Source organism: Nocardia sp. NPDC003963 (assembly GCF_053605105.1).
This window is the reverse complement of record NZ_JBSGIP010000009.1, coordinates 115,344-172,418: the sequence shown is the minus strand read 5'-3', so window position 1 is coordinate 172,418 and position 57,075 is coordinate 115,344. Positions and strand designations below refer to the sequence as shown.

54 protein-coding genes and 2 tRNA genes (2 of these 56 running past the window's edge) are annotated in these 57,075 nt (G+C 67.3%); 31 read left to right on the top strand and 25 right to left on the bottom strand.

Annotated features, from left to right (window positions below; all coding sequences use genetic code 11):
* Positions 1-142: the end of an enoyl-CoA hydratase/isomerase family protein gene (locus tag ACWEWT_RS18520; protein ID WP_452560407.1), read on the top strand. 644 nt of this gene lie to the left of the window's left edge; only the last 142 of its 786 coding nucleotides appear in the window; its start codon lies off the left edge, out of view; its stop codon occupies positions 140-142.
* Positions 143-262: 120 nt separating this feature from the next.
* Here ACWEWT_RS18520 and ACWEWT_RS18515 read toward each other — a convergent pair whose 3' ends face one another.
* The 4 genes from ACWEWT_RS18515 to ACWEWT_RS18500 are packed head-to-tail and all read right to left on the bottom strand — an operon-like array spanning position 263 to position 3,148.
* Complete coding sequence (locus tag ACWEWT_RS18515; RefSeq protein ID WP_452560405.1) at positions 263-1,138, bottom strand: alpha/beta fold hydrolase; 876 nt, start codon at positions 1,136-1,138, stop codon at positions 263-265.
* Between the two features lie 38 nt (positions 1,139-1,176).
* Positions 1,177-1,416, bottom strand: a complete 240-nt coding sequence (locus ACWEWT_RS18510) for a hypothetical protein (protein WP_452560404.1) — start codon at positions 1,414-1,416, stop codon at positions 1,177-1,179.
* 35 nt (positions 1,417-1,451) lie between these two features.
* Positions 1,452-2,135: a uracil-DNA glycosylase gene (locus ACWEWT_RS18505; protein ID WP_452560402.1), complete on the bottom strand. Its 684-nt coding sequence runs from the start codon at positions 2,133-2,135 to the stop codon at positions 1,452-1,454.
* A gap of 11 nt (positions 2,136-2,146) precedes the next feature.
* Positions 2,147-3,148 carry a thiamine-phosphate kinase gene (locus ACWEWT_RS18500; RefSeq protein WP_452560460.1) on the bottom strand — a complete coding sequence of 334 codons (1,002 nt, stop codon included), beginning with the start codon at positions 3,146-3,148 and terminating at the stop codon, positions 2,147-2,149.
* A 244-nt stretch (positions 3,149-3,392) separates the two neighbouring features.
* On the opposite strand from ACWEWT_RS18500, the gene ACWEWT_RS18495 reads away from it, so the two are divergent.
* Positions 3,393-3,986, top strand: coding sequence for a DUF3515 domain-containing protein (locus ACWEWT_RS18495; RefSeq protein WP_452560400.1), 594 nt, complete (start codon positions 3,393-3,395; stop codon positions 3,984-3,986).
* A 4-nt stretch (positions 3,987-3,990) separates the two neighbouring features.
* On the opposite strand, the gene ACWEWT_RS18490 is transcribed toward ACWEWT_RS18495, so the two are convergent.
* A complete protein-coding gene (locus ACWEWT_RS18490; RefSeq protein WP_452560399.1) occupies positions 3,991-5,106 on the bottom strand; it encodes a D-alanine--D-alanine ligase family protein in 1,116 nt (371 codons plus the stop codon).
* Between the two features lie 55 nt (positions 5,107-5,161).
* Entirely contained in the window at positions 5,162-6,157 is a 996-nt protein-coding gene (locus tag ACWEWT_RS18485; RefSeq protein ID WP_452560397.1) for an NAD(P)H-dependent glycerol-3-phosphate dehydrogenase, read from the bottom strand.
* A gap of 30 nt (positions 6,158-6,187) precedes the next feature.
* On the opposite strand from ACWEWT_RS18485, the gene cofC reads away from it, so the two are divergent.
* The 3 genes from cofC (at position 6,188) to ACWEWT_RS18470 (ending at position 10,145) form a co-directional block, all read left to right on the top strand.
* Complete coding sequence (cofC, locus tag ACWEWT_RS18480; RefSeq protein ID WP_452560395.1) at positions 6,188-6,874, top strand: 2-phospho-L-lactate guanylyltransferase; 687 nt, start codon at positions 6,188-6,190, stop codon at positions 6,872-6,874.
* 116 nt (positions 6,875-6,990) lie between these two features.
* Positions 6,991-9,183 carry an RNA degradosome polyphosphate kinase gene (locus ACWEWT_RS18475; RefSeq protein ID WP_452560393.1) on the top strand — a complete coding sequence of 731 codons (2,193 nt, stop codon included), beginning with the start codon at positions 6,991-6,993 and terminating at the stop codon, positions 9,181-9,183.
* Positions 9,180-10,145: an NUDIX hydrolase gene (locus ACWEWT_RS18470; protein ID WP_452560391.1), complete on the top strand. Its 966-nt coding sequence runs from the start codon at positions 9,180-9,182 to the stop codon at positions 10,143-10,145. Before ACWEWT_RS18475 ends, ACWEWT_RS18470 begins: the two co-directional genes overlap by 4 nt.
* Before the next feature lie 297 nt (positions 10,146-10,442).
* Here the strand turns inward: ACWEWT_RS18470 and ACWEWT_RS18465 are convergent, their stop codons facing one another.
* From ACWEWT_RS18465 to leuC, 3 genes are all read right to left on the bottom strand, one after another.
* Entirely contained in the window at positions 10,443-11,087 is a 645-nt protein-coding gene (locus ACWEWT_RS18465) for an HU family DNA-binding protein (protein ID WP_452560390.1), read from the bottom strand.
* 156 nt (positions 11,088-11,243) lie between these two features.
* Positions 11,244-11,852: a 3-isopropylmalate dehydratase small subunit gene (gene leuD / locus ACWEWT_RS18460; protein ID WP_452560388.1), complete on the bottom strand. Its 609-nt coding sequence runs from the start codon at positions 11,850-11,852 to the stop codon at positions 11,244-11,246.
* A gap of 48 nt (positions 11,853-11,900) precedes the next feature.
* Entirely contained in the window at positions 11,901-13,316 is a 1,416-nt protein-coding gene (gene leuC, locus ACWEWT_RS18455; protein ID WP_452560386.1) for a 3-isopropylmalate dehydratase large subunit, read from the bottom strand.
* Between the two features lie 147 nt (positions 13,317-13,463).
* Here leuC and ACWEWT_RS18450 point away from each other — a divergent pair, with 147 nt between their 5' ends.
* The gene (locus ACWEWT_RS18450) at positions 13,464-14,165 is read left to right on the top strand and encodes an IclR family transcriptional regulator (RefSeq protein ID WP_452560385.1); all 702 of its coding nucleotides are present in this window, start codon (positions 13,464-13,466) and stop codon (positions 14,163-14,165) included.
* Between the two features lie 34 nt (positions 14,166-14,199).
* Entirely contained in the window at positions 14,200-14,727 is a 528-nt protein-coding gene (locus tag ACWEWT_RS18445) for a pyridoxamine 5'-phosphate oxidase family protein (protein WP_452560383.1), read from the top strand.
* A 692-nt stretch (positions 14,728-15,419) separates the two neighbouring features.
* On the opposite strand, the gene ACWEWT_RS18440 is transcribed toward ACWEWT_RS18445, so the two are convergent.
* The 4 genes from ACWEWT_RS18440 to ACWEWT_RS18425 form a co-directional block, all read right to left on the bottom strand.
* Positions 15,420-15,492: transfer RNA gene (locus tag ACWEWT_RS18440), tRNA-Glu, on the bottom strand.
* 149 nt (positions 15,493-15,641) lie between these two features.
* A tRNA-Gln gene (locus ACWEWT_RS18435) sits at positions 15,642-15,713 on the bottom strand.
* A gap of 220 nt (positions 15,714-15,933) precedes the next feature.
* Complete coding sequence (gene gltX, locus ACWEWT_RS18430; protein ID WP_452560382.1) at positions 15,934-17,409, bottom strand: glutamate--tRNA ligase; 1,476 nt, start codon at positions 17,407-17,409, stop codon at positions 15,934-15,936.
* Positions 17,410-17,422: 13 nt separating this feature from the next.
* On the bottom strand, positions 17,423-18,184 hold the full coding sequence (locus ACWEWT_RS18425; RefSeq protein WP_452560380.1) for a fumarylacetoacetate hydrolase family protein: 762 nt from the start codon (positions 18,182-18,184) through the stop codon (positions 17,423-17,425).
* A gap of 264 nt (positions 18,185-18,448) precedes the next feature.
* Here ACWEWT_RS18425 and ACWEWT_RS18420 point away from each other — a divergent pair, with 264 nt between their 5' ends.
* The gene (locus tag ACWEWT_RS18420; protein ID WP_452560378.1) at positions 18,449-19,591 is read left to right on the top strand and encodes an MFS transporter; all 1,143 of its coding nucleotides are present in this window, start codon (positions 18,449-18,451) and stop codon (positions 19,589-19,591) included.
* Between the two features lie 54 nt (positions 19,592-19,645).
* Here ACWEWT_RS18420 and ACWEWT_RS18415 read toward each other — a convergent pair whose 3' ends face one another.
* The 4 genes from ACWEWT_RS18415 to ACWEWT_RS18400 all read right to left on the bottom strand — a co-directional run bounded on the left by ACWEWT_RS18415 (position 19,646) and on the right by ACWEWT_RS18400 (position 23,739).
* Positions 19,646-20,248, bottom strand: a complete 603-nt coding sequence (locus ACWEWT_RS18415; protein ID WP_452560376.1) for a Uma2 family endonuclease — start codon at positions 20,246-20,248, stop codon at positions 19,646-19,648.
* Between the two features lie 103 nt (positions 20,249-20,351).
* A complete protein-coding gene (locus ACWEWT_RS18410; RefSeq protein ID WP_452560374.1) occupies positions 20,352-21,359 on the bottom strand; it encodes a 3-isopropylmalate dehydrogenase in 1,008 nt (335 codons plus the stop codon).
* 204 nt (positions 21,360-21,563) lie between these two features.
* On the bottom strand, positions 21,564-23,162 hold the full coding sequence (gene serA / locus ACWEWT_RS18405) for a phosphoglycerate dehydrogenase (protein ID WP_452560373.1): 1,599 nt from the start codon (positions 23,160-23,162) through the stop codon (positions 21,564-21,566).
* A gap of 373 nt (positions 23,163-23,535) precedes the next feature.
* On the bottom strand, positions 23,536-23,739 hold the full coding sequence (locus ACWEWT_RS18400; RefSeq protein WP_357235719.1) for a cold-shock protein: 204 nt from the start codon (positions 23,737-23,739) through the stop codon (positions 23,536-23,538).
* A 362-nt stretch (positions 23,740-24,101) separates the two neighbouring features.
* Between ACWEWT_RS18400 and ACWEWT_RS18395 the strand changes: the two genes are divergently transcribed.
* Together ACWEWT_RS18395 and ACWEWT_RS18390 are read left to right on the top strand one after the other, a co-directional pair.
* A complete protein-coding gene (locus tag ACWEWT_RS18395) occupies positions 24,102-24,431 on the top strand; it encodes a hypothetical protein (RefSeq protein ID WP_452560370.1) in 330 nt (109 codons plus the stop codon).
* A gap of 313 nt (positions 24,432-24,744) precedes the next feature.
* A complete protein-coding gene (locus tag ACWEWT_RS18390) occupies positions 24,745-25,116 on the top strand; it encodes a helix-turn-helix domain-containing protein (protein ID WP_452560369.1) in 372 nt (123 codons plus the stop codon).
* Between the two features lie 32 nt (positions 25,117-25,148).
* Here the strand turns inward: ACWEWT_RS18390 and ACWEWT_RS18385 are convergent, their stop codons facing one another.
* Both ACWEWT_RS18385 and ACWEWT_RS18380 read right to left on the bottom strand, forming a co-directional pair.
* Positions 25,149-25,757 (bottom strand): ClpP family protease, encoded by a 609-nt coding sequence (locus ACWEWT_RS18385; protein WP_452560367.1) that lies wholly within the window; start codon positions 25,755-25,757, stop codon positions 25,149-25,151.
* 52 nt (positions 25,758-25,809) lie between these two features.
* On the bottom strand, positions 25,810-26,415 hold the full coding sequence (locus ACWEWT_RS18380) for a ClpP family protease (RefSeq protein ID WP_452560365.1): 606 nt from the start codon (positions 26,413-26,415) through the stop codon (positions 25,810-25,812).
* Between the two features lie 269 nt (positions 26,416-26,684).
* On the opposite strand from ACWEWT_RS18380, the gene urtA reads away from it, so the two are divergent.
* From urtA to ACWEWT_RS18310, 14 genes are all read left to right on the top strand, one after another.
* A complete protein-coding gene (urtA, locus tag ACWEWT_RS18375) occupies positions 26,685-27,974 on the top strand; it encodes an urea ABC transporter substrate-binding protein (RefSeq protein ID WP_452560363.1) in 1,290 nt (429 codons plus the stop codon).
* Between the two features lie 6 nt (positions 27,975-27,980).
* On the top strand, positions 27,981-28,868 hold the full coding sequence (gene urtB / locus ACWEWT_RS18370; RefSeq protein WP_452560362.1) for an urea ABC transporter permease subunit UrtB: 888 nt from the start codon (positions 27,981-27,983) through the stop codon (positions 28,866-28,868).
* A complete protein-coding gene (gene urtC, locus ACWEWT_RS18365) occupies positions 28,865-29,983 on the top strand; it encodes an urea ABC transporter permease subunit UrtC (RefSeq protein WP_452560360.1) in 1,119 nt (372 codons plus the stop codon). Before urtB ends, urtC begins: the two co-directional genes overlap by 4 nt.
* A 62-nt stretch (positions 29,984-30,045) precedes the next feature.
* Positions 30,046-30,840: an urea ABC transporter ATP-binding protein UrtD gene (gene urtD, locus ACWEWT_RS18360; RefSeq protein WP_452560458.1), complete on the top strand. Its 795-nt coding sequence runs from the start codon at positions 30,046-30,048 to the stop codon at positions 30,838-30,840.
* 5 nt (positions 30,841-30,845) lie between these two features.
* Positions 30,846-31,538, top strand: coding sequence for an urea ABC transporter ATP-binding subunit UrtE (gene urtE, locus ACWEWT_RS18355; RefSeq protein WP_452560456.1), 693 nt, complete (start codon positions 30,846-30,848; stop codon positions 31,536-31,538).
* 10 nt (positions 31,539-31,548) lie between these two features.
* Complete coding sequence (locus tag ACWEWT_RS18350) at positions 31,549-32,250, top strand: GntR family transcriptional regulator (protein WP_452560358.1); 702 nt, start codon at positions 31,549-31,551, stop codon at positions 32,248-32,250.
* Between the two features lie 71 nt (positions 32,251-32,321).
* Positions 32,322-35,960, top strand: coding sequence for an urea carboxylase (gene uca / locus ACWEWT_RS18345; protein ID WP_452560454.1), 3,639 nt, complete (start codon positions 32,322-32,324; stop codon positions 35,958-35,960).
* 2 nt (positions 35,961-35,962) lie between these two features.
* Complete coding sequence (gene atzF, locus ACWEWT_RS18340) at positions 35,963-37,699, top strand: allophanate hydrolase (RefSeq protein WP_452560452.1); 1,737 nt, start codon at positions 35,963-35,965, stop codon at positions 37,697-37,699.
* Between the two features lie 814 nt (positions 37,700-38,513).
* A complete protein-coding gene (locus ACWEWT_RS18335) occupies positions 38,514-39,767 on the top strand; it encodes a cytochrome P450 (RefSeq protein ID WP_452560356.1) in 1,254 nt (417 codons plus the stop codon).
* A gap of 22 nt (positions 39,768-39,789) precedes the next feature.
* A complete protein-coding gene (locus tag ACWEWT_RS18330) occupies positions 39,790-41,025 on the top strand; it encodes a cytochrome P450 family protein (RefSeq protein ID WP_452560355.1) in 1,236 nt (411 codons plus the stop codon).
* Positions 41,026-41,195: 170 nt separating this feature from the next.
* A complete protein-coding gene (locus tag ACWEWT_RS18325) occupies positions 41,196-41,678 on the top strand; it encodes a hypothetical protein (protein ID WP_452560353.1) in 483 nt (160 codons plus the stop codon).
* 139 nt (positions 41,679-41,817) lie between these two features.
* On the top strand, positions 41,818-42,555 hold the full coding sequence (locus ACWEWT_RS18320; protein WP_452560351.1) for an ABC transporter ATP-binding protein: 738 nt from the start codon (positions 41,818-41,820) through the stop codon (positions 42,553-42,555).
* Positions 42,552-43,343 (top strand): ABC transporter permease, encoded by a 792-nt coding sequence (locus ACWEWT_RS18315; RefSeq protein ID WP_452560350.1) that lies wholly within the window; start codon positions 42,552-42,554, stop codon positions 43,341-43,343. The genes ACWEWT_RS18320 and ACWEWT_RS18315 overlap by 4 nt, the downstream gene beginning before the upstream one ends.
* 182 nt (positions 43,344-43,525) lie before the next feature.
* Positions 43,526-45,058: an AMP-binding protein gene (locus tag ACWEWT_RS18310; RefSeq protein ID WP_452560349.1), complete on the top strand. Its 1,533-nt coding sequence runs from the start codon at positions 43,526-43,528 to the stop codon at positions 45,056-45,058.
* Between the two features lie 182 nt (positions 45,059-45,240).
* Here ACWEWT_RS18310 and ACWEWT_RS18305 read toward each other — a convergent pair whose 3' ends face one another.
* Positions 45,241-46,089 (bottom strand): hypothetical protein, encoded by an 849-nt coding sequence (locus ACWEWT_RS18305; protein WP_452560347.1) that lies wholly within the window; start codon positions 46,087-46,089, stop codon positions 45,241-45,243.
* 104 nt (positions 46,090-46,193) lie between these two features.
* Here ACWEWT_RS18305 and ACWEWT_RS18300 point away from each other — a divergent pair, with 104 nt between their 5' ends.
* The 6 genes from ACWEWT_RS18300 to ACWEWT_RS18275 all read left to right on the top strand — a co-directional run bounded on the left by ACWEWT_RS18300 (position 46,194) and on the right by ACWEWT_RS18275 (position 53,698).
* Entirely contained in the window at positions 46,194-48,629 is a 2,436-nt protein-coding gene (locus tag ACWEWT_RS18300; protein WP_452560345.1) for an ATP-binding protein, read from the top strand.
* Entirely contained in the window at positions 48,626-49,756 is a 1,131-nt protein-coding gene (locus tag ACWEWT_RS18295) for an aminotransferase class V-fold PLP-dependent enzyme (protein WP_452560343.1), read from the top strand. Before ACWEWT_RS18300 ends, ACWEWT_RS18295 begins: the two co-directional genes overlap by 4 nt.
* On the top strand, positions 49,753-50,679 hold the full coding sequence (locus ACWEWT_RS18290) for an aminoglycoside phosphotransferase family protein (protein ID WP_452560341.1): 927 nt from the start codon (positions 49,753-49,755) through the stop codon (positions 50,677-50,679). The genes ACWEWT_RS18295 and ACWEWT_RS18290 overlap by 4 nt, the downstream gene beginning before the upstream one ends.
* 249 nt (positions 50,680-50,928) lie before the next feature.
* On the top strand, positions 50,929-51,819 hold the full coding sequence (locus ACWEWT_RS18285) for a CPBP family intramembrane glutamic endopeptidase (protein WP_452560339.1): 891 nt from the start codon (positions 50,929-50,931) through the stop codon (positions 51,817-51,819).
* Positions 51,816-53,021, top strand: coding sequence for a sensor histidine kinase (locus ACWEWT_RS18280; RefSeq protein ID WP_452560338.1), 1,206 nt, complete (start codon positions 51,816-51,818; stop codon positions 53,019-53,021). Before ACWEWT_RS18285 ends, ACWEWT_RS18280 begins: the two co-directional genes overlap by 4 nt.
* Entirely contained in the window at positions 53,018-53,698 is a 681-nt protein-coding gene (locus tag ACWEWT_RS18275) for a response regulator transcription factor (protein WP_452560337.1), read from the top strand. The genes ACWEWT_RS18280 and ACWEWT_RS18275 overlap by 4 nt, the downstream gene beginning before the upstream one ends.
* Positions 53,699-53,713: 15 nt before the next feature.
* Here the strand turns inward: ACWEWT_RS18275 and ACWEWT_RS18270 are convergent, their stop codons facing one another.
* From ACWEWT_RS18270 to ACWEWT_RS18260, 3 genes are all read right to left on the bottom strand, one after another.
* Positions 53,714-54,127, bottom strand: a complete 414-nt coding sequence (locus ACWEWT_RS18270; RefSeq protein WP_452560335.1) for a hypothetical protein — start codon at positions 54,125-54,127, stop codon at positions 53,714-53,716.
* Positions 54,128-54,165: 38 nt separating this feature from the next.
* Complete coding sequence (locus ACWEWT_RS18265) at positions 54,166-54,381, bottom strand: hypothetical protein (protein ID WP_452560334.1); 216 nt, start codon at positions 54,379-54,381, stop codon at positions 54,166-54,168.
* Between the two features lie 302 nt (positions 54,382-54,683).
* The gene (locus tag ACWEWT_RS18260; protein WP_452560332.1) at positions 54,684-54,893 is read right to left on the bottom strand and encodes a hypothetical protein; all 210 of its coding nucleotides are present in this window, start codon (positions 54,891-54,893) and stop codon (positions 54,684-54,686) included.
* Positions 54,894-55,158: 265 nt separating this feature from the next.
* On the opposite strand from ACWEWT_RS18260, the gene ACWEWT_RS18255 reads away from it, so the two are divergent.
* Entirely contained in the window at positions 55,159-56,043 is an 885-nt protein-coding gene (locus tag ACWEWT_RS18255) for an HNH endonuclease (RefSeq protein ID WP_452560331.1), read from the top strand.
* 194 nt (positions 56,044-56,237) lie between these two features.
* Here the strand turns inward: ACWEWT_RS18255 and ACWEWT_RS18250 are convergent, their stop codons facing one another.
* Together ACWEWT_RS18250 and ACWEWT_RS18245 are read right to left on the bottom strand one after the other, a co-directional pair.
* Entirely contained in the window at positions 56,238-56,453 is a 216-nt protein-coding gene (locus ACWEWT_RS18250; RefSeq protein WP_452560330.1) for a hypothetical protein, read from the bottom strand.
* On the bottom strand, positions 56,450-57,075 hold the 3' portion of the coding sequence (locus ACWEWT_RS18245; protein ID WP_452560328.1) for a hypothetical protein. It continues 31 nt past the right edge of the window; 626 of the gene's 657 nt are visible here — the last part of the coding sequence; its start codon lies beyond the right edge, outside the window; the stop codon is at positions 56,450-56,452. The genes ACWEWT_RS18250 and ACWEWT_RS18245 overlap by 4 nt, the downstream gene beginning before the upstream one ends.

The window sequence follows — 57,075 nt, the reverse complement described above, 5'->3', positions numbered from 1 at the left end:
TCGTTCGGCCACCGCGACCCTGGGCGAGCAGTTGGACGCCGAACGCGACGCGATCGGCGCGGCTGCCGGAAGTCCGACCGGCCGCGAGGGTGTGGACGCGTTCCTCGCCAAACGAACTCCGGACTATTCCGGGCTGAACTGACGGACCGCACGGCCGGCGCCGGGCAGCTACCGCGCCGGCCGGATGCGGTGTGGGTGGCGGTCCGGCACGACCGGACGCGCCACCTCGAACGCCGAGGTAGGCGATCACAGCCCGGGCCGCTCAGCGGGAGCGGGTGACGAATTTCGCGACCGCCTCGGTGAACGAATCGTTGTCGTCGCCGGCGGCGGTATGGGCCGCGTTGCCGATCTCCACCAGCTCGGCGTGCGGCACCAGTTCCATGAATTCGGCGGCACCCTCGGCGCTCACCACATCCGATTGCAGCCCCCGCACCAGCAGGACCGGAATATCGAGTGCGCGTGCCGCACCGTCGAGAGTGCGGGCCATATCGTCGGGGTCGGCGGATTTGTCGCCGAGAATGCCCGGATCCCAGTGCCAGTACCAGCGACCGTCGCGTTTACGCAGGTTACGCAGTAGTCCGGCATTGGATTTGGGTCGTGGGCGGTGCGGTAGGTAGTCGGCGACGGCATCCGCGGCGTCGTCGAGAGTGGCGAATCCGTCCGGGTTCTTGCTCAGGAAGGTGAGCACCCGGTTGACACCTTCGGGTTCGGGCCGGGTGACGATATCCACCAGGACCAGCGCGGAGATGGCGTCCCCGCCGGGCGCGGCCGTGGCCAGCAGCCCGGTGATACCGCCCATACTGGCGCCGACCACGACCACGGGTCCGCCGCCCAGTTGCTCCACCACCGCGAGTACATCACCGACCATGGCCTCGTAGCGGTAATCGCGATCGAACGCCCATTGACTGTCACCGTGTCCGCGCGCGTCCAGGGTGACCGCCCGGATTCCGGTCGCACCCAGCTGGGCACCGGTCTGCTTCCAGGAGTGCCGGGTCTGGCCACCGCCGTGCAGGAACAGCACGGCCGGGCCGTCCGGCGGGCCGTACTGGTCCGCAACGAGCTCGATCCCGCCCGCGCCGCGTAACCGCAGCTGGACGGGATCGAGCAGATTGTTCGCATTACTCACGATTTTCAGCATCGCAAATATACGAGCGTTACGCCGTACGAACGGACAAATCAGCAGTCCAGGTCCATGGCGCTCAGGGTCCGCTGGAAGAGGCAGGCGCCCTTGGCGTTCACCGAGGCGGAGATGGTCGACGAACCGGTCGAGGTGAAGTCCTCGGCGATGGGACCCGCGGGCTCGGTCACCGGACTGACCGGCTCCAGCGTGAGCGGGGCCGCTCCGGCCGTCGCCCCGGCAGCGCCCGACAGGGCGGCGCCCAGCGCGAGCGTGGCAGTGATGCCGCGCAGTTTCATGGTGTGCTCCTCTACTTTTCTCGTTCGACGCCTGCTCACGGCAGGCGCCAGTCCACCGGCTCGGCGCCGAGTTCGTCCAGGAGTTCATTGACCCGGGAGAACGGGCGCGAGCCGAAGAATCCTCGCGAGGCCGACAGCGGTGACGGATGCGCGGATTCGATACTGGGCACTTCGGCCGCGGCCAGTACCGGTTTCAGCGAGGCGGCGTCCCGGCCCCACAGCACCGCGACCAGTGGCTCGTCCCGGGCCACCAGGGCACTGATCGCCTGCTCGGTGACCTTCTCCCAGCCCTTACCGCGATGGGAGGCCGGGGTACCCGGAGCGACCGTCAGGACCCGGTTCAGCATCAGTACGCCCTGGCGCGACCAGGGGCTCAGGTCCCCGCAGGTCGGGGTGGGGTGGCCGAGATCCTTGGTGTACTCGGCGAAGATATTGGCGAGACTGCGGGGTACCGGCGAAACATCGGGCGCCACCGAGAAGCTCAGCCCCATGGCGTGCCCGGGAGTCGGGTAGGGATCCTGACCGACGATCAGCACCCGGACGGCCTCGAACGGCTCCTGGAAAGCACGCAGCACATTCTCTCCGGCGGGGAGATACCCGCGGCCCGCGGCGTTCTCCGCGCGCAGGAATTCGCCCATCTCCGCAATACGGTCGGCGACCGGATCCAATGCCTTCGCCCAGCCCGGATCGATGATTTCCACGAGTGGTTTCGTGCCCATGACCGCACAACCTATCGTGAGTGGTCCGGTTTCGCCGAGTCCGTCCCGGAGAACGCTTCCCAGCCCTGCGGACCGCCGTACCGCGCCCCGTCCACGGTCACCCCGCGACCAGCCTCGATACCACCGACAACGGTCCATCCCGGCGGCGGCACCGAACCCGCCGGCCAGACCCCGGCGAATACATGATCCTCGCCGCCGGTCAGAATCCATTGCCGCGCATCGGCTTCCAGAGCGCCGGCCAATTCCTCCAGGGCGGTATCCCGCAAGGCCGCCGAACGCACATCGACGGCCACGCCGGACGACTCGGCCAGATGCCCGAGATCGGCGAGCAACCCGTCGGAGATATCGGTGAGCGCCACCGGCGGCTGTTCACCGGCCATGGCAGTACGGACGAGGTCGTAGCGGGGTCGCGGCGCGCGATGGGCGGCGACCGCAGGATCCGCACCGGGGTGGGACTCGACCGGAAACCCAGCGGCGAGCACGGCGTACCCGGCCGCCGACCGACCCGGCCGCCCGGCGATCGCGACGATCCCGCCCGCCCGCGCACCCGACCGGAGCACCGGCTGCTCGCCCATCGGATCGCCGAAGGCCGTCACCGAGATCACCCAGTGCGGACTGCGCACGATATCCCCGCCCGCGATGGACCCCCCGGCTCGCGCCGCCTCCGACCAGAGCCCGTCGGCGAACGCGGTCACGACATCCACCGGAGTATCGTCGGGCAGCCCGAGTCCCACCACGTAACCGACGGGTTCGGCACCCATCGCGTAGATATCGGCGGCGTTCTGCGCGACAGCCTTGCGGCCGATATCCACCGGACCCGACCAGTCCAGCCGGAAATGCCGGTCCTCGATCAACATATCCGTGCTCACCAGATAGCGGCCGCGCGCTGCCGTCAGCACCGCCGCGTCGTCGCCGGGGCCCAGTTGCACGGCGGGCCCCTGTTCCCGGCCCGCGTTGATCCGTGCGATGAGCCCGAATTCACCGAGGTCGCGCACTGTCGGTCCTGTACTGATCGTGGGACCTTTCTCGCTCGCTGCTTCTGTCGGCGGGTCGACTGCCGCCGCGGGTCCGGACCACGGGCACGCGCCCACCGGGGCACGATCGCCCGCGTCGCCGGCACTGCGGATCCCCGATCCCGCGCGCCCGGCCGGTACTCCGGCGTTCCCCGCACGACGGTACCCTGTGCCCGGTGACCAGGCGCGGCAGCCGGGACCCCCGCGTCGCGGTACCGCCGCACTGACGAAAGGACCGACGCGGATGCCGGAGCCATCGCCGGATCAGGACACCGACGCCCCGGACGGCACCGGCGCCGAACGCAGCGGGTATCCGCCCGCGCTGATCGCGACCGCGGTGGCGCTACCGGTCGCGCTGCTGATCGGTGTGGTCGTCGCGGCGGTGATCGCCCTGCGCACTCCCTTCGAGCGCGAAGCGCTGGCACTGGGTCCGGTCCCGGCACCCACCGCGGACGGCCCCGCCTGCGCAACCCTGCTTCCCGCGCTGCCCGCCGATCTCGGCGACTACACCCGCGCCACCCTGGTCGAACCCGCACCGCCCGCGACGGCGGCGTGGCAGCTACCCGACGGCGGCGATCCGATCGTGCTGCGCTGTGGACTCGACCGGCCGCTGGAATTCAACCGGGCATCCCCGTTACAGGTGGTCAACGGTGTGCAGTGGTTCGAGGTCCGCGACGACGCGGCCGCCACGGCCACCTGGTTCGCGGTGGACCGCGCCACCTACATCGCCCTCACCGTTCCCGACGGCTCCGGGCCGACACCGCTGCAGGCGGTATCGGACACCCTCACCGCCCAACTGCCCGCACGGCCGCTCGATCCGGGCGAACTGCCGAACTGAGCGGTCAGCGAAGGCCGGTACCGCGCGCCAGCGCCGTTTCCACGAGGGTGGTCAGCAGTTCCCCGTAGCCGATACCGGTCTCGTCCCACATCCGGGGATACATCGAGATCGGAGTGAAGCCGGGCATGGTGTTGATCTCGTTGATCACCGGACCGTCCTCGGTCACGAAGAAATCGACCCGGGCCAGGCCCTGGCAGTCCAGTGCCCGGAAGGCCCGCACCGCGATCGCCCGGACCTCGTCGGAGATATCGTCGTCGAGTTTGGCCGGGACATCGAATTCGCAGACATCGTCGAGGTATTTGGTGTCGAAATCGTAGAAGGCGGGACCGGGCTGCTCACCGGCGTCGGCATCGGCCAGGTCCTCGGGCATCTTGATCTCGGCGAGCACACTGGCTTCCACCCGGCCGTCCGGGAATTCCAGCACACCGCATTCGACCTCGCGGCCCACGATCCCGGCCTCCACGATCACCTTCGGGTCGTGGGCACGCGCCGCGGCGATCGCCGCCTCGAGATCGGCCCAGTCGGTGACCTTGGTGATCCCGATCGACGAACCACCGCGGGCGGGTTTCACGAAAACCGGCAGGCCCAGTCGTTCGCGCTCCGCCGCGGTCACCGAGGCGGTACCCGGCCGCAACACCACCTGCGCGCCGACCGGCAGACCGTCGGCGGCGAGCAGTTTCTTGGTGAATTCCTTGTCCATCCCGGCCGCGCTCGCCAGCACCCCCGGGCCCACGTAGGGGATCCCGGCCAATTCGAGCATCCCCTGCACGGTGCCGTCCTCGCCGAACGCTCCGTGCAGTACCGGGAACACCACATCGACGGCATCGAGCGCGGTACGCGGATCGTCGAGGGCGACCAGGCTCCCGGCCCGGCTGGGATCCGCGGCCAGGATCAGTTCCGGGCCGCCGCCGGTGACCGAGGGCAGTGTCCGGTCGTGCCTGCTGAGTTGCGCGGCGTCGTCGCCGGCCAGCACCCAGGTCCCCGCCGTGGTGATCCCGATCGGTACCGCCTCGAAACGAGCCGGATCGAGGTTCCGCAGCACCGCACCCGCCGATACACACGACACGGTGTGCTCGTTGCTGCGTCCGCCGAAGACTACGGCCACCCTGATCCGGTTCATGTCCGAACCGTACCCTGCCGGGACACCTCTCAACCGTGCCGGACCGCCGCGGTGGCTATTCGGGTTTTATCCGGCGGCCCAGGAGCTTCTCCAGCGCCGATTGCACCGCCAGACCTTCGTGGCACACCTGGTGCACGGCCTCGGTGAGCGGCATCTCCACATTCTTCGCGGCCGCGAGCGCACGCACCGAGGTGCACGATTTCACCCCTTCGGCGACCTGGCCGTGCGTGGCCTCCTGTGCCGCCTGCATGGACCCGCCGCTGCCGAGCACCTGGCCGAACGACCGGTTCCGCGACAGCGGCGAAGTACAGGTCGCGATCAGATCCCCGATACCGGCGAGGCCGGCCAGGGTCACCGGTTCGGCGCCCAGCGCCACACCGAGCCGGATGATCTCGGCCAGCCCGCGCGTCATCAACCCGGCGAGGGAATTGTCGCCGAAACCCATTCCCGAAGCGATCCCGCAGGCCAGGGCGATGACGTTCTTGCAGGCGCCGCCGAGTTCGCAGCCGATCACATCGGTGTTGGTATAGGGGCGGAAGTATCCGGTGACGCAGGCCCGCTGCACCGCGGCGGCCCGTTCGGCATCGGTACAGCCGATCACGGTGGCCGCCGGTTGTCCGGCGGCGATCTCCTTGGCCAGATTGGGACCCGACAACACCGCGATACGTTCCGGCGCGGCACCACTCACCTCGGCGATCACCTCGCTCATCCGTAAAAGGGTGCCGTTCTCGATCCCCTTGGCCAGGCTCAACAGCGTGGCGTCCGGGCCGATCGCCGGTGACCAGAGCTTCAGGTTCGCCCGCAGTGATTGCGACGGCACCGCGAGGACAACGATATCGGCACCGTCCAGCGCCCGCGCGTAGTCGTCGGTGGCCGCGACCGGTGGCAACTGCACCCCGGGGAGGTAGAAGGGGTTGCGGTGATCGGTGGCCAGCGCCTCGGCGACCTCGGGTCGGCGGGCCCAGATCGTCACCTCGGTTCCCGCGTCCGCCAGCACCTTCCCGAATGCTGTGCCCCACGATCCCGCGCCCAGTACCGCCGCCCTCGTCATCAGCCCAATATGCCATGACAGGATGGGTCCATGTGCCCGCACACCGTGCACGCCGTCATCGCGGTGAAAACCTTGGAAAGCGCCAAGAGCCGGCTGGCCGGAGTCCTGGCCCCGCCCCAGCGGTCCCGGTTGGTGCTGGCCATGCTGACCGATACCGTGCGCGCGGCCGCGGCGGCCCCGGAGGTCGCCTCGATCACGGTGGTCACCCCCGATCCCGCGGTATCGCGGGCGGCCCGCGCACTCGGGGCCGCTGTCCATCCCGAACCCCGGGGCGTCGGCACCGACCCCGACGGTCTCAACACCGCCCTGTCCGCAGCCGCGAACGCCCTGCGGGCCCGGCACGGCGAGGTGGGCCTGCTGGCCCTGCAGGCCGATCTCCCGGCGCTGCGCACCGCGGAACTGTCCGCCGTGCTGGCCGCCGCGCCCGCCGGTACCCGCGCGTTCGTCGCCGACCACGCCGGTACCGGTACCGCCGCGTTGCTGGCACCGGCCGGAACAGCGCTGCTGCCCCGGTTCGGGCGTGATTCGGCACACCTGCACCGTGGCGACGGTGCGGTCCGGTTACGCGGGGAGTGGCCGGGGCTACGCCACGATGTCGATACGGCCGATGATCTGGCGGCGGTGCAGGCACTGGGCACGGGCGCCGATACCGCCGCACTACTGGACGAACTCGGCTGGCCACATCACCTTCGCGAGGCCGTCACCCAGGTGTGCTAACAGATCGCCACCGCGTGAACACGAGGGGTGCCGGCGCGTGAACACGAACGCCGCCGCCGCGTGAACGCGAGATAACAGTCATCTACGGCATATGCACGGTGACCGTTTCGTAGGGAATGATCGTAGGTGTGAGCGATACGGAAACCATCAAGCAGCAGCAGGTGCTCCCGACCCCGCCTCCGGCCGCCACCCAGATTCCGGCCGACGGGAATACACCGCGTTTGCCGTCCGATCGCTACCTGAACCGGGAGTTGAGCTGGCTCGATTTCAATGCCCGCGTCCTGGCCCTGGCCGAGGACAGTTCACTGCCGTTGCTGGAACGCGCCAAATTCCTGGCGATCTTCGCCTCGAACCTCGACGAGTTCTATATGGTCCGCGTCGCCGGTCTCAAACGCCGCGCCGAAACGGGGCTTTCGGTCCGGTCCGCGGACGGCCGGTCGCCGAACGAACAACTCGCGCTCATCGCGGCCCGCAGCCAGGATCTCGCGGTCCGGCACGCCGAGGTCTTCCTCACCGAGGTGCTGCCCGCGCTCACCGACGAAGGCATCGAGATCATCGATTGGGCCGATCTCGAGGATGCCGAACGGGAGCGACTATCGGCGCATTTCCAGGATCAGGTCTTCCCCGTATTGACGCCGCTGGCGGTGGATCCGGCCCACCCCTTCCCCTATATCAGCGGTCTGAGCCTGAATCTCGCGGTGACCGTGCAGGACGAGAGCACCGGCGGCGAACATTTCGCGCGGGTGAAGGTCCCCGACAATGTGGACCGTTTCGTCCGGGTCCGCCGGCAGGGGGCCGGTAACGGCGGTGCCATCGCCGCGTTCCTGCCCATGGAAGCGCTCATCGCCGCGCATCTGGAGCATTTGTTCCCCGGTATGACCGTCGTGGAGCACCATTCGTTCCGGATCACCCGGAACGCCGATTTCGAGGTCGACGAGGACCGCGACGAGGATCTACTGCAGGCGCTGGAACGCGAACTCGCGCGCCGCCGCTTCGGTTCCCCGGTCCGCCTCGAGGTCTCCGACGATATGACCGAGCATATGCTCGATCTGCTGTTGCGCGAGCTCGAGGTCGATCCCGCCGACGTCATCCAGGTCCCCGGCCTGCTGGATCTGTCCTGCCTGTGGCAGGTCTACGGGGTGGACCGCCCGAATCTGAAGGACGCGCCCTACGTTCCCGCCACCCCGCCGGCGTTCGGCGAACGCGAGACACCGCGCAATGTGTTCCAGGCGCTGCGCGAGGGCGATGTGCTGGTGCACCATCCCTATGATTCGTTCTCCACCAGCGTGCAGCGCTTCATCGAACAGGCCGCTGCCGATCCGCAGGTGCTGGCCATCAAACAGACCCTGTACCGGACCTCCGGCGACTCCCCCATCGTGAACGCGCTCATCGACGCCGCCGAGGCCGGGAAACAGGTCGTGGCGCTGGTGGAGATCAAGGCGCGCTTCGACGAGCAGGCCAACATCAAATGGGCCCGCACCCTGGAACAGGCGGGCGTGCATGTGGTCTACGGCCTGGTCGGGTTGAAAACCCACTGCAAGACCTGTCTGGTGGTGCGCCGCGAGGGTTCGACCATCCGCCGCTATTGCCATATCGGCACCGGTAACTACAACCCCAAGACCGCCCGCCTGTACGAGGACGTCGGATTGCTCACCGCAGCACCCGAAATAGGTGCCGATCTCACCGATCTGTTCAATTCGCTTACCGGCTACTCCCGGAAATCCGACTACCGCAATCTGCTGGTGGCGCCGAACGGTATCCGCGCCGGGATCATCGCCCGGATCGAACGGGAGATAGAACTGGCCCGTTCGGGTGCCGACGCCGGCATCCGACTGAAGGCCAACGCCCTGGTCGACGAACAGATCATCGACGCGCTCTATCGCGCTTCCCAGGCCGGGGTACCGGTGCGCATCGTGGTGCGCAGTATCTGCGGGCTGCGCGCCGGCGTTCCGGGGATGAGCGAGAACATCGAGGTGCGGTCGATTCTGGGCCGCGTCCTGGAGCATTCCCGGATCCTCAACTTCCGGGCCCAGGACGAGTTCTGGATCGGCAGCGCCGATATGATGCACCGCAATCTGGATCGCCGGGTGGAGGTCATGGCCCAGGTCAAGGATCCGAGATTGTGCGAACGGCTCGACGAGATCTTCGAATCCGCACTGCACCCGATGACGCGCTGCTGGGTCCTGGATCCCGACGGTAACTGGAAGTCCAGTCCCGACCGGGCGGGTACCGGGCCCGAGGGCGACGGTATCGAAGTGCGTGACCACCAGGTGGCACTCATGCGGCTACGCCGTCCGGATCAGCAGTGAGCGGCACGCATACCCGCCCGTCCTATCCGGATCCCCGGACCCCGCCCAATATTCTCGCCGCCGGCACCGTGTTGTGGCGGCATGCACCCGGTTCCGCGGGTGGAGTGGAAATCGCGGTGATCCGGCGCCCCAAGTATCAGGACTGGTCGCTGCCCAAGGGCAAACTCGACCCCGGTGAATCCCCGGTGCTCGCGGCTTTCCGGGAAACCGAGGAGGAGACCGGGTTGCGGCCCCGGCTGGGCCGCTATCTGGGCAAGGTGACCTATCCGATCACCGGGCATCGCAAGATGAAACGGGTCGACTACTGGGCCGCCGAGGTAGTAGACGGGGAATTCAGCGCGAACAGCGAGGTCGACGAACTCGTCTGGTGTCCGTTGAACACGGTGATGTCGGAACTGTCGTATCCGATGGACCGGCAGATCGTGCGCGCGTTCACCCGGCTACCCGCCGCCACCCACACCCTGTTGCTGGTACGGCATGCCAAAGCCGGCCGCCGCGATCGCTACCGGGGCCCCGACGATCGGCGCCCGCTCGAACTGGCCGGTTACCGGCAGTCGCTGGCGCTGGTACCGAATCTGCTGGCGTTCGGGGCGCAGGAGATCTTCTCGGCCGAACCGCTGCGCTGTGTGCAGACGGTCGCGCCGCTGGCCGAGGAACTCGGCGTCGAGGTGGAGATCGAACCGCTGCTGGGCGATATCGGCTATGCCGCCGACCCCGACAAGGCGCGGGATCGGATCCGGTCGCTGGTCTCCGCGCAGCGGGTCCGGGTGCTGTGCAGTCAGGGCGATACCATTCCGGACCTCGTCCGCTGGTGGGCACAGCGGGACGGGATGCGATTGTCCCCCGCGCGGACCCGCAAAGGGTCGGTCTGGGTTCTGTCGTTCTCCGGCGACCGGCTGGTGGCCGCCGATCATCTCGATCGATCACTATCGGTCGATACCGCGCCTGCCGTCACCGCGTAGCACCGCGGACCGGCCGGAGCCGGTATAGAGACGGTTACGCCCCCGGGGATCGCCCGGGGGCTTGTCCGTCCGGCGTTCCGGTTGTGCGGAGCCGCGAGCCGCCGCGCCGTAGCACGACTCGGTTTCGCGTCTCCGGGAACCGTTCGCGTTGTCTCTAGCCGTCCACGGGTGCTCGTCGGCACCCGGGATCCGGTGGGGTCGAACAGTGCGGCGGGGCCGCACGAGCGGGCCCGGCATACGGGATCCGGTGGGACCCGCGGTGAAATCTGTATGCCTCCGGCACGCCTGGCTTGCGGGTCAGCGAGCCCTTTTTGCCGTCTTCTTGGCCGGTGTCCGCTTCGCGGCGGCCGTCTTCTTCGCCGTGGCCTTGGTCGCGGTCTTCTTCGCCGCGGCCTTCGTGGCCGTCTTCTTCGCCGTGGCCTTGGCGGTCGTCTTCTTCACCGCCGTCTTACGAGCCGCGGTCTTGGTCGCCGCCTTCTTGGCGGCGGTGCTCTTGGCCGGCGCCTTGGTGGCGGTCTTCCGTGCCGTTGTTTTGGCGGGCGCCTTCGTGGCGGTCTTCTTGGCGGTGGTTTTCTTCGCCGTTGTCTTCTTCGCTGTGGATTTCTTGGCCGCCACAGGAGCATTGACACCGCGTTTCACCGCGGGGCCGGTTGCCGCGAGCTTCTGTTTACCGGCGATAACCGCCTTGAACTGGGCGCCGGGCCGGAAGGCCGGCACCGAAGTGGGCTTCACCTTGACGGTTTCCCCGGTACGCGGATTCCGCGCGACCCGGGCTGCCCGCTTACGCTGTTCGAACACACCGAATCCGGTGATGGTGACGCTCTGCCCTTTGTGTACCGCGCGCACGATCGTGTCGACCACATGCTCGACTGCCGCGGTGGCCGTGCGCCTGTCAGTACCCAACTTTTCGGTCAGAACGTCGATCAGTTCCGCCTTGTTCATTGAATCCTCCGCAGACTAATGGCCCGTCGTCGGACCGACTAGGTACCACGGTAAACCCACAATGGGCAAGAGTCTATGTGCCACGCCAAAATTCATGTGGTCTAGCACACGCCCAGCTACCACGACATCTGAGCGGCCTCTAAGAGGCCGAGAACATTACGCCTGCGAAATAGGTTCAGGCAGGGTCTTTGGTTTCCAAGCCGGCCTTGTCTTTTCGAACTCGGCGATCACATCGCTACGCCGCAGCGTCAGGCCGATGTCATCCAATCCTTCCAACAGGCGCCACCTGGTGTAGTCGTCAATATCGAACGGCAACACGATGGTTCCTGCCGTCACCGTCCGCGCCGCGAGGTCCACAACCAATTCCAGTCCGGGCTGTTCCTCGAGCAACTTCCAGAGCATTTCGACATCATTCTGTGACATTCGTGCCGCCAGCAGGCCGCCCTTGCCCGCATTACCGCGGAAGATGTCGGCGAAACGTGAAGAGATAACTACCCGAAAGCCATAGTCCATGAGCGCCCAGACGGCGTGCTCACGCGAAGATCCGGTGCCGAAATCCGGTCCGGCCACCAGGACTGTGCCCTGCTTGTACGGTTCGGTGTTCAGAATGAAGTCCTCGTCACCGCGCCAGGCGGCGAACAGGCCGTCTTCGAATCCCGTACGAGTGACGCGCTTCAGATAGACGGCGGGGATGATCTGATCGGTGTCGACATTGGACCGGCGCAGCGGAACGCCGATCCCCTTGTGCACACTGAAGGCTTCCATCGCTTTTCTCCTGTATCAGCTATAAGTGAGTTTCGATATAAGACGGGCTCAGTTCAGGTCCGCGGGGGCCGAAAGCGTGCCGCGGACCGCGGTCGCGGCGGCCACCAGCGGCGATACCAGGTGGGTCCGGCCACCTTTGCCCTGCCGGCCCTCGAAGTTGCGGTTCGAGGTGGAGGCGCAGCGCTGGCCCGGTTCGAGCTGATCGGGGTTCATCCCCAGGCACATCGAGCAGCCGGCCTGGCGCCATTCGGCTCCGGCCGCGGTGAATATCTCGCCGAGCCCCTCGGCCTCGGCCTGCTCCCGCACCCGCATCGAGCCCGGTACCACCAGCATTCGCACGCCCGCGGCGACCTTACGACCCTGCAGAACCCCGGCCACGGCACGCAGATCCTCGATCCGGCCGTTGGTGCAGGATCCGACGAAAACGGTATCCACCGTGACCTCGCGCAGCGGCATCCCGGGGGTCAAATCCATATAGCGCAGCGCCTTCTCCGCGGACTCGCGCGCGGTCTCGTCGGCGATCTGGGCGGGGTCCGGGACGTTCGCGCCCAACGGCAGCCCCTGACCGGGATTGGTACCCCAGGTGACGAACGGGGTCAGCGCGCTCGCGTCGATCCGCACCTCCCGGTCGAAAACCGCGTCCTCGTCGGTCTTCAGCGCATCCCACGCCGCGACCGCGGCGTCCCACTCCGCACCCCGGGGGGCATGCGGGCGGTCTTTCAGGAACTCGTAGGTGGTTTCGTCCGGGGCGATCATTCCGGCGCGGGCACCGGCTTCGATGGACATATTGCAGACGGTCATCCGCGCTTCCATCGACATATTGCGAATGGCCTCACCGCGATACTCGAGCACATAGCCCTGCCCACCACCGGTGCCGATTTCGGCGATAACCGCGAGAATGAGGTCTTTACTGGTGACTCCCGGTGGCAGCACACCGTCCACGGTGATGGCCATCGTCTTGAACGGCCGCAGCGAAAGGGTCTGGGTGGCCAGTACGTGCTCGACCTCGCTGGTGCCGATTCCCATGGCCAGGGCACCGAAAGCGCCGTGGGTGGAGGTGTGGCTGTCACCGCAGACCACGGTCGTACCCGGCTGGGTCAGTCCCAGCTGCGGTCCGACGACGTGGACGATGCCCTGTTCCCGATCGCCCATCGGGTGCAGCCGGATACCGAATTCCGCGCAGTTGCGGCGCAGTGTCTCCACCTGGGTACGGGAAACCGGGTCGGCAATGGGTTTATCGATATCGACGGTCGGGACATTGTGATCCTCGGTCGCGATGGTGAGATCGGGGCGGCGCACCGGACGACCGGCGGCCCGCAGACCGTCGAAGGCCTGGGGGCTGGTCACCTCGTGCACCAGATGCAGATCGATATAGATCAAATCGGGTTCGCGCGCCTCGCCCTCACCCTCGCCGCGGGCGACGACGTGCTGTTCCCATACCTTCTCGGCCAGCGTACGTGGCATTGTTGCGATCACCTTTCGGGCTCGGCATCCGAGCGGGTCTGGACCCGGCATCGGATACGCGCTAGCTGGAATCTTGCATCTCCATCCTGGGCGCCACCTGGGCTGTTCGTAATGGCATCTCAGAATGCAGGACGCTAATATCGTTGTATGAGACAGCATAGCGGTATCGGCGTCCTGGACAAAGCGGTGGCAGTGTTGTATGCGGTCGCCGAGCGTCCGTGCGGTCTCAACGAACTGTGCGAGCGCACCGGCCTGCCCCGGGCGACAGCTCACCGCCTCGCCGTCGGCCTGGAGACCCACCGCCTGCTGGCCCGCGACGGTAACGGGGCCTGGCGCCCCGGCCCCGCCCTCGCCGAACTCGCCGCCGGCGCCGCCGACCCGCTGCTCGAGGCCGCAGGCTCGATCCTGCCGCGGCTGCGCGAGATCACCGGCGAAAGCGTGCAGCTGTACTGCCGGGAAGGCAACGAACGTATCTGCGTCGCCGCCCTCGAGCCCCCCGCCGGGCTCCGGGATACCGTCCCCATCGGTTCGCGCCTGCCGTTGACCGCGGGATCCGCGGCCAAGGTACTGCTGGCCTGGGCAGATCCCGAACTACAGCACACCGTGCTGGGCGAGGCGATGTTCACCGACCGCACCCTCGCCGAGGTCCGCAAACGTGGCTGGGCGCAGAGCGCCGGCGAACGCGCGGCCGGGGTCGCGAGCGTATCGGCGCCGGTACGCGATCAGCAGGGCGCGGTGGTCGCCGCGGTCTCCGTATCCGGCCCCATCGACCGGATGGGGCGCCGCCCCGGGGCTCGCTGGGCGGCGGATCTGGTCGCGGCCGCCGATGCTCTGCACCGCAGACTCTGAGCGGCAGGCAGATGCCGTCACTTATGGTGACCTGATGGGAGTGAACCAACGGTCACAGATCGTGATGACCGATACCGAGATCACCGATTTCCTCACCCGCAGCCGCGTCGCCACCCTGGCTTCGCTCGGCGCGGACGGAAAACCACACCTCACCGCCATGTGGTACGCGCTGATCACCGATCCGGAGCGGCCCGACGCGATCCCCGAACTGTGGTTCGAGACCAAGGGCAAATCCCAGAAAGCCGTCAACCTACGGCGCGACCCCACCGTCACCTGCATGGTCGAGGCCGGAAAAACCTACGACACCCTGCGCGGAGTCTCCCTGGAAGGCCGCGCCGAGATCATCGACGACCCGGAAAAGCTGTTCGCCGTCGGAGTCAGCGTCTGGGAACGCTATACCGGCCCCTACACCGACGATATGCGCGAATACGTCGAGGGCATGCTCAACAAACGGGTAGCGGTACGCATCGTCCCCGACCGCATCCGCAGCTGGGATCACCGCAAACTGGGCCTCCCCGCCATGCCGCTGGGCGGGTCCACTGCGGGTGCCCTGGACGACTGATACGCCCGGGTGCTGTCCCCCGGCAGCACCCGGAAACCGGTCCATCCGGCCCCCGGAAACCACCGTCGCCGTCCGGCACCGGCCGCGGATCCGAGTAACCGAAACCGACGGCGCCGACCCGGCCCATGGACCCCCGACCGGCCCCGAACCACCCCGCGTAGCGCGATCCCCGTGCCACGAACAGCGATCCCCTGCGAGGTACACCGGTCCGGCCGGACCTCGGACCGCGAATTCGGCCGTCTTCGAAGCAGGAATTGCCCCGAAGTCCGCGGCGCAATCGCGCCATCACCTCGGAAGAAACCGACTCACACCGGAACCCGGCCCACATCTCGGCAGCGCCTTCGAAAGCGATCCGCACGAAGGGCATCCAGGCACCGACCACGGCCTCACCTGGTCGAATGCATCCGGCACGCGAAGGGCGGCAAGGGTTCAGCCCGGCATCACACCCTCGAATGACCCCGCCCGCGAAGGGCTCCAGGGGCATAGCCCCGGCCTCACCTTCGGAGGCAATCAGTCCATGAAAGGGTCCAGGGGTTGAGCCCCGGCTCCACCCCGGACTGTCCTCGATCCGCAAAGGGGGTCCAGGGGGCGCCGAGCCCGCCTGGGCGGGGTGCGGGGGGCTGCGCCCCCCGCAAAGCATCGCGAATCAGCAAAGGCCCATGCTCTCCATGAGCATGAGCCTGCTAGCTGAGTAGCCCCGACGGGATTTGAACCCGCGCTACCGCCTTGAGAGGGCGGCGTCCTAGGCCGCTAGACGACGGGGCCAGGACTTGTGATCAACTCCTGGCTGGAGTGGATCGCGGATCTCTCGATCCGAAGCTCGATCAGCGTAACCGACCGGGCGGCGGCGACCAAATCGCCTGGAAAACTCGTTCCGCACCGCATCTGGCCGATGAAGCTGAGAGCGATCTCCGCTGGGGTACCAGGACTCGAACCTAGAATGGCTGAACCAGAATCAGCTGTGTTGCCAATTACACCATACCCCAATGACCTGGGCTTTCAGCCTCACCGCTGGCTGCGGTGGCACCGTCGTTCCGGCCGAGAAAGAGAGTACCAAACTGCTCCGGGGAAACTACAAATCGCCTGGTCACGCCGCCACATCAGGTCGGTAACGGTTATCGCGGCCCCCTCGAGCCGAGCGTTCCCCCGGCGGCCGCGGCCGAGACCGCCCCGGGTGGCACCGGAGACGGTCTCGAACCGCGCACCTCATTCGGCCGGCGGCGCCCATTCGCGCCCCGCGCGCAGTCGCTCCATGGTGAGCTCGCGGCCCAGCAGTTCCATCGATTCGTAGAGCGGCGGGCTGATATGCGATCCGGTGACCGAAACACGTACCGGCGCGAAAGCCTTGCGCGGTTTCAATTCCATTCCGTCGATGAGCGCGACTTTCAGCGCGTCCTCGATCCGGTCGGCCGTCCAGGCGGTCAGTGGTTCGAGCGCGGAAATTGCGGCATCCAATACCGGTACGGCGTCCGATCCCAAATTCTTCCGGCCCGCCGCGGGGTCGATGGCGAACTCGCCGGCGGGTGCGAAGAGGAATCGCAACAGACCCCATGCGTCATCGAGGACGACAATTCGCGTCTGCACCAGATCCGCGGCTGCGGTGAAAACCTTCTCGTCGGTTCCGCTATCCATATATCCGTGCCGGATGAAAAAGTCGCGCAATCGTCCGGCAAAATCCGCCGGCTCCAGCAAACGTATGTGTTCGGCATTGATCGCATCGGCCTTCTTCTGGTCGAAGCGGGCCGGATTCGAATTAACTTTCGATATGTCGAAGGCGGCGACCATCTCGTCCATGGAGAACACATCGTGGTCGTCGGCGATGCTCCAGCCGAGCAGTGCGAGGTAATTGAGGAGCCCCTCGGGGATGAATCCGCGCTCGCGATGGAGGAAGAGGTCGGCCTCCGGGTCCCGCTTGGACAGCTTCTTGTTTCCCTGACCCATCACGAACGGGAGGTGGCCGAATTCGGGGGTGAATTCGGCGACCCCGATACGCCGCAGCGCGGCGTAGAGCGCGATCTGCCGCGGCGTCGACGAGAGGAGATCCTCACCGCGCAGTACGTGGGTTATCCGCATGGTCGCGTCGTCGACCGGGTTGACCAGCGTATAGAGCGGATCTCCGGTGCCGCGGGTGAGCGCGTAGTCGGGGACGGAGCCGGCTTTGAACGTGGTCTCACCGCGCACCAGGTCGTGCCAGGTGATATCGGTATCGGGCATTCGCAGCCGGACCACCGGCCCGCGGCCGGCGGCCTTGTATTCGGCGATCTGCTCGGCAGTGAGGTCGCGGTCGAAATTGTCGTAGCCGAGTTTCGGATCACGTCCGGCGGCCTTGTGGCGCGCCTCGACTTCCTCTGGCGTAGAAAAGGATTCGTACGCCTCCCCGGCCCCGAGGAGCTTTTGCACCACGTCACGGTGGATTTCGCGGCGCTGCGACTGCCGGTAGGGCGCATAGGGCCCGCCGATTTCCGGACCTTCGTCCCAATCGAGCCCGAGCCAGCGCAGCGCATCCAACAGCGCCTGATAGGACTCTTCGGAATCCCTTGCGGCATCTGTGTCCTCGATACGGAAGACGAACGTGCCGCCGTGATGGCGCGCGTAGGCCCAGTTGAACAGCGCGGTGCGGATGAGCCCGACATGCGGCGTTCCGGTGGGTGACGGGCAGAAACGGACCCGTACGTTTGTCATGTCTCTCTTTCGTTCAGCGTTTTGCGGCAACGGGATTGGTCAGCGTACCGATTCCGGAGACGGTCACCGACACAGTTTGACCGTCTTTCATCGGACCGACGCCCTCGGGAGTTCCGGTGAGGATCACATCACCGGGAAGCAGGGTCATCACACGGGTGATCCATTCGATGATTTCCGGGATATCATGCAAGAGTAGCGATGTGGTACTGCGTTGACGTACTTCTCCGTCGAGTTCGGTGGTGATCTCGAGGTCCGCGGGATCGAGTTCGGTTTCGATCCACGGGCCCAGCGGGCAGAAGGTGTCATAGCCCTTGGCCCGGGTCCACTGCCCGTCCTGGGCCTGTTGATCGCGAGCGGTCACATCGTTGGCGACGGTATAGCCCAGGATGACGTCCTTGGCGCGGGCGGCGGGTACATCCTTGCAGGGACGCCCGATGACCACTGCGAGTTCGCCCTCGTAGTCGACACGGGAGGAACTGGGCGGCAGGACGATCGGGATACCGGGGCCGATGATGGAGGTGTTCGGTTTGATGAAGATCACCGGTTCATCCGGGGCCGCACCGCCCATTTCCGCGGCGTGCGAGGCGTAGTTCTTCCCGATACAGATCACCTTGCTGGCCAGGATGGGCGCGAGCAGCCGGATATCCGGCAGTGACCAGCTGCGACCGGTGAACGTCGGGGTGCCGAACGGATGTTCGGCGATTTCTTTGGCGGTCTCGCCTTCGATGGCGACGAACGCGACCCCGTCGGGGCTGGCAACTCGACCTAGACGCATGACCGAAGTCTATCCAGCGGGGTTCACCAGCCCGAATGCGCCCGACCGGTCGGTCCGGCAGGTGGTGCGAACCGTGACACTACTTGCGAGCTTCCGGCCCCGGAGGTGTACCGTAACCGAGGTAAGTTCAAATTTTGAGAATTGATTCTCAAATATTGAGATACATCCGTTCCGAGATGGGGAACCATGGCGCACAGTCCCTCGGCGGCCGCCCCGATCGCCGCAGCACCCGGTAGGCAGATATCCCCCGTACACCGTTGGCTCATGCTCGCCTTCGGCGTCTTCGCCCAGACCACCAGCGCGATCTTCGTCCACGGCGTACCGTTCCTGCTCCCCGCGCTGACCGCCGGCGGTATGCCGCTGCCCACCGCGGGCCTACTCGTCGCCATGCCCACCGTCGGACTGTGCTGCGCGCTGATCGCCTGGGGCTATCTGGTGGACCGGGTCGGCGAACGTATCGCCCTGGTCGCCGGGCCGCTGATCATGTGCGCGGCCGGGGCGGGTGCCGCTTTCACGACCAGCTACCCCGCCCTCGGAGTCCTACTGTTCCTCGGCGGTATCGGCGCCGCCAGCACCAACGGTGCCAGCGGCCGGGTGATCGTCGGCTGGTTCCCGCCCGACCGGCGCGGCCTGGCCATGGGAATCCGCCAGACCGGCCAGCCGCTCGGGGTCGGGATCGCGGCGATATCCATTCCGCTGGTCGCGGACCGATTCGGCGTCGCACCCGCGCTGGTCGTCCCCGCGATCCTGGCCGGCCTGGCGGCTGTAGCCTGCCTGCTGGGAATCATCGATCCGCCGCGTCCCGCGCGAGCCCGGGCCTCCGGCACCAACCCCTATCGGGGCAGCAGCACGCTGTGGCGGATCCACGGGGTCTCGATCCTGCTGGTCGTCCCCCAGGCCACCGTCTGGACCTTCGCACTGCTCTGGCTGCACCGCGATCTGGGTTGGTCGCTGGCGGCGGCCGGCGCGCTGGTAACCGGCACGCAGATCCTGGGTGCTCTCGGCCGGATCGGCGCGGGCGCGTGGTCGGATCGCGTCGGTAGCCGGATGGGTCCGCTACGTCAGGTCGCGATCGCCGCGGTCGCGACGATGGCCCTGCTGGCGCTCACCTCGTGGACGCAGTGGTGGTGGGCCGCGGTACCGCTGCTGGTGATCGCCTCGGTGGTCACGGTCTCCGACAACGGTCTGGCCTTCACCGCCATCGCCGAACGCGCCGGGCCGTTCTGGAGCGGCCGCGGGCTGGGTATTCAGAACACCGGCCAGAATCTGACGGTCGCCGCGGTACCGCCGGTATTCGGTGCCCTGATCACCGCAACCGGCTTTCCCGCGGTCTACCTCGCGGCAGCGGCCTTGGCCGCGGTGGCGATCCCGCTGGTCCCGGTGGGATCGGAAAGACCTCTGGAGTAGGCGATCGCACGAGCCGGCGACCCGGGCAACCGTCCGGACACCCGGATCCCGCCGTCAGATGTCGATCAGCACCGCGGGATCGAACTCCACCCGAATCGTCTTGTCCGCCTCGATCTCAGCGGTGAACTCTTGTCCCTCGGTGACCGTGGGCTCCCACCGATAGGTGGCACCGTCCAGTATTCCGCGATGGATCCGGACCTTCGGCTGATGTTCGACGATCCAATACTGCGGTATGCCCAGTTCCGCGTACTCGCGCACCTTCCGCACCCGGTCGGTGCGCTCGCTGCCGCTGCCCGGGGAAACCACCTCGACCACCAGCAGCAGGTCGATCCCCGGGAGCAACTTCGGGGACTCGTCGGCGATCACCGAACGCGCGACATCGTAGGGAACCAGGGCGATATCGGGTTTGCGCACACCGGCCGGAGTACTGACCTCCCATCCCCCACCACCGCACACGATCACCGCGGCGCCGTCGAGCATTCCTTCGATCCGGCGGGCCAGCGTTCGCGCAATCCAGTTGTGTCGAGCCCCCGCTGCCACCTCGACCAACCACCCGTCTTCGAGTTCGAAGCCCTTACCGTCCTCCGGCCGGTCGTACAGATCCAGCACCGTGTACGGACCGAAGCCGGCATCACTGGTGGCGTGCCACGCGGTCATGCTGCCTCCAAGTGCTCGGGCTGCCCATCGGGGACACTCCCAGGTCCCCGATGGTATCGGACACGCAGCCTGATTCCGCTCGCGGAATCACCGACCGCCGAGGTCAGAGCGCGGCGGCGATCCGATCGCCGATCTCGGTGGTCGAGGCGGTGCCGGTGCGGCCGGACAGGTCCTTGGCGACTGCGTCCTGGATACGGGCCGCGGCCGCGGATTCGCCCTTGTGCTCGAGCAGCAGCGAGACCGAGAGGATCGCGGCGGTCGGGTCGGCCTTGGACTGGCCGGCGATATCGGGGGCGCTGCCGTGTACCGGTTCGAACATGCTCGGGTTGGTACCGGTGGCGTCGATGTTCCCGCTGGCCGCCAGGCCGATACCGCCGCTCACGGCGGCGGCGAGGTCGGTGATGATATCGCCGAACAGGTTGTCGGTGACGATCACGTCGAAACGACCCGGGTCGTTGACCATATGGATGGTGGCGGCGTCGATGTGCTGGTAGGCCACCTCGACATCACCGAATTCCGCGCCGACCTCGTCGACCGTGCGCTGCCACAACGAACCGGCGAAGGCGAGCACGTTCGTCTTGTGCACCAGGGTGAGGTGTTTGCGGCGGGCCTGCGCCTTGGCGAAGGCGTACCGGACCACCCGTTCCACCCCGAACCGGGTGTTGGTGCTGACCTCGGTGGCCACCTCGTGCGGGGTATCGACCCGGATCGCGCCACCGGTACCGGTGTACGGGCCCTCGGTCCCCTCGCGCACCACCACGAAGTCGATATCCGGAGTCCCCGCCAGCGGGCTGCCGACGCCCGGGTACAACTTCGAGGGTCGCAGGTTCACATGATGGTCGAGCGCGAAGCGGGTACGGAGCAGCAGCCCGCGCTCCAGGACACCGCTGGGTACCGACGGGTCGCCGATCGCGCCCAGCAGGATCGCGTCGTGCTGCTTCAGTTCGGGCAGGACCGATTCGGGCAGGACCTCACCGGTGGCGTGATAGCGCTTGGCACCCAGGTCGTATTCGGTGCGCTCGACTCCGGGCAGCACCACATCGAGCACCTTGAGCGCCTCGGCGACGACTTCCGGGCCGATACCGTCACCGGGGATCACGGCGAGTTTCATGACATTCACGCTTTCTACGAACGACGAGGCCGCGAACGGAGCGGGACGCGGCGGCGGGGCCGGGTACGCCTCGTCGCCGTTGTGTGTCCGGTCGCGGCGGCGTTGTCCGGGTACCGGGCGCCCCGGGCGGTGAGGCCCGGGGCGCTGCGGTGCCCGTCGGCGCGCGCTACCCACCGGCCCGGACGGTAGCGCGCACGGGTTACATCAGAAGAGGTCGACCAGGGCGACCTTGGCGGCACCCACCGCGGCAGCGATATCGGAACGCACCGCTTCGGGCACCTCTTTATTGACCCGCAGCACGACAGTGGCGCCTTCCTTGTTGGCGTCCTGTGTGAGCTGCGCGGCGAGGATATCGATCTCGGCGGCGCCCAGCGCGGTGCCGACCTTCCCCAGCGCGCCCGGCCGGTCCTCGTAGTTGAGGACGGCCAGGTTGATGCCTTCGGCGCGCATATCGTAATTGCGGCCGTTGATGTTGACGATCTTCTCGACCTGCTGCGGTTCGGTCAGCGTGCCCGCGACGTTGAGGGTGCGACCGTCGCCGAACACCGCGCGCAGATCCACCAGGCTGCGGTGACTGGGGCTCTCGGTCGCGGTGGTCACCTCGGCGCTGATCCCACGGGCCTCGGCCAGGGCCGGCGCGTTGACGAAGGTGACCTGGTCGTCGACGTGCGCGGAGAACACACCGCGCAGCGCGGCGAGTTGCAGCACCTCGACCTCGGAGGCGGCCAGTTCACCACGCACCTGCACCTCGAGGCTCACCGGCAGTTCGTCGGCGAGCGCACCGAGCAGGGCGCCCTGTTTGCGCACCAGGTCCAGCCAGGGGGCGACCTCTTCGCCGACGGTGCCGCCGGTGACGTTGACCGCGCCCGGGACGAATTCGCCGGCCAGCGCCAGCAGTACCGATTTGGCCACATCGGTACCCGCCCGGTCCTGGGCCTCGCTGGTGGAGGCGCCCAGGTGCGGGGTCACCACGACCTGGGGCAGTTCGAACAGCGGGCTGTCGGTGCAGGGCTCGGTCTCGTAGACGTCGATACCCGCGGCCCGCACATGGCCGGAGGTGATCGCCTCGGCGAGGGCGGCCTCGTCCACCAGGCCGCCGCGCGCGGCGTTGACGATGATGACGCCCTTCTTGGTCTTGGCGAACGCGTCCTTGCCGAGCAGGCCCTTGGTCTCGGGGGTCTTCGGCAGGTGGATGGAGATGAGGTCGGCCTGCTCCAGCACCTCGTCGAGGGTGAGCAGTTCGATGCCGAGCTGCGCGGCACGAGCCGGGGAGACGTAGGGGTCGTAGGCGATGATCTTGGTCTCGAAGGCGGCCAGGCGCGCCGCGAACAGCTGCCCGATCCGGCCGAGTCCGATCACGCCGACGGTTTTGCCGAAGATCTCCACACCGTTGAAGCTGCTGCGCTTCCAGGTGTGCTCGCGCAGGGTGGCATCGGCGGCCGGGATCTGGCGGGCCGCGCTCAGCAGCAGGCTGACGGCGTGCTCGGCGGCGGTGTGGATATTGGAGGTGGGCGCGTTGACGACCATCACACCGCGTTCGGTGGCGGCGGGGACATCGACGTTGTCCAGGCCGACCCCGGCCCGGGCGACGATCTGCAGGTTCTTGCCGGCCTCGAGGACCTCGGCATCGACGGTGGTCGCGGAGCGGACGAGCAGCGCATCGGCCTCCGGCACCGCGGCCAGCAGTGCGGGCCGATCCGGGCCGTCGACCCAGCGGACCTCGACACCGTCACCGAGCGCATCGACGGTCGACTGGGCGAGCTTGTCGGCGATCAGAACTACAGGACGGCCTGCTTGGCTCACAGTGGGGTACTCCTGGATGTGGGGACGGCCAGTTGACGGGCCCAAGCTTAGTTCGGCCCGATCCGGCCATGTCCCGCCCCCTGCCGTCACTCCCTGCCGACCTGCGCGGACCCGGCGGATTGCGTGTGCGGAATCACGCATGAAGTATCACTCGCCCAGGTCGGAGCACCGACAGGATACTCGGCGACCGCGGCGGCGTTCGTCGCGCCGACCCGGCATCCGAGGTGAAGCCGCCGCGGCGAACTGCGGGTCGTGCCCGCCGAGCGGAGGCGCCATGGGCACAGGCGGTACCGCCCCCGCGGCACGGGGCCCGAAACGACGCGCGGCCCCGCACCCTCTACGGGTGCGGGGCCGCGCTACATCGTCACATCACTCAGATGGAGCGAACATCCTGAGCCTGCGGACCCTTCTGGCCCTGCCCGATCTCGAACTCCACCCGCTGGCCCTCTTCGAGGGTCCGGAAACCACTGCCGGAGACCGCGGAGTAATGCACGAAGACGTCAGGTCCGCCCCCGTCTTGCGCGATGAAGCCGAAGCCCTTCTCGCTGTTGAACCACTTCACACTGCCTTGAGCCATGATACTTACTTCATACTTTCTGTTGCGAGCCAGACGGATCACGGTCGACCCACCTGATCTCTCTGACAACGATGCCACGTTCCGGAAAGTTCCTCCACCTCGTAAACCCCCCACTGTGAGGGAGAACGCGGCTTCCGGCGGGCGGATATGACACCCCCTCGCGAGCGATCCATCTCACGGATGATCGCGCTCGCCCCGCTCGTCGCGGGCCCCGGGAAATCCCGTAGTACCCGGGGATGATTCTTCAACCGAATTCGCGGAAGGTCTGTGACATTCGCGACCGGTGCGCAAGGGTGGATACCTATCGCTTTCCGGCGGGTCGTCGCGGCTGCGCCGGAAAGCACAGTACGAGAGGATTCGAAGTGTTGCGCACGAACCGAGTACTCGCGATGCGCCGGGCCGCCGCCCGGATCGCCGTCGCGGGTGCCATCACCCTGCTGCCGCTGGCCGCGGTCGCCGCGCCCGCGGTGGCCGATCCGGCGGCCCCGGCCCCCGGCTACACCCAGGTCGACCGGGATCGGCACGGCGATCGCGATCGCGGCTGGGACCGCGGCCGCGATCGCGACGACCACTGGGACCGCGGCTGGGACCGCGGCGACCACCGGGACCGCGGCTGGGACCGGGACCGCGGCTGGCAGGATCCGGCCAAATGGGCCCGCCACCTGCTGCGCGGTCTCTTCGGCAGCAGCTGACCGAGCGCGGGCCCGCGGTGACGCGGGCTCGCCCCGGCCGGCAGATCGGCAAGGCGCGACCAGGGGCGCGAACGCACCTCGGTCGTGGTGCGCACGGCGACGGTCCGTTCCGAGATGTGGGACCGTTATGCGTGCCGGAGAAGCGAACGAGCCGGCCCCTCCGGGCGGCAGCGGGGCGCGTCGATAATCTTCCGCCGGTCAATGCTGTTGTACGCGAATCGATTACGGTGCCGCGCTCCGGGAATCCCTACACGGTTGTACGCCCGTAGCGTAATCCGCCCGTATCAGCGGACCTCCGTTCTAGGCTCGGTCCATGACCGAGCCCCGCAGACTCCAGGCGATCCCCGGTGGGCGCGCCGAGCGGCCGTCCCGGCAGCCGGCGGATCCGCCCGAACCACTGTGGCGCGAGATCCTCGGCGGACAGCTACGCACGCTGCGTACCGAGCGCAGCGAAACGCTCGCGGAAACCGCTGAGCGCGCGGGTATTTCGCCGCAGTATCTATCCGAGGTCGAACGGGGCCGCAAAGAACCCTCGAGCGAGATGATCGCCGCGCTGGCGGGTGCCCTCGGCACTTCCCTCGGCGCACTCACCGGACAGGTGGCCGACGAGCTCCGGGCCCGGCGGCGGCCGACGGCGGCACGGCGGCCGGGTGCGGCCCCCACCGCACTGCTCCGCGCCGCCTGACCGGGGCCCACAGTTCGCTACCGTCCGGCCGGTCACCGCCGGGCGGGGACCGGACTCCGCGGCGCCAGCACCGAATCGGCCAGCCCGTAGTCGACGGCGGCTGCCGCGGTGAACACCCGGTCGCGGTCGGTGTCGTGGCGCAACTGTTCCGGAGTGCGCCCGGTGTGCCGGGAGAGGATGGTTTCGATCTCGGCCCGCATCCGCACGAGTTCATCGGCCTGGAGGATGAGATCGGGGATGGCGCCCTGCCCGCGCGCCGCGGGCTGGTGCAGCACCACCCGGGCATGTGGAAGCATCGCCCGGTGCCCGGGGGCACCACCGGCCAGCAGGACCGCGCCGACCGCGATCGCCTGTCCCACACAGGTCGTATGCACCGGGGCACCGATGTGCTGGATCGTGTCGTAGACGGCGAGCATCGACGACAGGTCCCCGCCCTCGCAGTTGATATAGAAGTCGATCTCCTGGCCCGGGCCCTCCGATTCGAGGTGCAGCAGCTGCGCGATAAGGGCGTTCGCCACCCCGGAATCGATGGGTGTGCCGAGGTAGACGATCCGTTCGGCGAGCAGATGCGAATAGATATCGGTGATCCGCTCACCGCGCGGATGCTGGGCGATCACATTGGGAATCGTGTAGGTACTCATACTGCCTCCTCCGGGCGCGATCGGGCCGGGCCCTCCGTGGTCACGCGCCCGCTCATGCCGAGATCCCGACCCTCTGGCGCTGCGGGACGATCTGCTCGAAATCGCCGACGATATGGTCGATGAAGCCGTACTCCCGGGCCTGGGTCGCGCTGAACCAGCGATCGTGCAGGGAATCGTCGTACACCCGGTCGTAAGGTTGTCCGGTATCGGCGGAGATCAGGCCGAGCACCGTTTCCACCGTGTAGCGCAGATCGTCGGCCTGGACCTCGACATCCACCGTGGACCCGCCGATACCGGCCGAACCCTGGTGCATCAGGATCCGGGCGTGCGGTAGCGCGAAACGTCTTCCCGGTTCGCCGGAGGAGAGCAGGAACTGGCCCGCACTACAGGCCAGCCCGAGCGCGAGCGTCGCCACCGGGCTCGGTATCAGCCGCATGACATCGCGGATGGCCAGCATCGCCGGGACCGAACCGCCGGGCGAGTGGATCCACAGCGAGATACCGGCCTCACCGTCCTCGGCCGCGAGCGTGAGCAGCTGGGTGGCCAGCAGGGTGCCGTTGTCGTCGTCGAGCGGACCGTCGAGGACCAGGATGCGCCGGGACAGCAGCTGTTCCCGGGAACGCCAGCCGAACAGCGGGGATTTGTCGTCGTGAGCCATGGTCACCACGCTGCCGGACCGCGCGGACGAACGGGAGGGCACGCTGCTGTGAGCGGATCTGCTCTCAGCAGCGGCGGCCGGCACCGTCGGCCGATCGATACTCGAGCTTCACGCTGGGATACGTGGCCGAAACACAGCCTCCCTACCGTAATTCCTCGTATACGTCGCTGTATACAACGCCGAATACGAGCAAGTCAGCGGGCTGACCTTTCCTGAGTGGAGGCCGAACGGTCATGAATGCGTCCAGAACCGAAGAATCCGGAAAACCCATGACAGTCACGGCATCACGCCACACACCCAACCGCCGCGAGCGCCGCCGGGCCCGCACGCTCCGCGCTCTCCCGGCCGCCCTGTGCGCGACCGCGCTGCTGGTCACCGCCTGCGGTAGCTCCGCCTCGGATCAGGCCGGCGCGAGCACCGCCTCCTGCGTCGATACCGCCGGTCCCGCGATCAAGGTCGGTTCGCTCAACTCGCTGTCGGGCACCATGGCGATCTCCGAGGTCACCGTCCGGGATTCGATCGAGCTCGCCGTCGACGAGATCAACGCCGCGGGTGGCGTGCTGGGCAAGCAGATCCAGCTGGTCGGTGAGGACGGCGCCTCCGAGCCCACGGTCTTCGCGGAGAAAGCGGAGAAGCTGATCAGCAGCGACTGTGTGGCCGCCGTTTTCGGTGGCTGGACCTCGTCGAGCCGCAAGGCCATGCTGCCGGTCTTCGAGGACCGCAACGCCCTGCTCTACTACCCGGTCCAGTACGAGGGCCTGGAATCGTCGGAGAACATCTTCTACACCGGCGCCACCACCAACCAGCAGATCGTGCCCGCCCTCGACTATCTCAAGGGTCGCGGCGTGAAATCGCTCTACCTGGTGGGTAGCGACTACGTCTTCCCGCAGACCGCCAACCGCATCATCAAGGCCTACGCCGAGGCGAACGGGATCGAGATCAAGGGCGAGGACTACACCCCGCTCGGCTCCACCGATTTCTCCACCATCGTCAACAAGGTGCGCGCGGCCGATGCCGACGCGGTGTTCAACACCCTCAACGGCGATTCCAATGTCGCCTTCTTCCGCGAGTACAAGAACGTCGGCCTGACCGCGAAGGATATGCCGGTGGTCTCGGTCTCCATCGCCGAGGAGGAAGTCGGTGGTATCGGCGTACAGAACATCGCCGGTCAGCTGACCGCGTGGAACTACTACCAGACCGTGGACAACCCGCAGAACAGCGCGTTCGTCGAGGCGTACAAGGCGAAGTTCGGCGCGAACAAGCCGACCTCCGATCCCATGGAAGCCGCCTACGTCTCGGTCTACCTGTGGAAGAACAGTGTCGAGAAGGCACAGTCGTTCGCGGTCCCGGATGTGCAGAAGGCCGCGGGTGGGGTCACCTTCGAAGGCCCCGAGGGTCTGGTGACCATCGACGGCGAGAACAACCACATCACCAAAACCGCCCGTATCGGTGAGATCCGGCCCGACGGCCTGATCTACAGCGTGTGGGATTCCGGTCAGCCCGTGGAACCGGACCCGTACCTGGCCGGTTACCCGTGGGCCGAGGGACTCGGGGGCTGACGCACCGTGGAAGCAGTCATCGGCCAGCTGTTCACCGGTCTGAGTCTGGGATCGATCCTGTTGCTCGCCGCCCTGGGCCTGTCGCTGACCTTCGGTCAGATGGGGGTCATCAACATGGCCCACGGCGCGTTCATCATGGCGGGGTCCTATACGGCCTACACGGTGCAGGAATATCTGGTCTCCAACGCCGAGGTCTCCCTGATCGTCTCGCTGCTCATCGGTTTCCTGGTCGGTGGCCTCATGGGTGTCGCCCTGGAGGTGACGCTGATCAAACGCATGTACGACCGGCCGCTGGACACCCTGCTGGTGACCTTCGGAGTCGGCCTGATCCTGCAGCAGGCGGCGCGCGATATCTTCGGCGCGCCCGCCGTCCGGGTGGTGACCCCGGAATGGCTCGGCGGCGGGGTGGAGATCCTCGGGGCCGTGGTCCCCAAGACCCGGATCTTCATCATGGTGCTCGCGGTACTGTGCGTGACCGCCGTCGCGGTCACCATGAAGTACACCGCGATGGGCCGGCGTATCCGGGCCGTGGTGCAGCATCGTGATCTGGCGGAGACCAGCGGAATATCCAGTCGCGGTACCGATATCACCACATTCTTCATCGGTTCCGGGCTGGCCGGGGTCGCCGGGGTGGCGCTGACGCTGATCGGCTCCACCAGTTCCAATACCGGCGCCACCTATCTGGTGGACGCGTTCCTGGTGGTGGTCATCGGCGGTCTCGGGCAGATCCGGGGCGCGGTGCTCGCGGCGATCGCGCTGGGGTTGCTGAACTCGTTCATCGAATACAACACCACCGCCTCGGTGGCGAAGGTGATCGTATTCGTCGTCATCGTGATATTCCTGCAGGTCCGCCCGCAGGGACTGTTCATCATTCGGTCGAGGAGTCTGGTATGAGGGGATTCTTGACGACCCGCTGGAAAGCCTATTCGGGTTTCGCGATCGCCGCCGTGCTGCTGTTCGCGGTGGCGCCCGCGGTGCTCTCGGATTTCCGGCTCAACCTGCTGGGCAAGTTCCTGTGCTTCGGCATCGTGGCGGTCGGTATCGGGTTGGCCTGGGGCCGGGGCGGCATGCTCACCCTGGGGCAGGGCGTGTTCTTCGGGCTCGGCGCCTACATCATGGCCATGCATCTGAAGATCTCCGACGCGCAGCTCCGCGGTGACGCCGTCCCGGATTTCATGCAGATCGCGGGTATCCGTGAACTGCCCGGGTACTGGGCACCGTTCGGCTCCCCGGTGGTCACCGTCCTGGGCATCCTGATCGTGCCGCCGCTGGTGGCGGTACTGCTCGGGCTCGGTGTGTTCAAACGCAAGGTCAAGGGCGCCTATTTCGCGATCCTGTCGCAGGCGCTGGCGGCGGCGTTCGCGATCCTGCTGGTGGGTCAGCAGTCCACCGGCGGCAGTAACGGGCTCAACCGTTTCCGCAGTTTCTTCGGGCTCGCCCTGAACGACCCGGTCAACCGGCGGCTGCTGTTCTTCATCGCGGCGGGCACCCTGCTGGTGATCGTCGCGCTGACCCGGCAGCTGATGTACAGCCGGTACGGCGAACTGCTGGTCGCGGTGCGCGATCAGGAGGAGCGGGTGCGTTTCCTCGGCTACGACCCGGCCAATGTGAAGGTCGTCGCCTATGCGGTGGCGGCATTGTTCGCCGGTATCGCCGGGGCGCTGTTCGTCCCGATCGTCGGCATCATCTCTCCCGCCGATATCGGGATCGTGCCCTCCATCGCGTTCCTGACCGGTGTCGCCATCGGTGGCCGGACCACACTGCTCGGCCCGGTGCTGGGCGCGATCGCGGTGGCCTGGGCGCAGACCAGCCTGTCGGAGAATTTCCCCTCGGGCTGGGTCTACGCGCAGGGCATCCTCTTCATCGTCGTGGTCGGTTTCTTCCCCGCGGGCCTCGCGGGTCTGGTCACGCTGGTACGGCGACGCAGAGGTGCGAAGGAGAAAGATTCGGCACCGCCCGGTCCGGCACCGGAACCCGCAGCCGCTACCCCGGTAGGAGTGTCCCCGTGACCGAGCAACTGAGGAGCGCGACCGCGGCGAGCGGCGCACCGGTCGCCGGCGGTAATGCCGGAATGCACAGCGACTATCTGGAGGTCCGCGGGCTCAGCGTCGAATTCGACGGGTTCAAAGCCGTCTCCGATGTGGATCTGACCCTGTTCCAGGGTGATCTGCGGTTCCTCATCGGTCCCAACGGCGCCGGGAAGACCACCATGATCGACGCGATCACCGGGCTGGTTCCGGCGACCGGATCGGTGCAGAAATCCGGGGTCGAACTCCTCGGCAAGAAGGTGCACCAGATCGCCCGGCTGGGAGTGGGCCGTACCTTCCAGACCGCGAGCGTGTTCGAGGAACTGTCGGTACTGCAGAACCTCGATATCGCCGCGGGCGCGGGTCGCTCGATCCTGACCATGCTGCGCCGCCGGCCGGCCGAGGTCGCCGAATCGATCGAACAGGCCCTGGAGACCATCGGCCTCACCGCACTGCGCGATAAACCCGCCGGCACCCTGGCGCACGGCCAGAAGCAATGGCTGGAAATCGGAATGCTGCTCGTCCAGGACGCGTCGGTGCTGCTGCTGGACGAACCGGTCGCCGGGATGAGCCAGGAGGAACGCGAGGAGACCGGAAACCTGCTGCGCCGTATCGGCGGTGAACGCACCGTCGTGGTGGTCGAACACGATATGGACTTCATGCGCAGTTTCGCCACCTCCGTGACGGTGCTGGCCCGCGGCGCGGTACTGGCCGAGGGATCGGTGGCCGAGGTGCAGGCGGATCCGGCGGTACAGGAGGCCTACCTGGGCACCGCGGCGGTCGCCGAAGGACACGACCACGCGGCGGCCCCACCCACGCTCGATCGAAACGAAGGGTGACCGCGATGCTCGAACTCATCGATGTCCACGCCGGTTACGGTCGCACCGAGGTCGTGCACGGCGCCGGGATCGAAGTACCCGCCGACGGCGTGGCCGCGATCATGGGCCACAACGGTGCCGGTAAGACCACCCTGCTGCGCGCCGCGGTAGGGCTGGTGCGCGCCAACCGTGGCCGGATCCTTTTCGACGGCGCCGATATCACCTCGCTACGACCGAGTGCCCGGGTGAAACGCGGATTAGCCTATGTCCCACAGGGGCAGCAGTGCTTCGGCCATCTCACCACCGCCGAGAACCTGCGCGTGGTGGCCGACGGGCGCAAACGCGGCGCGGCGCTGATCGACGAACAGCTGGATCTGTTTCCCGCGCTGAAGGATCTGCTCGACCGTCGCGCCGGGTTGCTCTCCGGCGGACAGCGTCAGCAACTGGCGATCGCCCGGGCATTGATCACCGAACCGCGCATGCTGATCCTCGACGAACCCACCGAGGGTATCCAGCCGTCGGTGGTGGCCGAGATCGAGAACACCGTCACCGAACTGGTGGGGCGTGGCGGGCTCGGGGTGCTGCTGGTGGAGCAGCACATCGGTTTCGCCCTGCGGGCCGCGAGCCGGTACTACGTCCTGGAGAGCGGCCGGGTCACGTCTACCGGGGCGGGCGGGGCCGGCGCTGTCGAGACCGTCCGCGCCGCCATGACTCTCTAGGCTGCGCGTCGTGAACGAACCACGGAGCAAACGCGAATCACGCAGCGACACTGTGTACAAGGCGCTGCGCGACGAACTCATGGCCGGTGCGCTGGCGCCCGAGGAGCGGCTCGGCGAAGAACGGCTGGCCGAACGCTACGGTGTCTCGCGCACCCCGGTGCGCGAGGCGCTGGCCCGGCTGCAGGCCGACGGCCTGGTCGAACGCCACGACGCCGGCCTGTTCCCCTACCGCCCACGCCTGGACACCCTGAGCGACTACTACGAGCTGCGGATCACCTTGGAAGTCCAGGGCATCGCCCGCGTCCTCGAGGATCCGGAACTGGGTCACGACCGTGCCGTGCTCGGACCCGAGATCGACCGCTGGCGCGCGTTCCGTACCGCGCCACCGGATCCGGATGCCGGTTTCGTCGACGCCGACGAACAGTTCCATACCGTCCTGCTCGATTCCTGCGGCAACCATGCCCTCACCGATGCCCTGCGCACCGTCAACGCCCGGATCCGCCCGGTGCGGATGTTCGACTATCTGACCCCCGACCGCATGCTCGCGACCATCGAGGAGCACATCGCCATCGGCGAGGCCGTCCTGGACCGCGATCTCACCGGCGCCCGTGCGCAACTGCTCGCCCATATCGACCAATCCCGCCGCGTGGTGGCCGATCGCGCCGGTCAGGTACTCCAGCTGACCCGGATGGCCCGCGCGACCAAGACCTGAATTCCCCGGCTGCTCCGGTAGCCGCACTGTCCACGCCGAGAGGATCGACCGTGACCGAGACCGCCCCGCAGTTGTATACGCCACTGCATACACCGTTGCCCGAATGTCTGTTGATCGCCAACCGCGGTGAGATCGCCTGCCGCATCCTGCGCACCGCGCGGCGGCTGGGGATCGAAACGGTCGCGGTGTTCTCCGACGCCGACGAGGGGTCACAGCATGTGCGAATGGCCGATCGCGCGATCCGGCTCGGTCCCGCCCCGGCCGCCGAGTCGTATCTGCGGGCGGACGCGGTGATCGAAGCGGCCCTGTCCACCGGCGCGACTGCCGTCCATCCCGGGTACGGATTCCTCTCCGAGAATGCCGATTTCGCCGCCGAGGTCGAGGCCGCCGGGATCGCGTTCGTGGGTCCGGCCGCCGGACATCTACGGCTCTTCGGTGACAAGCACAGCGCCCGCGAGGCCGCCGCGGCGGCGGGTGTTCCGCTGGTGGCCGGGAGTGGTCTGCTCACCGGTCTCGACGAGGCCCGCGCCGAGGCCGAGCGTATCGGGTATCCGGTGATGCTCAAGGCGGCCGGGGGCGGCGGTGGTATCGGGATGGCCGCGTGCGCGAACGCCACCGAACTCACCGAGGCCTACCAGCGGGTGATCCGGCTGGCGCAGAACAATTTCGGATCCTCGGCGGTGTACCTGGAGCGGTTCGTCGCCCGCGCCCGCCATGTGGAGGTGCAGATCTTCGGCGACGGTCGCGGGCGCGCCGTATCGCTGGGCACCCGCGACTGCAGTCTGCAGCGACGCAACCAGAAGGTCATCGAGGAGGCTCCCGCCCCCGGTCTCCCCTACACCGTGAGCCGGCAGCTACTCGAATCGAGCCGGAAACTGCTCGGCGATGTCGGTTATCGTTCGGCCGGCACGGTCGAGTTCATCTACGACGTCGACCGCGGTGAGGCATCGTTCCTGGAGGTGAACACCCGGCTCCAGGTGGAACACCCGGTCACCGAGGCCGTCACCGGCGTGGACCTGGTGGAGTGGATGCTGCGTCTGGCGGGCGGGGATTCCGCCTTCCTCGATACGATCCCCGATACCGGCCCGCCGATCTCCGGCCACGCCGTGGAGGCCCGCGTCTACGCCGAGGATCCCGGTAACGACTACCGTCCCGGCGCGGGCACCCTCACCGGGGTGGAGATTCCCGGCGCGACCGCGCGGGTGGAGACCTGGGTCGAAACCGGTACCGAGATCAGCCCCTATTACGACCCGCTGATCGCCAAGATCATCACCTCCGGCGAGAGCCGCCCCGAAGCCCTGCACCGGCTGCGCGCGGCACTCGACGAAACGCGCATGTTCGGTATCACCACCAACCTGCCCCAGCTGCGCGCCGCCGCCACCAGTTCCCCCATGCTCGATGCCCGGCACACCACCGCGACTCTCGGCAGCCTGGCCACCATCCGCCCCCGCCTGGAGATCCTGCGCGCCGGCGTCTCCACCACCATCCAGGACTTCCCGGGCCGGCTCGGGCTGTGGAATGTCGGTATCCCGCCGTCGGGCGCGTTCGACGATCTGTCCTTCCAGCTCGCCAATCACGCCGTCGGGAACTCGCTCGGGGAGAACGGGCTCGAGGCCACCCTGCTGGGCCCGCGGATCCGCGTCACCGATACCACCGTCGTCTGCGTCACCGGCGCCGAAGCGCTCGTCACCGTGGACGACCGGCCGGTCCCGATGTGGGAACCGGTCACCGTCCCCGCCGGTTCGGTCCTCGATATCGGCGCGCCCCACGACACCGGTCTGCGCACCTACCTCGCGGTACGCGGCGGGATCCTCGCCCCCGACTATCACGGCAGCGCGGCCACTTTCACGCTCGGCGGGTTCGGCGGCATCACCGGCCGTGCCGTCGCGGCGGGCGATATCCTCGGCATCAAACCCGATGCGGGCGGTCTGCTCGAGCCCGCGCCGGTCCCGGCCGGCGAACGACCCGAATTCGGCCACACCTGGTACGTCGGTGTCGGCGAGGGGCCCCAGCCCGCGCCCGATTACTTCACCCCCGCGGATATCGCCCAGTTCTACGACGCCACCTGGCAGGTCCAGGCTCATGCCAACCGCACCGGTCTGCGCCTGGCCGGACCCAAACCGACCTGGTCGCGTACCGACGGCGGCGACGCCGGACTGCACCCCTCCAACCTGCACGACTGCCCCTACAGCGTCGGTGCGCTCAATCTGTCCGGCGATACCCCGATCCTGCTGGGTCCCGACGGTCCCAGCCTGGGCGGCTTCGCCTGCCCGCTCACCGTGATCTCGGCACACCGCTGGAAACTCGGCCAGATGCGCCCCGGCGACCAGGTCCGTTTCGTTCCGGTCGCCGACGAGCGAACCGCCGCGTTCCGCGCCTCACCCGCCCTGCGCGGCCGCGGCCGGCCCACTCCCGAACTCCTCGGGTCCCGGGAAACGGACAACGGAGTGCTGGGCCGGCGCGACGCCGCGGCGGGCACCCCGGAGGTCAGGTATCTGCGCGGCGGCGACGACAACGTGATGATCGAATACGGTCCGATGGAGCTCGATCTGGGTCTGCGGATGCGGGTCCACGCCCTGAGCGAACGCCTCGAACAGGCCGCCATCCCGGGGCTGATCGATATCACCCCCGGCGTGCGCTCCCTGCATCTGCACTTCGACCCCGATGTCATCGATCAGCGCACCGTGGTCCGGCTGCTCGGCGAACTCGAGGACGATATCCCCGATACCGCCGATCTGCGGGTGCCCAGCCGCCTCATCGAACTGCCGCTGTCCTTCGACGATCCCACCATCGCGGCGGCCATCGAACGTTACGGTCGCGGTGTCCGCGCCGAAGCCCCCTGGCTGCCGTCCAATATCGAGTTCATCCGCCGCGTCAACGGTCTGGACAGTATCGACGAGGTGCGCGATATCGTCTTCGACGCCCAGTACATGGTGCTCGGTCTCGGCGACGTCTACCTCGGCGCGCCCCTGGCCGTCCCGCTCGACCCCCGGCACCGGCTGGCGACCACCAAGTACAACCCGGCCCGCACCTGGACCCCCTCCGACGCGGTGGGTATCGGCGGTAAATACCTCTGCGTCTACGGGATGGAATCCCCCGGCGGCTATCAGCTGGTGGGCCGCACGGTCCCGATCTGGTCGGGTTACCGGCAGCGGACACCGTTCGAATCCGGTAAACCGTGGTTGTTCCGGTTCTTCGACCGGATCAGCTGGTATCCGGTCGAGGCCGGCGAACTGCTCGATCTGCGCGCCGACATGGCGGCGGGCCGGTACGAGATGCGCACGAGTATAGGCGAATTCGCGATGGCCGACCATCTCACGTTCTTACAGGAGAACGCCGCCGATATCGCCGCCGTCGACGAGCACCGGCAGGCCGCGTTCACGGCCGAACGGCAGCGGTGGGAGGTCGCGGGCGAATTCGACTCCGACGCGGATTTCGCCGCCGAGCCCGAATCCGCCCCGGATCTCGACCTGCCCGCGGACGCCCATATCGTCGCGGCGCCGATGATGGCCAATGTCTGGCGCGTCGAGGTCGCCGAGGGCGAGCGTGTCGAGGCCGGTACCACCCTGCTCGTGCTGGAGGCGATGAAAATGGAGCTGCCGGTGGTCGCGGAAGTCGCGGGCACCGTCCACACGATCACCGTCGCGGCAGGCGACCAAGTCACCACCGGCGCACCTCTGGTCGCCGTCGACACCGAAGGAGCGGCATGACCATGGAGCAACTACCGCTAGTGGAACCGGCGGCCGAGACGCCGGGCACCCCTACCGAGAAAGTGGAGCGCGCCTATCGGGCCATCCGTGAACACGACCGGCCCGAGATCTGGATCGCGCTGCGTGCCGAAGCCGAGGTCCGGGCCGAGGCCGCCGCACTCGAATCGCGGCTCGCGGCGGGTGAGCAGTTACCGCTCGCGGGGTTGCTGATCGCCGTCAAGGACAATATCGACGTCGCCGGTATCCCGACCACCTGTGCCTGCCCCGGCTTCGACCGAATCCCGGAGCGCACTGCGCCCGCGGTGGCCCGCCTGATCGAACGCGGTGCGCTGGTACTCGGGAAGACCAATCTCGACCAGTTCGCCACCGGCCTCGTCGGTACCCGTAGCCCGTACGGCGCGGTCCGCAATGCCCTGTTCCCCGACCGGGTCTCCGGCGGCAGCAGTTCCGGTTCGGCCGTCGCCGTCGCGCTCGGCATGGTCGACGCGGCACTGGGTACCGATACCGCGGGATCCGGCCGCGTCCCGGCCGCGCTCAACGGCATCGTGGGAATCAAACCGACCCTCGGACTGGTCCCCACCACCGGCGTGGTCCCCGCCTGCCCCGATTACGACGCGGTCACCGTCTTCGCCCGCGACCTCACCCTCGCCACCACCGTGACCGCGGCCATGATCGGCCCCGACCCGGCCGACGCCCGCTCCCGGCCGTGGCCCGCGGACACCCCGCTGGGCGCCCCGGCCCGGGCGACCCTCGCGATACCCGCCGATCACAACCTCACCGCCCTCGCTCCCGCCTATCGAGCCGCCTTCGACGCCACGGTCGCGCGCTGGAAGGCGAGCGGCGGCGAAGTGGCGACGGTGGATATCGGCGAACTGCTCGAGGCCGCCGTACTCCTCTACGACGGCGCCATCGTCGCGCAGCGTTACGCCGCGATGGGCGAATTCCTCAGCGGCGCACCCGTTGGCGCCGACCCGGTGGTCGCGAAGATCGTCGCCGGTGCGGCCCGCCCGGCGGCCCACGAGTACGTCACCGATCTCGGCCGCCTCGCCCGGGCGGCGGCCGCCGCCCGCCGCCTGTTCGACGAATACCCGGCCCTGCTGCTCCCCACCACGACCGAACATCCCACCATCGCGGCGGTCACCGCCGAACCGGTGGCGATCAACAGCCGAATGGGCACCTTCACCAATTTCTGCAACCTGCTGGATCTGGCGGCCGTGGCGGTACCGGGCACCGAGACCGCGGCGGGTGATCCGTTCGGTGTCATGCTGGTGACCCCCGCGTTCGCCGACCAGGTCGGTATCGATCTGGCCGCCCGGCTACTGGACACCCCCGCACCGCTGCTCACCGATACCGGCACCGACCTCCTGGTCGTCGGCGCCCATCTGCGCGGCCTCCCGCTGCACCACCAATTGGAGCAGGCGGAGGCCCGGTTCCTCGGTGAGGTCACGACTTCGGCGGCGTACCGTATGGTCGCGCTGCCCGCCACTCCACCGAAACCGGGCATGCTCCGCGTGGGCGCGGGTTCCGGGAGTTCGCTGCCCGGCGAACTGTACCGGCTCTCCCCGGCCGCTCTCGGCACCTTCCTCAGCAATCTGCCGGCCCCGATGACGCTCGGCAAGGTCGAATTGGATTCCGGGCAGTGGGTCACCGGTTTCGCCTGCGATTACGAATCCGCCGGTACCGCCACCGACATCACCGGATACGGCGGGTGGCGTAACTATTTGAAGACCGGTCGGTGATACCGCTCCGGTCCTGAAGACCCGCCGTGCGGCCTGTCCAACCGCGCGGCGCGTCACCCGGCCGCTCCCGATGAGGGTTGCAGGGCAGCCTGCGAAGCAGGAGCGGCCGGGTGGCCTTCGGCGGCGTCGTCCGTCCCCCGGCGAGCCCCCGGACGAACACGCCACCGCGACGATTCGAAACAGGAACCGGTCATCTCCCCACCGGGTCCGATGACCTGCGGCGCCGCACTCGCCGCACGTAATCCACAGCGCTGACCTACAATTCACGCCGTAAGTCACCTGACGAAGCGGGAGGGATTCGTTGTGCCGGGTCGTGCCGTGCCACCGTCTTCGCCCGGTCCGGCCGCTTCCCGGATTCCCGTTCTCGGCGGCCGCGCCGGCGTTCTCGACGAGCGCGCCTCCATCGTCCGATATCCCGATTCCCGAGCGGCGAACGCTCGCCGGCGCGCCGATTGCGCCCATCGGGTGATACCGGCCCCGCCGGCGCTCCGGAACGTACCGACTGCCCCGCGTCCGATGCGCCGCGCCCGGACGGTCGCCGCGCTCCGGCGAACTCCGCCGTCCCGGCCGGGCCGCCCCCGATTATCGACGGCCGGCGACCCCGCCACCGCGCGGCGCCCCGGCCCGATCTCCGCGTGACAGGCGGCTCGTCGCCGACGAACCGCCCGCACCCGGCCAGCCCGGTAATCGTTCCGCTCGGGGACCACGAATGACCGTATCCCGTTCGACCGCGGCTTTTTTCGTGCTGTCGTCGTGCAGGGCGTGCACCGGGCCGAACGACCGAACCATCGATCCGCTTTGGAGTACGTGACCAATGACGACGCCGTCCACGCATCCGGCCCTGCAGGGGTCGCCGCTCGCCGCCGGTGGGGAGCGGGTGCCGCTGTACACACCCGAGTTCGCCGCCGATCCCGCCGGTGCGTATCGGGAGATGCGCCGCCGGTTCGGGCCGCTGGTCCCGGTGGATCTCGCGCCGGGGGTTCCGGCGACACTCGTCGTCGGTTATCGCCACGCCCTGCAGATCCTGCACGACCCCGACCATTTCCCGGCCGACCCCAGGCGCTGGCAGGAAACGGTGTCGCCGGATTGCCCGCTGCTACCGATGATGGAGTACCGGCCCAATGCCCTGCGCTCGGCCGGTGACGAGCATGCGCGCCTGCGCCCACCCATCGTCGCCGGCCTCGAATCGGTGGATCTGCATCAGCTGCGCGCCACCATCGAACGCCTGGCCATCCCGTTGATCAACGATTTCTGCACGGCCGGGTCGGCGGATCTGCGCACGCAGTACGCCTTTCCGCTCACCTTTGCCACGCTGACCGAACTGATGGGCCTGTCACCGGAGACCGGGCATACCGCCTTCGAGGGGATGGCGGCGATCCTGGACGCCACCTCCGCGGAGAGCGCCGCCGAGGGCAATATGCAGTTCGCCGGAGCCCTGATGGAGGTGGTCGGGCAGAAACGCGCTTGTCCGGCCCACGACGTCACGTCCCGGATGATGCAGCACGAATCCCGGCTCGACGATATGGAGATGGTGCAGCAGGCGGCCCTGGTGTACGCGGCCGGTACCGAACCGACCACCTCGTTGATCACCACCACCCTGCGCCTGATGCTCATCGACGACCGGTTCGGCAGTCATATGCTCGGTGGTTCGCTGGCGACCCGCGACGCCATCGACGAGGTGCTGTTCGCCGACCCCCCGCTGCCGAACTTCTGCACGTCCTATCCACGCCAGCCGATTCTCGTCGGCAGTACCTGGTTGCCCGCCGATCAGCCGGTGGTGATCAGCATCGCCGCCTGTAACACCGATCCGAAGATCGGTGGCGGCGAACGTATCGGCAACCGCTCCCATCTCGCCTGGGGCCAGGGCACGCATGCCTGTATGGCCGAGGGTATCGCTCGCATCATCGCGGGCGAGGCGGTCGATCAGCTGCTCGACGCCCTGCCGGAGATCGAACTCGCGATCCCCGCCGATCAGCTCGCCTGGCGCCCCGGTCTGTTCCACCGCGCGCTCAGCGCGCTGCCCGTCCGATTCCCGCCGTCCGCGCCGTTGACCCCGATGCGCCCGTGACCCCGATGACAGGAGCAATCCGATGACCCAGGAACAGTCGCAGACCGAACCGCTCGTACTCGACCCGGCCGGCGCGGATTTCCACACCGAGATCCACCGCATCCGCGCGCGCGGTCCGCTCGCCGTGATCGAACTGCCCGGCGGCGTGCGCGCGTGGTCGGTGGTCGACGCCGAACTGCTGGAGAAACTGTTCACCGATCCCCGTGTCTCCAAGGACGCGAACCGGCACTGGCCCGCCATGCACACCGGGGAGATCCCGCAGGACTGGGTGATGTGGCCGTGGGTCGCCGTATCGAATCTGCTCACCGCCTACGGCGACGACCATCGGCGGTTGCGGAAACTGGTGGCCCCCGCGTTCACCCATCGCCGCACCCAGGCGCTGCGCCCCCGGATCGAGGCGATCACCGCCGAGTTGCTCGACGATATCGCCACGACCCCGGCCGATCGGTCCGTCGACCTGCGGGATCGTTTCGCCTGTGCTCTGCCGATCCGGGTGATCGGCGAATTGATGGGCGTGCCGGGCGAATTGTCCGCCGCGCTGCGCACCTATGCCGGCGGCACCCTCGACACCACCCTCACGCCCGAGCAGGCCCAGGCCAATTTCGCCGGCCTCTACACCACCCTGCACGAGCTCCTGGCCTACAAACGCCGTAATCCCGGCGACGATCTGACCACCGTCCTGATGACCACGCACGACGAGGACGGGTCGAAACTCAGCGAGCAGGAACTGGGCGACACTCTGCTGCTCATCATCGTCGCCGGCCACGAGACCACCGCCAACCTCCTCGATCACGCGGTGTACGCCCTGCTCGCGCATCCGGAACACCGCACCGCCGCGCTCACCGGGCAACTCGATTGGCCCGACATCATCGAGGAGACCCTGCGCTGGGAACCCCCGATCGCCCATATGCCGATGCGCTTCGCCCTGGAGGACATAGATCTGCCCGGTGGCCACCGCATCCCCGCGGGTGAGGCGATCCTGGCCGGACTCGCCGGCGCGGGCCGTGACCCCCGGGTCCACCCTCGGCAGCCCGATATCTTCGACCCTTCCCGGCCGGCCAAGGACCATATGGCGTTCGGTCACGGCGTGCACCACTGCCTCGGCGCCCCCCTGGCCCGGCTCGAGGCCACGGTGGCCCTGCCCGCCCTCTTCGGCAGGTTCCCGGAGATGCGATTGGCCGCCGAGGATCCCGCCGCCCTCCGCAACGTCCCCAGTCTGGTCACCAACGGCCACCGCACCCTGCCTGTCGTGTTGTGAGCCCCGATCCGGCACTTAGGATTGACTAACCTAAATTTCGTCGCTAGCGTTTCGCATTACCCGAGTGGGTTCCGCCCTGTGCGCACCCACCGGGCCGCGCCGGCGAACGAGGTACGCGATACCCGCCGCCCGGCGTATCGGTTCGCAGGTTGGTCTTAGAAGGGGCCGTCATGTCCAGATTCATCAGAATCGCCGCTGTCTGTATTCTCACCGCGCTCATGGGATTCGGGCTCACGCAGCCGGCGTCGGCCGATTTCTCCATCCGGGCCTCCCAGGCATCGGATCTCTATGTACGCGACGACGTGCCGACTCTGGATCAGATCGAAAGGCAGTTCGCCGCGTTCTGGAACCCGAATATCGGCATGGATCCCAAAATCGAGGTGACCTACAACGGCCCGTCGGCCCGCCCGGCCCTCGAGCGGATCATGGAAACCAGCAAGACCATGGATTTCTTCTCCATCCAGGGCCGCGCGATCGCCCCCGTCGATGTCTCCGGTAACACCATGACGGTCACCGTGCACGGCGTGATGGCCGGATTCCCCGCGCAGAGCACCCTGTACCACTACATCCGCGACGGCGGCCTCTGGAAGTTCGATTGGAAAGCCACCTGCCAGGAAATGGAATGCCAGGGTAATCCCTCCTTCGGCTACTGATCCCGGACACTCCGCGGGAGCGGCCCCCGAAACCATTCGATACGGGGCGCCGCTCCACTCGGAATGGCCAGCGCATTTCCGAAAAGACCTCCAGGACTTCGATTCCCGGCAATACCGGCACCGTCACCCAGGAATACACATGATCAGCGTTCGCGGCGTCTCCAAACGCTTCGGGGCGAAACTCGCCGTCGACGACGTCACCTTCGAGGCCGAAAAGGGCTCGATAACCTATCTCCTCGGGCCCAACGGTGCCGGGAAGACCACGGTGATGCGCATGATCGCCGGCCTGGCCCGAACCACTTCCGGCACCATCACGGTGAACGGCAGCGGACTCCGCGAATTCCGGAACACGATCAGCGAAATCGGTTTCAGTCTGGGCACTTTCGCCCGCAACCCGAGCCATACCGCAGAACAGCATCTGCGGTGGCAGGCCCGGCTGGGCGGTCTGCCCGCATCGAAGGTCGCCCCCGTACTCGACCGGGTCGGACTCGACCGGGTGGCGAAACGCCCGGTCGGCAGATTCTCCTACGGCATGCTGCAACGCCTCGGCATCGCGTCCGCCCTGCTCGGCGATCCCACCACCCTGGTGCTCGACGAACCGGCCAACGGCCTGGATATCGAAGGCATCATCTGGCTGCGTGAACTCCTCCTCGGCCTGGCCGCCGAAGGCACCTGCCTCCTGGTGGCCTCGCACAACCTCACCGAGGTCGAGATCACCGGCACCCGTGTGGTGATCATGGGCAAGGGCCGGGTCCTGTCCGATACGAGCAAGGACGAACTGGTGGCGGCCGGATCCGGACCGCGCCCGCTGGAATCGGCGTATGTCGAGATCACCGCGAACAGTGTCGAATACACCGCGGCCGGAGGTGCGAAATGATGATCGCCACCCACCTCGTCCGCGCCGTCCGCAGCGAGATCGCCAAACTCTCCTGGCGCAGCCCGGTCTGGTACGCCGTCGTCCCCCTGGCGATCATCATCCCGATCGGCCTCAACTTCGGGATCGCGAAAGCCACCGAAGCGAACAAACTCAACGGCGCCGGCGGTATGGATACGAACAACGCCGCCTACTGGATCCTCGTCTTCTCCGCCTTCATCCTCATGGCGGGCGGGGTGTCGTCGCTGTGCGCGGAATTCAAGGACAACACGATCGAAACGGTCTTCGGCATCCAGACCAGGCGCTGGCTCCTGCCAGTCGCCAAACTGGTCGTCTTCGGCGTGATCGCGGCCGTCGCCGCCTTCGTGGTCACCTTCCTGACCCTGTGGGCGTTCCCGCGGCTGTTCCCGGAGATCTGGGGCCGGGTCGAGGCGTTCTCGGGCGACGGCATCGCGCTGCTCATCGGGGTCCCGCTCTACACCCTGCTGATCACGGCGCTCGGCCTGGGAGTAGCGGCGCTGGTCCCGAAGCCGGGGCTGGTGGTCATGATCGTGCTGCTGTGGAAATTCGGGATCGAGGTATTCGTGACCTTCGTCCCCGGCGACCTGGGTGTCACGCTGCAGCAGCTGTCCCCGTTCAAGAACGGTGAGCTGGGAGTCGGGCAGCTGGCGACGATCGAGAGCATGTTCGGAGGACAGAACGGCTCGCTGGTCTACTTCGCGGCGGTCTGCGTGGCGATCTTCGCCATCGGCACTGTCCGGCTGTCGTTCACCGATACAAAAGGCCACTAGCGCGTCGGCGGGCCGTTACCCGGCCACGCACGCCTGGGACAAGCGATCCAGGACCCGGGCACCGGCGGTGATCAGGCTTCCGCCGAAGCGGTATGGGGCCCCTCCACCACGTGCGGGCTCCCCCGAGCGGCGGCGTGGAAGGACCCCGGCGCTGCGCGGATCGCTGTGGGAGACTGGGGCGCATGCCCGATCAGCCGGTCCCCACCGTCACCTGCGGTTCGCGGACCCGCTCGCAGCCCGAAGCGCACGAACGCGCGGGCCGCCTCGCATCGGCACTGGTGGACACCGGTATCGGCCGCGGCGATCGAGTGGCGGTGATGGCCCGCAACGATATCGAGTTCCTGGAAGCCGCGCTCGCGATCGCCGCCGCCGGCGCGAATCCGGTACCGGTCAATACACGCTGGCGGGCACCGGAAGTCGCGCACGTCCTGTCCGACAGCGCGGCACGAATCGTGCTGGCGCACACCGAGTTCGTCCCCACCATCGAGGCCGCTCGAGTACAGGCGGATCTCGACGTCTCGATCGTGGAGATCACCATGCCGAACGAGTTGCTCACCGAGGCGGGACTCGATCCGGTACTCGCCCGCCCCACCGGCCGGCATCGGGTACTCGACCAGTGGATCGACGAGTACCCGGAGCCACTCGGCTACCTCGAGGGCGCGATCGCCGACAGTATGGGCCTGATCTACACCTCCGGCACCACCGGAGCACCGAAAGGTGTGCTCCGGGAGCGGATGACACCGCAGCAGCTCCTGTCGATCGCCGGCGGCACCGCACAGCGGATGGGCCTGCTGCCGGGCGGCCGGATGCTGGTCGCCGGGCCGCTCTATCACACCTCGCCGAATGCCCTCGCCACCCTCGCCCTCCGGATGGGCACCGATATCACCCTGATGCCGCGCTGGGATTCCGAACGGTTCCTCCAACTCGTCGACGAACGGAAGATCCAGCAGGCCAAGGTCGTACCCACCATGCTGTCGCGGCTGCTGTCCCTACCCGCCGAGGTACGCGCCCGCTACGACGTGTCCGGCCTGACCCATCTGATCCATTCGGCGGCCCCGTGCCCACCGGCGGTGAAACGCGAGGCGATCGCCTGGTTCGGCGAAGCCCTCCGGGAGTTCTACGGCTGCACCGAAGCAGGCACGGTGACCTGGATCAGCGCACCGGAATGGCTGGAACGCCCCGGCAGCGTCGGCCGCGGAGCCGACGGCGCCGCCGTGCTGATCGCCGACGAACACGGCACACCACTGCCCGCGGGTGAGTCCGGGCGCGTATACGTACGCGGCGCCGACTATTGGCCCCGTTTCACCTATCTCCACCGCGGAGATCCGGACACACCCGTCCCCGGCATGCTGTGGGCCGGCGATCTCGGGCACGTCGACGAAGACGGCTACCTGTACCTGACCGGCCGGGACAGCGAGGTGATCATCCGCGGCGGAGTGAACATCTACCCGACCGAGATCGAGAACGCCGTCATGGCCCTCGACGGCATCGAAGATGCCGCTGTCCTGGGTGTCCCCGACCCCGGCGACCTGGGTGATTCGGTGACCGCCTATGTCGTCGCCCGCCCGGGGTACCGGCTGGACGCACCGGAGATCCGCGAGCAGTTGCGGGACCGATTGGCCGACTACAAGATCCCCGCGACGGTGCACGTGGTCGATCAGCTACCGCGCGACGATTCGGGCAAGATCTACAAACGGCAGCTCCGCGATTCCTGAACGGCGACCCGGGCACGCCCCGTCGGCCATCGAGTTCCGGGCACAACGAAAGCAGACTCGCCGAACAGCAATCGGTTGCGGGCCGGACCGGACAGGATGCTTCTACCCGAACCGCCTCGGTGAGAGCGCGAAGCCCCGACAGTCCGGAACCACCGACCCGCTGCCGGTACGACAGCGCCCGATCAATCCCGCATGAGCAGATAGTGCAACCGCAGTGCCGTCGCGCGACCCACCGCGAGCGTGTGATCGGTGCGCAGCAGATTCGTCCCGTCCGGGTAAACGAGGAACTCCTCGTGGATCGGCACCCGCGCCGCCCACGCCCGCTCCCCCTCGACCACGGTGATGTAGGCACTGTCGGCACCGAACGGGCCCGGCGGCGAAACCAGCCGCAGCGCACCGTCCACACCTATTTCGGGCCGCAGGAAAACCTGCACATTCCCCAACGGGAGCGGAAACGAGACATGCACGCTCGGCTGCTCGGAACCGGGTAGCCGCGACACCCGATAGAACCCGCTGTAGATGTATTCGCCGGTGGCCCGGGAAGTACGCAACCACGCCGCCCCGCGATACACACCACCCGCATCCAGCAGCGTCTCGACCCGGCTGTCGATCCCGCGCGCGGTATCGAGCGAACGAACCGGCAGCGCCAACTGCCCGACCCGCCGGCCGAAGAACCGCGTGACGAACCAGCCGCCGAGCGCGAAGACATGCGCCCACTGCACCCACGCCTCCATCCGCCACAACGCGGTGTGCTCGTAGAAATCGCGAACATCCCGATGGAGTCGGGCCGGATCGAAACCGGCCCCCGCGAGCGCACCGATCTCCGGCAGCAGCCCGGCCGCCGGATCGTCGTCGATCCGTCCACCGATCCGCTCGGCTTCCAGACGCAACCAGCTGTCCTCGACAGCGCCGGTGGTATCGGTGAGCACCGGCGCGCGCAACCAGGACTCCGCACCGTCGATATCGACCCGCCGGCCGAAGGTCTTCCAGTATCGACGGGTGCCTCGGTCCACCACGGGCCATACATCCACGAATAGATCATGTACGACGGCGCCGAGCCTCGTTACCGCGGCCTCTCTCGAAAGACCATAAACCTGCGATTCATCAGGTAAACCGCACTGCTGGACTACAATTCATGCTCATATTCATCTACGAAGGGGGAGAATTCGTGGTGCCGGGTCTCGCTGCTCCACCGCCGCTGATCGACCGGGTCGACGAGCTGGCGCTGCTGATGGCTCATGTCGATCGGGCCGTCGAATCCCGGGCCGGCAGCGTGGTCGTCCTGCACGGTGAAGCCGGTGTCGGGAAGACGAGTCTGCTCACCACTCTCGCCCATCAGGCACTGCGGCGATACGGCGAGCACGGCCTGCTGTCGGGCTACGGACAGGCCATGCTCAACTCACTGGCCTCCGACTCGTTCCAGGCGGTGCGCGAATGCCTGCGCTCACTGACCGCATCGGCACAGCGATCACGTTCGCGGGAACGGCTGCACCGTATCGCGTCGTCGTTCCGGCAGCATGCGCCGGACTGGATCGAATCGGTTCCCGTTGTCGGTCAACTTCTCGCAGCCGGTATCCGCACCGGACAGACCTTTGCCGGCTCCCGTCCCACACGGCCCGAGGTGGACAGCCGGCTGGACCAGCTGGTCGGTTTGATCGCGGAACTCGTAGGCGACGGCCCACTGCTGATGATCCTCGACGATCTGCACTGGGCAGACACCGCGACCATCGACCTGCTCACCACCATGGCACTCCGGATCGAAGGTCCACTCGTACTGGTACTCGCCTACCGCGGCGACCAATTGCGCACCGCCGAGCACGCGCACCCGTTGCAGCGCGCGGTGTACCGGCTGCACCGATATCGTCCGGAGACCCAATCGGTCGAGTTGCCCCGGCTGTCCAGCGCCGATACCGAGCAGCTGATCCGGCAGGCAGCGAGCGACGCACCGGTGCCCGCGCGTGTGATCCAGCGAATCGTCCGGCTCAGTGCCGGTAATCCACTGTTCGCCGAATCCCTGGTCCGCGTCGGCGCCGCGATGGAGGGCCCGGCCCCGCAGCAGATCACCGCCGTGCTCGAGGAGCGGCTGTCCTATCTCGTCCCCGACGATCAGCGCCTCCTGGAGATCGCCGCACTGGTCGGCTACACATTCGAAGTCGACTATCTGGCACAACTCGCCCGGGTGGATATCGACGATGTCTACGAACGTCTGCACATTCTCGTCGAGGAGCACGGTCTCGTCCGCCCCGCAGAGCCGCGTGGCGAATACGACCGGTATGTGATCCACCATCCGCTCTTCGCCGAGATCTTGCGCGACCGTGGGGCATCCAATGCGCCCCGCTGGCGCCGATATCACGCCCGGTTTCTGGAGATACTGGAAGCCGAACCGGACTGGGACGAAGAATTGCAGGTCAGAGCCGCGGCAGCTGCCGTAGCTACCCAGAACCGAAACAAAGCGGGGCAGCTCGCCGCAGTCGCGTCGCGACGCCAGCTCGCGCTCGGAGCGGTATCGAAGGCACGCGAACTGGCCACGATCGCCGTCGACCAGACCCCTTCCTTCGCCACGTTCGCTCTTCTCGCCGAATGTCTGTCCATCGAAAACGACCACGCCGGTGGCGCGGAGGCCTGCGGTACGGCACTCACCCGGGTCGGCGCCGCGACCGTCGACCCCGTCGACGAGGCACGGGTCCGCCTGCTGTGGGCACGTAATCTCCGCATGATCTGCCACTGGGACGAAACACGCAATGTTCTGCACACACTTGCCCAAGCTCCCGGAGCCGAGATCCGCGTGGCGGCCCTGATGCTCGAGGCAGAAGTGGAACTGTGCGGCCCGGTACAGAACACCGCCGCCTGCATCACGCTGTGTGACAGAGTGTCCGCCACGACGACCGATCCGGCGGTACGTTCTCGCGCCTTCGGTCACCGTGGCCTGGCACATCTCGCCGCCTTCGACGCCCCGGCGGCGGAACATTGGCTCGCCCGCTCGCTGGAGGCTGCTCGTACCACCGAACACCCTTACGCCGAGTACGAGGCATTGCACTGGCTCAGCAAGAAGACCATGGCCTGCCTCGAACTGGATCGTTCGTGGCAATTGCTCGAAGAACTCGCACGGATGTCGCGATCATCGGGAGTAGCGAGCGAGAACCCCCCGCATCTACGCGATTCGAGTCGCGTTCTCGGCCTACAGCAGCGCTACGCACTCGCCGCCGACGCCTTCGTCCGCTTTCTGGACATGAGTCTCGCGTCGACACTCGGCCGAGTCGGCGCGACCCTCGCCGCTCAGGTGCACGAGCTCGAGGAGGTTCACGGTGTCGCGGAGGCGGAGCGACTGCTCGCCGAGTTGCGCCGACTCTGCAGATCCGAGCTGCTGGCGCCCGATCGCAATACTCGGCTTACCTCGTATATCGACGTGCTGGAGCAGCGGCCATCGGACTGGGAGCCGCTCGGCTTGGCGGTAACCGGGCTCGACACGACACCGGCCGACGCACACGCCGCCGATGCCATCTTCCGTTTCGATGTACCGAGTCTCGGCCGGCTCAGGGACGGGCTCGAATACGACGGTGCGAGTCCGTGAAACCGGCTGGCTACGAGGAGTTCTCGTTCGTCCCCGGCACCATCCAGCTGAATCACGCTTCCTACGGACACTGTTCACGCCGGGTGATGGTCGAGGCCGCACGCCTGCGTGCCGAGATCGAAGCAGACCCGAACCGCAGACTCGGACGCCGCCTGGTCGAACGGCTGCGTGTTCAGACCGCTCATGCGGCCACGGTGTTCGCACTCCCTCCCGAGCGAACCACATTGTGCACCAATGCCACATCAGGAGCCGCCGCGCTCATCGGCTCGCTGCCACTGGGCCCGGGTGACACCGTCGTGGTGCTCGACACCGAATACGCCTCCATTATCCGAGCTTGGGAAACCGCCTGCGCGAGGGCCGCGGCACACCTGATCCGGGTGTCCGTACCCCTACCCTTCACCGGCCCGGAACAACTGCTGGCCGATCTCGACGACCATGTCGCCGGATCCGTGAGCTACCTGCAGATCAGCCTCATCACGTCGTCGGCTGCGATTCGGCTCCCTGTGCACGAACTCTCCGAATGGGTGCAGGGCCGCGGGGGCCGGCTGATCCTCGATGCCGCGCACGGTCCTGGTCACACCTCGCTTACGCCGGATATCCGTTCGGCCGCAGCAGTATTCGGCACCATGCACAAATGGCTGCCCGCGCAGCGTCCGGTCGGTTTCCTCACCCTGGCAGCGGATCTCGTGGACCGTGTCCGTCCCGCAGAGGTCTCGCTGACCTGGGACTCCGGCGACCTCATCGAGCGGTTCTCCTGGCCCGGCACCTTCGACCCGGTGCCCCGCCTCGCCCTGCGCACCGCGATAGACCAGTGGGCCGCCTGGCGCGCCGACGGCGCGCTCACCCACTGCACGACCCTGGCCGATTCGGCCACCGACCTGCTGGCATCCGCCGGCGCGCGGCCGACCACCACCGGGGACAGCCTCCCGCCGCGCATGCGAGCCTTCATTCTGGACGGTGTCACCGTCTCCGAGGTGAAATCCACCCTCCAGCTTGCGGGTGTGCGAGCATGGGTGGGCCCGAGTCCGACCGGCGAATGCCTGCTCCGGGTGGCTGTCCATATCTACAACGACCTCGCTGATCTCGAAATTCTCGCCGATCGAATCCAGGAGGTACTCCGCCGATGACCGTACCTCTCATTCCGGACCGCCTCGACAGGGCCATCATCTTCCTGCGCGGCGAGCAGGAGGGCCGAGCCTGGCTGGATGCCCTCCCCGAACGCCTGGCGGGCTACGCGGACTGCTGGAGCCTCTCGCTGGAGAGCATCGCCGATACCGGCGCGATGTCGTGCTGCGCCTATTGCACGACACCGGACGGCACCGCCGCCGTCCTGAAGATCCCGGTCGATCAGCAATCCGGCTACACCGAGATACAGCTACTCCAGAGATGGTCGGCTTCGGGTGCCGCACCCGCAATTCTGGCGCGGGACAACGAGTCCGGGGTCTTCCTGATGACGCGCATACTGCCCGGTTCGATCGCCTGGCCGGTCGGTGACGGCGGCGATACGGATCGGTTCGGCCGTTTGCTCACCGAACTGAATGCCCCGGGCCTCCCCGAACCGCCGGGTCTGAAGGACCTCTCCGATGTCGTATACATGCGGATGGGCTGGGCACGAGACCGCTTCGCCGACCCCCGATACGCGGAGGCGATGCAGCGCTTCTCCGCCCCGGACAGACTTGCGGAAGCGGAGGCACTGGCCGACGTCCTCCTGCGCACCACCACTGTCCAGCATGTTCTGCACGCCGACCTACAGGCCAAGAACATCCTCCAGGGACCGACGACATGGCACACCATCGACCCGCTCGGCGCGATGGGCGATATCAATTGCGAGGCAGCCCTCTGGGTCGCTATCCAGGACGGCCCCGCCACGATCGCCGACCGGCTCGGTGAGCTCGCCACCCATCCGCTGCTCGACACCGCCAGACTTCACGCATGGACCTATGTGCTGACGGTCGCGGAGTATCGCTCCTATCTACCGACATCCGCCGGACGGATGGAGGACTTCGCAGCAGCTACCGACGCCGACCGCCTGCGAGGCAGCATCGAGTGATCGGACAGCTGCCCACGGACTGCGGCACACAGTCGATTTCGACCGATCACACAGTCACCCGAAACCTGGTTGTCCACGAGGGCAGACGCCGATAGTTCTGGCAGGGCAACCGTCGAACCTCTGGGGCACGGTTCGGGTGTCGGGCAAGGGACGGGGCCACGGCCGCCGATTCCGTGGTAGCGCGTACGCGACCATGAAACGGTCCCGTTCACCACCGACTTCCCGCGGCAGCCGCTCTGTAATGAGGGCATGACTACAGCGTTGACCGATCGGGAGCCGCTCGGGCGCGGCACCCGGATACGGCGCAAGGGCGTTCTCTGGTTCCTCGTGCTCGCTTTCGCGGGGGCATGGATTCCGTGGGGACTCGCCGGGGCGGCCGGGTACTCCCTCGACAATCCGGTGGTCCAGCTCCTGACCGGGGCTTTCGTTCCGGCTCTCGCCGCGATCTGCACCCGGCGGTGGATCACCCGTGAGGGATTCGCCGATGCCGGATTGCCGCTGCGGCTCGCCCGCCAGTGGCGCTCGTACCTGATCGCCGCGCTGCTCCCGCTCGGTATTCTCGCCGTCGCGCTCGGGCTCGCGCTGGTACTGGGAATGTGGCGTCCCGAAATCGGGGACTTCGATTCCGGCCATATGTTGTTCCTGGCGCTCGCGCCGATCATCCCGGTCGTGGCCGCACCGATCTTCTTCGGTGAGGAATTCGGCTGGACCACCTATCTGCGCGACCGTCTCCTTCCCGGTCGCCCCGTGCTGACCACGTTCGCCACGGGCGCGATCTGGGGTGTGTGGCATTGGCCGCTGCCCTGGGTGGGGTATCTGGGTGCGGGCGGTTCCGCCGCCGACGCGTTCGTCGCCATGGTGCTGTGGTTGCCGCTGTCGATCGAACTCGAGTTCGTGATCGGCTGGTTGTGGGTGCGCAGCGGTTCGGTGTGGCCGCCGGCCCTTCTGCACGGCGGGAGCAACCTCGTACTCGCGCTGGGACTGGAACTGTTCGCCGGCACCGCCGACCCCTCCGGCGCCGCCACTACGCTGCTGATGTGCGCAGCATATTCGCCCGTGGTCGCGTGGATCGTCCTGACGACGAGGCGCGGCGGCCCGCAGCACGCGCAACCGGCGCCGACGCCGGGAGTCCGGCCGTGACCGGGGTGGGGTCCGCACTGCGGACAGGCCCACGCTTCTTCGTTTCCCGATGGCCGTGGTGCGCGCTGCTCTCCGTGCTCTGCGGTGGTATCCTCGCGGCGGCCGCGATGGCCGGTTTCGTGCCGGTGGTCCTGCTCGGGCTCACCCGCGATCTGCGGGCCGCCCTGTGGGAGCCGATGCTGCGGCTCCAGTGCGCTCGGCTCCGGCTCGTCGACCCCGGCACCGCGTACCACGCAGCGGCCCGGGTGCGCACCGCCGCGGCCGAGCGCCGGTTGCCCACTGTCCGGCACGCCACCTACCTCGTGGCCACCACCGTGTTCGGTGGTGCGGTGTGCTGTCTGGCAGTGCTGGGTTCTACCATCGTCGCGGTCCTGCTGGCCGCGCCGCTCCTTGTCCGGGGTGACTACTTCGTCTTGGGCCCCTGGGTGGTGGACGAGCCGGCGGAAGCGTGGATCTGCACCGGAGCGGGGTTCGTCGCCGCGGTCCTGCTCGTGGTGCTCCTGAGCATCTGGTCGGCGCTCGAAGCGCTGGTGGCCCGGACGCTGCTGGCCCCCGATACCGGCCGTTGGCAGCGCGAAGCGGTCCGCATCGAGAACTCCCGCTCCGCGCTGCTGGAAGCAGAAGGGTTCGAACGAGACCTTCTCGAATCCGAACTGCACGACCGTGTCCAGCATCGGCTCGTCGCCCTGTCGATGACCCTCGGCCTGGCCGAATCTCAGGACGCGAACGGACCCACCGGCCGCGTCGCCGCCGAAGCCCACCGACAGGTCGACGAAACCCTGAGCGAACTGCGGGCCGTCCTGCGCGGCTTCTCGCCCCGGGTCCTGACCGAACGCGGCTTGGGTCCGGCACTGATCGATCTAGCGGCGGACCTACCACTCGATATCCACATCGACCTCGACGACGCATCCGCCTCGGACCGGCTGCCGCCGGCGGTCGAGCACATGTCCTACGTCTTCGCCGCCGAATCCCTCACCAATGTCGCCAGGCACACCGACGCCACCCGAGTCGACCTCCACGGCACCCGCACCGGTACACAGTGGGTGATGAGCATTACCGACGACGGACCGGGCGGCGCCCACATTGTGGGCGGCCACGGCCTCGACCGGCTGCAACGCCGTATCGCCGCCCTGGACGGTCAACTGACGGTGTCCAGCCCTCCCGGCGGACCGACGACCATCCGGATGGAGTGCACAGTGTGACAGTCCCACCCTCTCGACTACGGATCGTGCTGGCCGAGGACAGCCCGCTGCTGCGCGCCGGGCTGGAAAGTGTGCTCGCCTCGGCCGGCCACGAGGTGAGCGCGGCAGTCGGCGACGCACCGGGTCTGCTCCACGCCTACGCGGCATATACGCCGGACCTGGTGATCACCGACGTACGGATGCCGCCGACCGGCACCGACGACGGCCTCCGCGCCGCCGCCGAACTCCGCCACCGCGACCCACGCCTACCGATAGTGGTTCTGTCACAGTACGTTTCCGTCGCCTATCTCGACGACTTACTCGGCGATGATTCGACTGCCGGGGTCGGATACCTTCTGAAAGAGCGCGTCGGACATGTCCGGCAGTTCCTCGACACCATCTCCCGAATCGCCGCAGGCGAAACAATCGTCGACCCCGAGGTCGTCCGCGCCCTCGTCAAATCGAGCCGGCACCGCACTCCCCTGGCCGATCTCACCACCCGCGAACGGGAAGTACTCGCGCTGGTCGCCGAAGGTAAGACGAATTCCGGAATAGCGGAGGTACTGACTGTTTCGGAAGCCGCCGTGCGCAAACACATCGGCGCGATATTCGCGAAACTTCCCCTGCTCGACGGTGATCGACGAGTCCAGGCGACCCTCATCTATCTACGTTCGCTGGGCCAACCACCGACCCACTGACCGGCCTGGATGCGATCAGGCCGAGTGCATGGTGAACTCGACGGTGAATTGGACGTTGCCAGGGGCGGTGGTGTGCCCGTTTGTGGCCGTGAAGTCGCACTTCGCGTACAACGTGTAGGTCTTATCAAGAGCCAGCCCCGTCACGACCGAATGCCACCAGTAGTCGGCCGGGATCGACGGATGAGAGTCGTGGTAGCCGGACTTGCCGTGCACCGATGCACCACATGACATCGGACCCTGGATGAGGCTTTGCACCTTGGGAGACAGACGTAGCGACCAGATGAGCCGGTTGCCGCCATCAGGGTGCTGGCTGGCATAGATCACATCGCCGGTGAACGAACCATGGTCACCGTCGTAGCGGTAGCGAGTGTCGCTGGGGTGGAAATCGTAATGGCCAGGCTGTGCCGCAGCAGTCGCGGGCCACCCCAACAGAGCTGTAGCAATCGCCGCGACAGAGGAAACAACCGCTACTGCGCGTGGCGTCGCACCGATACGGCGCGACTGGCGTACTCCCCTTGGGGTACGTTCTCGATCTCCGCGTCGACGACGTCGCCCTGCTGCAGAGTCAGCACGTCGGGCTGCGCAACGCTGGACATGTGAAACCACGCCAGTGAACCATCGGGCCGGGACAGCACCCCGGTTCCGTTGCGGATGTTCCAGCGGTACACGGTGGCCTGCTCCATGGGCCGAACCCTTTCTTTCACTGGCTCCCTCGTCTCGGTACATCCTCGCACGGACGTCGGATAACCGGCCCGTTCGGGCGCCGGCCCCGGGCAGGCAGTTCCGGGAACCACGGCCCCTCATCTGGTGTGCGGCTCGATAAATCGGCATCGTACGTCCTCCCCTTCTGTCCAGCCGGCCGGTGCGGCGGGCCGAGCCGATCGGACCGGGTCTGGTCCGAACTGGATACGAGGTTGGACGGCGGAATCCTGAGAGCGGTTCCTTTGCGGTCCGGTATTTTCGGGCGATGACGTCGCATTGATCATCAGATTCGGACCTGCCGTTGCTTGGGCAGATACCGATCAGCGGCCCCGGGACAGTCGTCGTGATCGCAGAAGTCTGTGAGAGCGACCGCGAACCCGTCGTCGGAGAGCACCGCGACCCGCCCATCGGAGAAGAGCAGCAGCCCGCGGTAGTGCGGATCGTCGGCCAGTTCCGCCGGTGCCTCGGAGTATCCGTTCCTGTCGGAGATCACAGCTGTCGCCCGGCATCCGGGATGATGCGCTTCGCTTGCACCAACACATTCCACGCTGCATGCTTCCGCACACGCTCGTGTCGATTACAGGACCGGTGATCCTGCATCGTCCGGTGCGCCTCGTCGATGGGGCGAAGTGGTGGGTAGAGACACCCAACAGCTGTCTTCGACAGCACCGGCGGCATCGGTGAGCACCGCCGCGCTCATCAGCTCACTACCGCTGTACAGACTGCCAGTGCATAGCGAGCCGTGGCAGAATCAGAAGGTGGACCTAAGCACCGAAGCCGTTCTGCGTCATCAGATCTTCGAGCATCTGCGCGAGATGGTGCAGGAGACCAAGACGATATCTCGAGAACAACTCTGGTCATTCGAGGTGGATGGTGAGGTACACCGACTGATCGACCGTAGTCGCGGAATCCGCAACCCCAAGGAAATGAACGGCACCCTCTCCATCATGTCCGATCCGGAAGGCGACTATGCGGATGAGGAAATCGGCGGATCGTTGTTCGCATATTCATATCGAAAAGGAAGCAAGGCAAGCGATAACACGAAGCTTCGACGCGCTATAGAGTTCAAGTTACCTCTCATCCTCCTGCGCAAGATTGCCCCCAGCCTGTACTTACCAGTATTCCCGGTGTATGCGGTAGCCGATGATCCCCAGAACGATCGCTTCCTGATCGCACTGGACGAGGAATTGCTATCGGTGCAAGATCCCCGCCAGCTGAAGCCGCTGGAAAAACGCTATGCCGCGAGAGTGGCGAAGCAGCGGATTCATCAGCCGGAGTTCCGAGAGCGAGTCCTGCTCGCCTACGACCGACAGTGCGCAGTCTGCAATCTCAAACATCGCGAGTTGCTCGACGCCGCCCACATTATCTCCGATTCCAAGCCCCACGGAACCGCAACCGTCGACAACGGTTTGAGCCTTTGCAAGATTCACCACGCTGCCTACGATGCCAATTTCCTCGGGATATCGCCCGACTTCGAGGTGAAGATAAACAAGAATCTCTTGGAGGAGAAGGACGGGCCGATGCTCGAACACGGACTACAAGCCATGCACGGCAGGCCACTCTCCGTGCCCACCAAGCCGAAGGACCATCCATCCCGGGATCGACTCGACGAGCGATTTATCGAGTTCCTGGCCGCTAGTTGACAGGCAGCCTCCTGCACCGCCGGGCCTGCTCGGCTGCAGCCGGGACGGCGGTGGTCATCGGAGCGAATGACGGGTCGTTGCTTCCGGGCCTCCTGCCTAACAAGATTCGGCGGCCCATTCCGGGAAACCCTTCGGTCACAACCGAACGGGGCAACGGTCGACGACGCATCCGATGTCCGACAGTGCCGTACTGGTCAGGGCTCGAGGTAGAGACGCTCACAGGGGAGCCGAGGAAGGTTCCGGGGGCGGCCGGGGAGCACCACGGCCGTGTGGGTGCCATGGTGTGCGGTCCACTCCTGGACGAAGCGCTTGGCGGCGGTGCGGCGGGCTCGATAGTCGAGGCGGAGGCCGTGGAGGAAGACCGTGAGGTGGACATCGGCGCCGAACTGTTGGGTTACGTAGGCGCTCATGGCTGCGCCTGGGTGAGACCAGTGAGTAGCCGTTGAAGCATCGTGAGGGATAGGCACGTGTTTGAGGCGGTCGATCCGGCCGGCAGGTAATCGAGGCCGCGGGAGACGGCGCGTGCACGGGGGCTGCGGGCGGCGGGGACGAGTTTGCCCGTTTCGACCAGTAGAGCGAAAGCGGCGGCCTTGCGAGGGCAATTCAAGGGATTGCAGGCCAGGTGGGTCTGCATGATGCGGTGTGCGTCGGCGATGTGCAGCCTGGTGTCGGGTTCGCTGTGCCAGACCTCGGGCAACCAGATAGGACGTTCGCCTTCGCATGAGCTCTTGCCGACTCTCATCCAGAGCTGTTCCGGGCACACCGTGATGAGGTCGCAGGTGTCGCAGACGCGGCCGGGGTGGTTTTCGAGATGCGCGAGGTCGGGGGTGATCAGCGTCGTTGCGCCGGTTGCGCGGACTATGTCGAGGACGTGACCGGTAGCGTCCGGAACGGAGTCGGAGCCGAGCCGGACTATGTAGGCCAACGTGTGACACTGACGTCGGGCGAGTCGGCGGATAGTTTCCGCGTCGTGGGTCTCGTTGGGCGAGAGATCAGTTCGGAGATAGCCGATCGCGCGGGGGCGGTGCTGGT

What these genes read in the sequence shown, in the direction of transcription:
- ACWEWT_RS18515 (WP_452560405.1), bottom strand. Translation starts at nt 1,138, where the DNA reads ATGCTGAAAATCGTGAGTAATGCGAACAATCTGCTCGATCCCGTCCAG.
- ACWEWT_RS18510 (WP_452560404.1), bottom strand. Translation starts at nt 1,416, where the DNA reads ATGAAACTGCGCGGCATCACTGCCACGCTCGCGCTGGGCGCCGCCCTG.
- ACWEWT_RS18505 (WP_452560402.1), bottom strand. Translation starts at nt 2,135, where the DNA reads ATGGGCACGAAACCACTCGTGGAAATCATCGATCCGGGCTGGGCGAAG.
- ACWEWT_RS18495 (WP_452560400.1), top strand. Translation starts at nt 3,393, where the DNA reads ATGCCGGAGCCATCGCCGGATCAGGACACCGACGCCCCGGACGGCACC.
- ACWEWT_RS18490 (WP_452560399.1), bottom strand. Translation starts at nt 5,106, where the DNA reads ATGAACCGGATCAGGGTGGCCGTAGTCTTCGGCGGACGCAGCAACGAG.
- ACWEWT_RS18485 (WP_452560397.1), bottom strand. Translation starts at nt 6,157, where the DNA reads ATGACGAGGGCGGCGGTACTGGGCGCGGGATCGTGGGGCACAGCATTC.
- cofC (WP_452560395.1), top strand. Translation starts at nt 6,188, where the DNA reads ATGTGCCCGCACACCGTGCACGCCGTCATCGCGGTGAAAACCTTGGAA.
- ACWEWT_RS18475 (WP_452560393.1), top strand. Translation starts at nt 6,991, where the DNA reads ATGATCGTAGGTGTGAGCGATACGGAAACCATCAAGCAGCAGCAGGTG.
- ACWEWT_RS18465 (WP_452560390.1), bottom strand. Translation starts at nt 11,087, where the DNA reads ATGAACAAGGCGGAACTGATCGACGTTCTGACCGAAAAGTTGGGTACT.
- leuD (WP_452560388.1), bottom strand. Translation starts at nt 11,852, where the DNA reads ATGGAAGCCTTCAGTGTGCACAAGGGGATCGGCGTTCCGCTGCGCCGG.
- leuC (WP_452560386.1), bottom strand. Translation starts at nt 13,316, where the DNA reads ATGCCACGTACGCTGGCCGAGAAGGTATGGGAACAGCACGTCGTCGCC.
- ACWEWT_RS18450 (WP_452560385.1), top strand. Translation starts at nt 13,464, where the DNA reads ATGAGACAGCATAGCGGTATCGGCGTCCTGGACAAAGCGGTGGCAGTG.
- ACWEWT_RS18445 (WP_452560383.1), top strand. Translation starts at nt 14,200, where the DNA reads ATGGGAGTGAACCAACGGTCACAGATCGTGATGACCGATACCGAGATC.
- gltX (WP_452560382.1), bottom strand. Translation starts at nt 17,409, where the DNA reads ATGACAAACGTACGGGTCCGTTTCTGCCCGTCACCCACCGGAACGCCG.
- ACWEWT_RS18425 (WP_452560380.1), bottom strand. Translation starts at nt 18,184, where the DNA reads ATGCGTCTAGGTCGAGTTGCCAGCCCCGACGGGGTCGCGTTCGTCGCC.
- ACWEWT_RS18420 (WP_452560378.1), top strand. Translation starts at nt 18,449, where the DNA reads ATGCTCGCCTTCGGCGTCTTCGCCCAGACCACCAGCGCGATCTTCGTC.
- ACWEWT_RS18415 (WP_452560376.1), bottom strand. Translation starts at nt 20,248, where the DNA reads ATGACCGCGTGGCACGCCACCAGTGATGCCGGCTTCGGTCCGTACACG.
- ACWEWT_RS18410 (WP_452560374.1), bottom strand. Translation starts at nt 21,359, where the DNA reads ATGAAACTCGCCGTGATCCCCGGTGACGGTATCGGCCCGGAAGTCGTC.
- ACWEWT_RS18400 (WP_357235719.1), bottom strand. Translation starts at nt 23,739, where the DNA reads ATGGCTCAAGGCAGTGTGAAGTGGTTCAACAGCGAGAAGGGCTTCGGC.
- ACWEWT_RS18390 (WP_452560369.1), top strand. Translation starts at nt 24,745, where the DNA reads ATGACCGAGCCCCGCAGACTCCAGGCGATCCCCGGTGGGCGCGCCGAG.
- ACWEWT_RS18385 (WP_452560367.1), bottom strand. Translation starts at nt 25,757, where the DNA reads ATGAGTACCTACACGATTCCCAATGTGATCGCCCAGCATCCGCGCGGT.
- ACWEWT_RS18380 (WP_452560365.1), bottom strand. Translation starts at nt 26,415, where the DNA reads ATGGCTCACGACGACAAATCCCCGCTGTTCGGCTGGCGTTCCCGGGAA.
- urtA (WP_452560363.1), top strand. Translation starts at nt 26,685, where the DNA reads ATGACAGTCACGGCATCACGCCACACACCCAACCGCCGCGAGCGCCGC.
- urtC (WP_452560360.1), top strand. Translation starts at nt 28,865, where the DNA reads ATGAGGGGATTCTTGACGACCCGCTGGAAAGCCTATTCGGGTTTCGCG.
- urtD (WP_452560458.1), top strand. Translation starts at nt 30,046, where the DNA reads ATGCACAGCGACTATCTGGAGGTCCGCGGGCTCAGCGTCGAATTCGAC.
- urtE (WP_452560456.1), top strand. Translation starts at nt 30,846, where the DNA reads ATGCTCGAACTCATCGATGTCCACGCCGGTTACGGTCGCACCGAGGTC.
- atzF (WP_452560452.1), top strand. Translation starts at nt 35,963, where the DNA reads ATGGAGCAACTACCGCTAGTGGAACCGGCGGCCGAGACGCCGGGCACC.
- ACWEWT_RS18335 (WP_452560356.1), top strand. Translation starts at nt 38,514, where the DNA reads ATGACGACGCCGTCCACGCATCCGGCCCTGCAGGGGTCGCCGCTCGCC.
- ACWEWT_RS18330 (WP_452560355.1), top strand. Translation starts at nt 39,790, where the DNA reads ATGACCCAGGAACAGTCGCAGACCGAACCGCTCGTACTCGACCCGGCC.
- ACWEWT_RS18325 (WP_452560353.1), top strand. Translation starts at nt 41,196, where the DNA reads ATGTCCAGATTCATCAGAATCGCCGCTGTCTGTATTCTCACCGCGCTC.
- ACWEWT_RS18320 (WP_452560351.1), top strand. Translation starts at nt 41,818, where the DNA reads ATGATCAGCGTTCGCGGCGTCTCCAAACGCTTCGGGGCGAAACTCGCC.
- ACWEWT_RS18315 (WP_452560350.1), top strand. Translation starts at nt 42,552, where the DNA reads ATGATGATCGCCACCCACCTCGTCCGCGCCGTCCGCAGCGAGATCGCC.
- ACWEWT_RS18310 (WP_452560349.1), top strand. Translation starts at nt 43,526, where the DNA reads ATGCCCGATCAGCCGGTCCCCACCGTCACCTGCGGTTCGCGGACCCGC.
- ACWEWT_RS18300 (WP_452560345.1), top strand. Translation starts at nt 46,194, where the DNA reads ATGCTCATATTCATCTACGAAGGGGGAGAATTCGTGGTGCCGGGTCTC.
- ACWEWT_RS18290 (WP_452560341.1), top strand. Translation starts at nt 49,753, where the DNA reads ATGACCGTACCTCTCATTCCGGACCGCCTCGACAGGGCCATCATCTTC.
- ACWEWT_RS18285 (WP_452560339.1), top strand. Translation starts at nt 50,929, where the DNA reads ATGACTACAGCGTTGACCGATCGGGAGCCGCTCGGGCGCGGCACCCGG.
- ACWEWT_RS18265 (WP_452560334.1), bottom strand. Translation starts at nt 54,381, where the DNA reads ATGGAGCAGGCCACCGTGTACCGCTGGAACATCCGCAACGGAACCGGG.
- ACWEWT_RS18250 (WP_452560330.1), bottom strand. Translation starts at nt 56,453, where the DNA reads ATGAGCGCCTACGTAACCCAACAGTTCGGCGCCGATGTCCACCTCACG.